We start from the raw sequence: 56,939 nt of genomic DNA, 5'->3' as shown, positions 1-56,939 counted from the left end.
CACGGCCCAGACCAACCAGACCACGCCGAGCAGTCCCCGCACCCAGGCGGGGCTCAGCGGGATCCACGGGATCATGAACACGCCCTTGTCCAGCGCGTCCAGCAGCGTCAGGCCGCCCAGCGCCACCGTGGTCCAGCCCAGTCCGGGCCGCTCACGCCGCAGCACCAGCCCGATGCCCGTCCACCAGAGCCCGGTGAGCAGCAGGGCGACGGCGGGCAGGTACGAGGAGGCGAGCCCCATGGTCGAGCCGGCCACGTCCAGCCCCAGGCCGATGAGTCCGAGGACCGTGGCCCCGGTGGCGAGCCTGCTCGGCCGGAGCCTGCGCCACCACAGCACCCCGCCGACCAGCACCAGCACCACGGCGATACCGAGGGCCGCCTGCACCTCGACACGCTCGATGCCGCGCGCCCCGTACCAGTCGCAGCCGGCCGGCAGCCGGCGCGCCTGCACGTTGTAGTCGGCGCAGACCAGCAGCTGGGCGAGCTTGACGGGTTCCCCCACCAGCCGGTCGGTGCTGCCGGTGACCGCGCCGCGTGCGTCTTTGCAGGCGGGCAGCGAGCGGGGCGTGGAGGCTCCCGTGTCCGACTGCCAGCAGTTGCCGTCGCCCTGCCCGTCCCACCACACGTCGGTGCGGTTGGGGTGTGCGTTGCCCGCCTTGTCCGTACCGAGGTGGTTGTCCGCGTACCGGTTGTGGTGCGAGGTGTCGGTCTGTTTGCCGAGGACGCTCTCGCCGCGGATGAAGGCGGGGACGGCGCTCAGGAAGAAGGCGGCGCGCTGCTGGCCGTAGATCCAGTTGTTCTCGTAGATGTTCCAGTTGCCGCCCGCGGTGATGATGCCGGTGCCCGGCGGCATGGAGATCTGCGGGCAGACCACGCCGTTCTCGTAACCGCGCTCGACCGGAGGCTTGGCGCAGGTGCCGTCGGCGACGTACGGGTAGTAGTCGGCGTTGTTGTCGTGGATCAGATTGCGTTCGAAGCGGGCGTGGTTCTGCGGCAGCCCCGGGTGGCCGGGGAAGGCGCTGTCCATCGAGGCGCCGCCCATGTTGTGGTCGAACTCGTTGTCGTGGACGTAGACGGAGTCACCGGCGGTGCCGGAGTAGCCGACCATGCTGTGGTGGCTGTGGCAGCCGGTGATCTCGATCGAGTAGCGCGGGACCTCGTAGCCGTAGCCGTCGTTGATGTCCGACGCGCTGCCCGGGTAGATGCCGGAGTCGCCGTTGCCGTACGACTCGCAGTTCTTGTAGAGGCCGTGGTCGCTGGCGAAGGTCAGGAAGCCGTACTCGTCGTTCCAGCGGGTCAGCACGTCGTCGATGACGAAGCCGTCCTGGGCCAGGACGTACAGCGAGTTGAAGGTGGTGCGCTGGGCGGTGAAGTTCTTGAAGTAGACACCGTCGGAACCGTCCGACCGGATCGCGTTGAGCTTGCGGTACTTGGCATCGATGACGACATCCGTGCGCTCGGCGCCGGTGCCCTCGATCTGGAGGTCCTTCTTGCCGAGGATCGCCACCAGATTCTGGTTGTGCGGACACTTCGCCTGCTGGGCGTAGCTCAGGATCTGGTAGCCCAGCTGGGAGTTCGGGGCCTTCAGCCGGCTGCACTCCCCGGCCGGGGCCGGCAGCGATGGCTCCTCCTCGTAGAGGCCGGGCAGGATCGCGATGTTCCTGCCGGGCCCGGTGACCGCGTCGACGGCCTGCTGGAGATGGCGGTAGCCCGACTTCTGGCATCGGTCGAAGAGCTTCAGGTTCCTGGTCCGCAGGGCGTCGGGAAAGCCCGCTACCCGGTGTTCGAAGTCGGCCCGGTCGGTCTTGCAGACCAGGAGATCGGGCTCGCCGGTCCGGTACACGGGGACGCTGCCGGTTCCGTCGGGCAGGGTGACCGGACGTTCCTCGTGCGCCTGGGCGGCCGGGGCCGCGAGGAGGGCGGCCGCGAACGCCGCCAGGACCACCAAAAGTCTACGTGTCCACGACATGTGCCGGAGAGTAGAGCATTGTTCAACTTATGGAACCCCCCTGTGCGCCACAAATACCGTTGACTCACCCTCTTTTGATTCCTACGGTTACCCATAGGAATCCTTCGGCACCTGGAGCGCACATGAGCGGCACCGAGCAGGCGAGGAAGACGGCGGAAGGGCTGGAGCATTCCGCGGGTTTCGGAAATCAGCACAGCTCCCAGGCGGTGCCGGGGGCACTGCCGCACGGCCGCAACTCGCCGCAGCGCGCGCCCCTCGGGCTCTACGCGGAGCAGCTGAGCGGCTCGGCCTTCACCGAACCGCGCGCCCACAACCGCCGCTCGTGGCTCTACCGGATCCGCCCCTCCGCCGCCCACCCGCCGTTCGTGCGGATCGACAACGGCGCTGTCCGCACCGCCCCGTTCACCGAATCCGTCCCGGACCCCAACCGGCTGCGCTGGGACCCGCTCCCGGAGCCCGCGCCCGGCACGGACTTCCTGTCCGGCCTGTGGACGCTGGGCGGCAACGGCGACGCGACCAGCCGCAGCGGCATGGCGGTGCACCTTTACCACGCCAACGCCCCGATGACCGACCGGGTGTTCAGCGACAGCGACGGCGAGCTGCTGATCGTCCCCGAGCACGGCGGTCTGCTGCTCCGCACCGAACTGGGCCTGCTGCGCGCCGAGCCGGGCCATGTCGCGCTGATCCCGCGCGGCGTCCGCTTCCGGGTCGAGCTGCTCGGCGCGACCGCACGCGGCTACGTCTGCGAGAACTACGGCCAGCCCTTCGTCCTCCCCGAGCTGGGCCCGATCGGCGCCAACGGCCTCGCCAACGCACGGGACTTCCTCGCACCGGTCGCCGCGTACGAGGACGTGGAGCGCCCCGTCGAGGTGGTCAACAAGTACTGCGGCAACCTCTGGTCGGCGACGTACGACCACTCGCCGCTCGATGTGGTCGCCTGGCACGGCAACCACACCCCGTACGTCTACGACCTGCACCGGTTCAACGTCATCGGCTCGATCAGCTACGACCACCCGGACCCGTCGATCTTCACGGTGCTGACGTCGCCGTCGGACACCCCCGGTCTGGCCGGGGTCGACTTCGTGGTGTTCGCGCCGCGCTGGCTGGTCGGCGAGAACACGTTCCGGCCGCCGTACTTCCACCGCAATGTGATGAGCGAGTACATGGGCCTGATCGAGGGCGCGTACGACGCGAAGACGGCCGGCAAGGGAGGGTTCGTCCCCGGCGGCGGCTCGCTGCACACCATGATGTCGGCGCACGGCCCGGACCGGGAGACCTTCGACCGGGCGAGCTCGGCGGAACTGAAGCCGCAGAAGATCGACGACGGTCTGGCCTTCATGTTCGAGACCCGCTGGCCCGTCACGGCGACCGGGCAGGCGGCCGCCGCCGGGCACCTTCAGCACGGTTATGACGACGTGTGGCAGGGTCTGAGCCGCAACTTCAGGCCGTGACGGCCCCCGAAAGAGCCGGCGACGACGAATGCAGGTGACCCACGGTGCCGCAGACCCCGCTGAAGCCCCCCGCGCCCCAGGGGACCGCCTTCGCGCCCGACTCACTGGTCCTGAACCGCAAACTGCCGCTGTGGTACCAGGTCTCGCAGTCGCTGCGCGCATCGATACTGGGCCGCACCCAGGACGCCACGCTGCGGCTGCCGACCGAGGAACAGCTCGCCGTCCACTACGGCGTCAGCGTCCTCACGATGCGCCAGGCGCTCAAGGAACTGGAGACCGAGGGGCTGATCAGCCGGCACCGGCGGCGCGGCACGTTCATCGAGCCGCGCGCCCGCCGGGTGTCGCCGGTCCGGCTGCTCGGTTCGATCGACGCGATCGTCGCCCAGCAGTCGGGTGAGCGGACCACTCTGCTCGACCACGGTCCGGCCCCTGTGCCCGGCGATGTCGCGGAGTTCTTCCCCGGCTGCGCGGAGGTCGTCGGCTACCGGCGGCTGCGGTGCGACGAGGAGAACGGCGAGCCCACCAACTGGGCCCGGAACTGGATCCATCCGGAGGTCGCGGCGGAGCTCGACCCGGCCGATCTCGAACGCTGGCCGATGACCAAGGTGCTGCGCGACCGCGTCGGCGTCCGGATCGCGAGAATCACCGACACGGTCGAGGCCCGGCTCGCCGACCCGGTCACCGCCGAGCTGCTCAAGGTCCCGCTGGTCAGCCCGATCCTGTACTACACGGGCGTGACGTACGACGGGAGCGGCCGGGTGATCGATGTGGCGCAGATCCGTTACCGGGGCGACCGGTTCTCTTTCTCGGTCACGGTGGAGGCGAACTGACGCCACCCGAACCGACGCCGCTCAAACCGACGCCCCGAACCGACGCCCCGAACCGACGCCGCTCGAACCGACGCCACCGCCGTTCGCCCCGCCGGCCCGCGCGGCACAGGCGCCCTGACGCGGGCTCCCGCTGCGCGGTTACGATGCCTGGGAAGGCGGCAGACGTGGCGCCGGGGAGGACGACACGGTGGCAGACCCGGCGGCGGCCGGCTCCGGCGAACGCCCGGACAGTCCGCTCCTCGACGACCTGATGCCCTGGTCCGTACGGCCGTTGCGGACCGGACGCCCCTGGGTGACGGCCCCGGACGCGGCATCGCTCAGGGCCCGCTGGGAACGCCTCGTGCGGGCAGGCGACGCCGAGCGCGAGCGGCTGTTCGGACCCACCCGCTCCCGCACGCCGCGGACTCCGGTGGCCGCCCTGCCCGGACAGACCACCGGGACCGGCCGGTTCGCCCGTGACCCGGGCCCCTGCCCCGAACCGGTACGGATCCTGCACGGGCCGTTCGACGAGCAGTGGCTGCTCCCCGACCACCGGCTGATAGACGCCGCCCGGCCCGAACTGTGGCGGGTCGCCGACGGACAGCAGCTCTTCGCGGTCGAGCACGGCAGGATCCCCCAGGACACCGGCCCGGCCCTCTCCGTGACGGCGCTGCTCCCCGACGGCCACTCCCCCGCCGGCCGCCCCGGCCGGATCCGCCCGCTGTACCGGCGGCCCGGCGGTCTCGAACCCAATCTGGCACCCGGGCTGCTCGCCCTGCTGCGCGGCCGGCACGGGGACGCGGTCTCCGCGGAGTCCGTGCTGGCGTGGATCCTCGCGGCGGCCCGGCACTCCCCGGCCGGCTCCGTCGTGCCGCTGCCGGCCGACACCGCGCGCTGGTCGGCCGGGGTGGAGCTCGGGCGGGAGCTGCTCCGGCTCCAGCTGCGCGGGGCCCGCGGCGGGGAGCGGCCGCGGCTGCCCGGCGGACGCCGGCCCTATGTGCGGGCCGCGGTGCCACCCGCGCCTTCGGCCCTCTCGTACGACCCCGAGGAACAGGTGCTGACCCTCGGCACGGGCCGCATCTCACCGGTGCCCGCCGGGGCGTGGGAGTTCCGGGTGGGTGGCGTACGCATGCTGGAGCTGTGGTTCGAACGGCGCACGACGGTGGCCGGGACGGACGGTCTGGAGGCCGTGCGGCCACGGGTCTGGCCGCAGGAGTGGACGTCCGAGCTGCTGGAGCTGATCACACTGCTCGCCCTGCTCGCCGAACTGCGCCCCCAGCAGGACGAACTGGCGGACGGCCCCCGGATCGGCGCCCAGGAGCTGCGGGCGACGGGCGTGCTGCCGGTGGCAGCTGCGGCCCGGCGGCCCGCCTCGGTGCTCGACCACCAGGAGGAGGGCCCGGACGGCCAGTTCGCACTGCTGTGACGGCGGCTGACCCCGAGGACACGCTTCAGCGGGGGTCGAACGAGTCCAGCACCCGGTTGAGCGCCCGGTCGAAGACCCCCTCCAGGTCGATCGGCCCGGGGTCCTCGGCGAACCCCTCCGCCATCCGCGGATACTTGCCCGTCGAGATCTGGCTGATCAGATAGCCGGTACGGGCGGCCTGCTCCTGCTCCTCGGTCCAGGGCAGCGAGCGGCTGCGCTCCGCCGTGGCGATCTCGTTGGCGACGTACGTGGTGACCACGCCGTTGACCATGGCGATGAGTTCCATCTTCTCGCCGAACCGGGTGTCGATCCCGTCCAGCAGACTCAGCGTGTACTCCAGGTAGCGCAGGGCGTTGGGGCTGAACCCGTACACGGGTGACATCAGCCGCGGCACCCAGGTGTGGCGGTGCATCATCTCCCGGGCCTGGTGCGCGAGGGCGAGGATGTCGGCGCGCCAGTCACCGGAGGGCTCCGGATAGTCGTAGCCCCCGCTGACCGCGTCGAGCATCAGCTCGTACAGGTCCTCCTTGCGTGGCACGTAGTTGTACAGCGACATCGTGCCGCAGCCCAGCTCGGCCGCCACCTTCCGCATCGACACCGCGTCAAGGCCGTCCGCGTCCGCGATGCGCACGGCGGCTGCCGCGATGTCCGCACGGCTGAACGCGGGCGTGGGCCCGCGGCCCGCCCGCTCGGGGCGCGCCCAGATCACTTCGGGTACAGCGGGTCGCCCCACCATTGATCACCACCTCGACCACCATGGTAGTTACGTACGCCGTACGTAGTGCGGTACGGTTACGGCATGACAACTACGTACGCCGTACTTAGTGAAGGTCTGGAAAAGCACTATGGCGAGGTACGGGCCCTGCGCGGCCTCGATCTGGCCGTGGCCGAAGGAACCGTCTGCGGAGTGCTCGGGCCCAATGGCGCGGGCAAGACCACCGCTGTCCGGGTACTCACCACGTTGACCGCACCCGACGGCGGCAGCGCCCGGGTCGCCGGTCACGACGTGGCGCGTGAGGCCGACGCGGTACGGGCGGCGATCGGCGTCACGGGGCAGAGCGCCTCGGTCGACGGTGAGCTGTCCGGCCGGCAGAATCTGCGACTCTTCGCCAGGCTCCTCAAGTTCCGCGGCGAGGCCGTGCGCAGCCGGAGCGACGAACTCCTCGAACGCTTCGAACTGACCGAAGCGGCCGACCGTCCGGCCCGCACCTACTCCGGTGGCATGCGGCGCCGGCTGGACCTCGCCGCCAGTCTGCTGACCCGGCCGCACGTGCTGTTCCTGGACGAGCCGACCACCGGCCTCGACCCGCACAGCCGCAACCAGATCTGGACCGCGGTACGGGAGCTGGCGGGAGCCGGCACCACGGTCCTGCTCACCACGCAGTATCTGGACGAGGCCGATCAGCTGGCCGACGACATCGTGCTCGTCGACAGCGGCCGGGCGGCCCACCGGGGCACCCCAGCCGAACTGAAGGCGCAGATCGGCAGCTACGCCGAGGTGGTTGTCGGCCATCCGTCGGAGCTCGTCCCGGCCGCCGCGGTGCTGGACCGGCTGACGGGCTCCGAGCCGGTCCTGGACCACGAGCACCGCACGGTGGGCGTGGTCGCCTCCGACCCCGCACTCACGCTGCCCCGGATCGTGCGCGAGCTGGACGCGGCGGGTGCGGCGGTGATCGACGCGAGTCTGCGTCCGCCCACCCTCGACGAGGTCTTCCTCCGGCTGACCGGTCGCGACAGCGGTCCCGCAGCCCCACCGAAGAAGGAGATGGCGGCATGAGCGGCAACGCACTCGCGTCGGAGCGGCCCATGACGGGCACCGGGAGGATCGCGAGCACACCGGTCGCGGACGGGCTGGCCGTCCTGGGCCGCCATCTGCAACGGATCAAGGCGGCACCGGGCGTGCTGATCCTGACCCAGACCATGCCGATCACGATGCTGCTGTTCTTCGGGTACGTCTTCGGCAGCGCCCTGGCCGTGCCCGGCCAGGAGTACCGCGCGTTCCTGGTGCCGGGACTGCTGGCGGCGACCGCGGCGAACGGCATCATGACCGGGATGTTCCAGTCGGCCCAGGACTGCCACCGGGGTGTGATGGACCGGTTCCGCACGCTTCCGATGAGCCGGTCCGCCGTGCCGTTCGGGCAGACCGCGGCCGATCTGCTGACCACGGCCGTCGGCATGATCCCGCTGGTCCTGGTCGGACTCGCGGTCGGCTGGCGGATCGAGGGCGGCCCGGCTGCAGCGATGGGGGCGTTCGGACTGCTCCTGGTGTTCCGGTTCGCCACCTCATGGGTGGGATGCTGGCTCGGGCTGCTGATCCGGAACGAGGAGGCGGCCGGCCAGATCGGCGCCGCCACGTTCATCCTGCCGCTGCTCTCCAGCGCGTACATCCCGACCGGCAATCAGCCGGACTGGCTGCGCATCCTGACGGAGTGGAATCCGATCAGCGCCGCCGCCGCGGCCGTCCGCGACCTCGTCGGCAACACCGCACCGGCGGCCGACGCCGCCTGGCCGGTCGCCCATCCGGTGGCCGGGACGCTGCTCTGGTCGGCGGTGCTGCTCGCGGTCGCCGTACCGCTGTCCGTGCGCCGGTACGCGCGCGGCGGCGAGTGAGGGACGGACAGCTCTCGACCGGGCAGCGCGGCCGGCCCGCATCCGGACGGAGCGCGCTCAGCCGGCCAGCGCGGCCGGCCGGTCGAGCGCACCCAGCAGACAGATGAAGCTCGACTCCAGAAAAGCGCCGAGCTCCCTATGCGCATCCGGTTCGTCGAGCGGCCAGCTGGTGACGGCCTCCTCGGCGAAGGCCATCCAGGCCCGGGCGGCGACGAGCAGCCGCGGCGAATCCGGCATCCCGAGCCGCCGCTGCCCCTCCTCGACCCGGCGGGCCAGGGTGGCACGTGTGGACTCGACGATGTCCTCCACGGCGGGATGACTGCCCGCGGCCCCACGGACCAGGGCGAGGTAGACCTTGCGGTGCTCGGTGACGTACGCCGCGAATCCGGCGATGAACGACCGCAGCCAGGGGACGGGCTCCAGCGTGGGGTCCGGCTCCGTGGCTGCGGCGAAGTCGTCGCACTCCTGGCGCACCACGGAGCGGTAGAAGTCGCGCTTGGAGTCGAAGTAGTGGAAGAGCAGCCCCCGGGAGATCCCGGCGCGGCGCGCCACATCGTCGGTGGAGAGCTCGTCCAGCGAGCACTCGGCGAGCATGTCCACGCCAATCGACACCAACTGCGCCCTTCGCTCGTCGGGGCTCAGGCGCGCGGCTCGCTTCTCGTGCATGCGGCCAGTCTAGAAGTACTTCGGCACCGAATTACCTCGACACCCGCCTTGCCGCGAACCGGTATCCCGGCACTGCTCGGGCAGCGGCCCCACGCAGACATGGCGACGCGCCACTGCCGGCTCCGGGGATGACGGAAGAGCGGGCAGCAGCGCGATACCTGAACCGGGGCTGTCGGGTCAGCGGCGGCTGCCGAAAAGCGAGCGCCGCAGACGGCGCAGCGGCGCGAAGAGCGAGACCCGCGCACTCTTGCTCCGACGCCTGTGCGCGGCGTCGCGCGAGGTCAGCTCGCGCATCAGCAGCGTTGCCTCGGCGGACTCGCGCTGCGGGACGACAGGGCCGCCCAGCACTGCGAGATGACGGTCGAGGCGCGAACTCGTCGCACCGCTCCCGCATGTAATGGCAGGCACTCGCGCCCTGCTGTGCATCGTTATCTGTTCCATGTCACTCCCCACCCGTACGAGGGCACCCGACCCGGGCAGGTTAACCCTATCCCCCCGCGACGACACGCGTGTATCCCGGGCGCAGGATTGAGCACACACATACGGAGGTTGACGACCGTTTTCCGAATATGCCTGATTCCAGGGCGAGTTGGACAGATCATCAGGGACCGGACACCCCGACGCCGTTCCATGTGCGGCCCACCGGGCGAAGACCCCAGACCTCCGGGGCCTCCACCGGCGGACAGATGGGAGCCGGATGACGGAAGAGGGCGTCAGGGGCCGCCGGAGGCCGTCAGGCTGCGATCAGGCGGCCATCAGGCGGCCGCGTTGAGGACGGGCAGATAGCCACCGGACTGTCCGGCGGCGAAGGGGTGGTACGACTCGCCGATGTCGAGCCAGTTGAGGCTGTGCAGCCAGGCACTCCCCGAGCAGATCTCGTGCCCGGTGAACTTCCCCGTGACATCACCGAAGGTGAAGCCGTGGTCGGCCGCACGCTTGGCGGTGGCAGCGTTCAGGTAGTCGGACGCGCCGTTGATGGCGGCGCGCACCGTGTCACTCAGACCGACGACACAACTGCCGCCGATCTTGTAGAAGCGCGGATAGCCGAGGACGACGACATGGGCGGACGGAGCCTTGGCACTGATCGCGTCATACACCGTGTCGAGCTTGCCTGGCAGCGTGGAGTCCACATAGCTGCGGGCGGCCGCGATCCGGTCGAGACAGGTGGCCTCCGACTGGAGGACGCAGGTCGTCATGACGTCGGAGAATCCGGCATCGTTGCCGCCGATGGAGAGGGAGACGAGGTCGGTCGAGGAGTCGAGCGGGCCCAGCTGATTGGCGGTCACATCGCCGGTGCGGGCTCCCGAGCAGGCGGTGAAGGCGAACGAGGCGGGCGAGTTGGCCGCCGCCCAGAGCGAGGGATAGGCGAGGGTACTGCGCTTGCAGTCCCCGCTGGAGCTGATGTAGCTGCCCGAGCCGACACCCGAGGAGTAGGAGTCGCCGAGGGCGACATAGTCGACGGCCTGGACGGACGGAGCGGCGTTCGCGGTGGCCGCCCCGGTCAGGGCGACGACAACACCGAACAGGAGCGAGGACGACAACGCCACGAGTCTGGACATTCTCATTGAATCTCCCTTGGACCGACCAGCAGGATCTCTGCCACATATGTGGTAGCAGCAGGGGCAGCCATTCCGGAAGTGTGCATGCCAAGTCCATCGGATGACCGTTTCGCGCCGGTCTCCTGAGGGAGCGTCACTCCACAACCCGGCCCATGAGGCGGAAGGTGGCGAAACCCGGGTGCGCGGGGCGTCCCCGTGCCGGATCATGGGCGCCATGTCTGCCAACCCCGAGTCCGCGCTGCCGATCCGGCTCAACGTCGACGACAGCGACTCGCCGTCCGATGTCGTCGACGCGCTGTTCCTCGGCCGTTTCGCGACGGGCGAGCAGCCGTACTCGCACAGCTCGTCCCTCGACCGCGTCAGGACCGCCGCGACACTGCTGCCCCCGGCCGCCAAGGTGCTGCGGGCCGCCCGTGACGACGACCGAAGCGCCACGCTGGCCGAGGGCGAGGGCTGGACGCTGCTCGTCTCCCGCTGGAACCGCGGCGCGGACGTCACGGTCACCGCGACCACCCCCGAGCTGGCCCGGAAGGTACTCGACGAGGCCACCCGCGGTGCGCAGGACGAGCCCGAACCGCAGCCCGACAACGTGACCATGGGCTTCTGGTACGTGTCGCCGCGCCGCGGCCCGTACCGCACGACGCGTCAGATCGCGGCCGGCACCTGGGACGAGGTCCGCGCCAACTACACCGCGCCGGTGGCCGATGCCATGGACCGGCTGATGAAGGTCACCCCGGACGACATCGCAGGCCGGCTGCTCCTGCTGCACGGCCCGCCCGGCACCGGCAAGACCTCCGCGCTGCGCACCCTTGCACGGTCCTGGCGGGACTGGTGCCAGGTCGACTGCGTACTCGACCCCGAACGGCTCTTCAACGACGTCGGCTATCTGATGGACATCGCGATCGGCGAGGACGACGGCACGGCGAAGGGCCGCTGGCGGCTGCTGCTGCTGGAGGACTGCGACGAGCTGATCCGCGGCGAGGCCAAGCACACGGCAGGCCAGGCGCTGTCCCGGCTGCTGAACCTCACGGACGGACTGCTGGGCCAGGGCCGCAACGTGCTCGTCGGGGTGACCACCAACGAGGACCTGGAGCGGCTGCACCCGGCGGTCGTCAGGCCCGGCCGCTGCCTGGCCCGGATCGAGGTGGGCCCGCTGACCCGCAAGGAGTCGGTGGCCTGGCTGGGCACGGACGAGGGCCTGGGCCGAGACGTGACCCGCGAGGGGACGACCCTGGCGGAGCTGTACGCACTGCGCCGCGGCACGAGCCCCGCATCGGTCCCCAAACAGGAATCGGGCGCGGACGCGGGCCTGTACCTCTGAACCCGGCAGCCTCAAGCCCGGGCGGCAGCCTCAAGCCCGTCCGGCGATCGAGGACAAGGCGGCCCACCGGTGCACCCCGCACCCCCACGCGGCGCCCTCACCCCGCGTACACCGCCCGGACCGCATCCTCCGCCAACTCCAGCGCCCGAGCCCGCGACACCCCCAACCGCCGTGCCTGCTCCGCGTACTCCCGCGCCGCGGACGCGGCATTGCGCTCGGCGGCATCCCCCGCGGCAGCGACGAACGTACCGTTGCGGCCACGTGTCTCGATCACCCCGTCCGCCTCCAGCGCGCGGTACGCCTTGGCGACCGTGTTCGCGGCGAGGCCCAGCTCCTCGGCGAAACCGCGCACGGTCGGGAGTCTGTAGCCGACCGGCAGCGCGCCGGAGCGGGCCCGTTCGGAGATCTGCGTACGCAACTGCTCGTACGGGGCGATGCCGGCATCGGGGTCAACGGAGATCTTCATGGTCACGCGCCCGATTCTCCCCCACCGCCGGAAATTCGGGGGCGCCCGGGCCCGGCCTGCCGATAACGTCCGGCCCATGACTGTCATCGTGCGCGACTTCCGCCCCGCAGACGCCGAGGACTGGGTGAGGGTGCGTCGCGCGGCGCTCCCGTTCATGGTCACCACTGCGGAACGGGTCGTCTTCGAGCTGGCCGGTGCCCATCCGGCCAAGCGGTACCGGCTGCTGGTCGCGGAGGAGGACGGCGAGATCATCGGGACGGCCCAGGTGGGCCTGGCCCATGAGAGCCCCGAGCCCGGACAGTCCTTCTGCAATCCGTACACCCATCCGGAGCGGACCGGCCGGGGAGCGGGCAGCCTGCTGCTGCGGACGGCCGAGGAGTATCTGGCCCTGGCCGGTGCGACCTCTGTGTACACCTGGGTCCTGGACACTCCCGGCAACCGGGCGTTCGCCGGGAAGCACGGCTACGAGCCGAGCCGTCCGGCGCACTTCTTCCACCTCGACCTGGCCAACGGCACGCTGCCGCCGCGCCAGGAGCTGCCGCCCGGGTTCGAGCTGCGTACCGCCGCCGACTTCGCCGACGACCCGCGCCCCCTCTTCGAGGCGGACGCCGAGACCACCGCGGACGAGCCCAGCGACACTCCGGCGGAGCTGACGGACTACGAGGCGTGGCTCGACGAGACCTGGCGCAGCCCGGGGCTCGACCACCGCCTCACCTCCGTGGTGGTGGCCGACGGCGAGGTCGCGGCGTTCAGCGCGGCGGAGACCGACGGTGCGAGCCGCTACTGGTCGGGGATGACCGGCACCCGGCGGGCGTACCGCAACCGCGGCCTGGCGAAGCTCGCCAAGAACGACTCGCTGCACCGGGCGCGCGCCGCCGGGTACACCGACGCCTACACCGGCAACGACGCCGAGAACGGCCCGATGCTGGCGGTCAACCGCTGGTTCGGCTACGAGCTCTGTGCCACGGAGGTACGCCATGTCCGCAGGATCGGCTGACGCCGGACTGACCGTCGTCCTGGTCAAGGCGGGGAAGACCAAGATCAGCTATCCGGCCTCCCTGGTCGCCGACAACGGCACCCGGGTGACGGTGCGCGCCCCCTGGGCCTCACCACGGGTCCGCGACTTCGGCTTCGTGCGGTTCGAGCCGGGCGATGTGCTCACCGAGCACTACTGGCGCGATGCCTGGTTCGCGGTGAAGGAGGTCCGCACCGGCGCGGGCGAGCTCAAGGGCTGGTACTGCGATGTGACCCGCCCGGCCGTGCTGCGCGACGGTGAGCTGGTCGTCGAGGACCTGGATCTCGATCTGTGGGTGTCGGCGGACCGCTCCCGCGTACTGCGCCTGGACGAGGACGAGTTCGAGGAGAGCGGGCTGGCCGGACGCGACCCGGCGGCGGCGGGTGCCGCCGTGGACGCACTGGACGAGCTGGAACGTCTCGCCCGCACGCCGGAAGGCTTCGGCTCTCTGCTGAGCTGAACCCGCCCGCCCCGGCTGCGGGCCGGAGACTCCTCAGCCGGCCACCAGCTCCACCTCGTACCCCGCCGCGTCCTCCAGGTACGCGGCCGCGTGCTCGTCGCCGCCGGCGTGCGGATGCCGGTCCGTGAAGAGCAGCCGCCAGCCGTGGTCCGGGGCGCGGGCCACCAGCGCGTCGAGAGTGGCCCGGTCCGCCACATGGAACGCCAGGTGGTTCAGGCCGGGGCGGCGCCGCTCGTGCGGCCCGGGGACCAGATCGGGTGACTGCTCGATCACCACGTAGCTGTCGCCCCGCCGCCAGCTGCGCCCGTGCGCCCACTGCTGGTACGGGACATGGCCCAGCTCGCCGAGGAGCCAGCCCCACCCGGCCGTGGCCGCCACCAGATCGGGCACCCACAGCTCGATGTGGTGGATCCGCCCGGTGCGGACCCCGCCGGCCGGCAGCGGGACCGCACGGCGGGGGCCGCGTGGTTCGTACGCGACGGTGTCGCCGTCCTCGTGCCAGTGGATCAGGAACCGCTCACCGGACCGGTAGCCGTCGAGCCCGGCGCGGCAGTACGCGACCATGTCGTCCGGCAGGGCGTCCAGCGGGAACCAGGCGAGCTCCGAGCACTTGTCCGGTTCGCGGTTGTACGGCGGACGGTCCGGATCGTACTGCGCCTCGAAGAACCAGCCGGTCCTGGGACTGCCGGCGGGCCCCCGGTGCTGCATGACGAGGGCCACGCTCAACTCCTCCGGTTCGAGGGCGATCCCGATCTCCTCGGCCGCCTCACGGATCATGCCCTCGCGGACGTCCTCGCCGTCCTCGACGTGCCCGGACGGGGCGTGCAGCAGCCCGTCCGCGTACCCCGTACCGGCCCGGCGGGCGAGCAGGACGTCGGAGCCCCGGCGGAGGATCAGATGCACGTCGACGACCTCGGTGTGCCGGCGCGGTGGTTCGGCACGGGCCACCAGGGCATAGCGCTCGTCGTCGACGTCCTTGCCCCAGAGGTCGCGGTCGCCGGAGAGCCGTTCGTGGTGGACGCGTTCGGTGAACGGGGCGAGCAGCGCGGTCAGCTGACCGGCGGACAGCCCGACCCCGTTCCACACGCCTTCGATCAGCACCAGCCTTCCGCCGGGCCGCAGCAGGCCGAACCAGTGCCGCAGGGCCTCGGCGGGATCGGGCAGCAGCCACACCACGTGCCGGGCCAGGACCACATCGAACCGCTGCTTGCCGACCGGGGGCCGGGCCGCGTCCCCGACATGCACCTCGGTCCCCGTCCCCGCCAGCTTGGCGCGTGCCTGCTCCACCATGCGGGGCGACCGGTCGACGCCGGTGACCCGGTGTCCCTGCCCGGCGACGAGCAGCGCCAGGCTTCCGGTGCCGCACCCCAGATCGAGCACCTCGGAACGCTCCCGGGGCAGCCAGCTCTCCAGCCGCTCCGCCCAGGCGTGCCGGACCACGGGGTCGAGCAGACCGTGGTCGGGCTCCTCGTCGAAGGAATCGGCGGCGGAGTCCCAGTCGATCGTCGTCATGCACCGATCGTGCCATCTGCCACTGACAGTGCGCGGGCCGATCCCTGGCAGTCGTTCTTAATCGCCTCCGATCCCCTCCTTAAGACCGTCATAACGATGGCCACCAGGCCCTTTTCCAGGCCGGTCGGGGGCCGGGCAGCGGCTAGCTTGCTGTTCCCGGGGCCCCCGGCACACGTTCCCGGGGCGCCCCGCACCCCGTCGTGGACCGCCGAAGGAGTACCACCACCATGGCCGTCATCACCACCGCCCGTCGCAGGGCCACCGCCGGTATCGCCGTGCTCGGTGCGGCGCCGCTCGCGCTGACCGTTCTGACCGCGGCCCCGGCCTCGGCGCACGGCTCGCTCTCGGACCCGGTCAGCCGGGTCTCTGCCTGTTTCGCCGAAGGGCCCGAAAGCCCGACGTCCGCGGCCTGTGCGGCAGCGGTCGCGGCGGGCGGCACCCAGGCGCTGTACGACTGGAACGGGGTCAACATCGCCAACGCGGCGGGCAATCACCGCCGGTTGATCCCGGACGGCAAGCTCTGCAGTGCGGGCAACGACAAGTTCAAGGGGCTCGATCTGCCGCGCGCCGACTGGCCGGCGACGAAGCTGGCGGCGGGCAGCCACACCTTCCGCTTCCGGGCCACCGCCCCGCACAAGGGCTCCTTCGAGCTGTACCTGACCAATTCCTCCTACGACCCGGCGAAGCCGCTGAAGTGGTCGGACCTGGAGGAGAAGCCGTTCGCCGGGGCCACCGACCCGAAGCTGGTGGACGGCTCGTACGTCTTCGACGGCACCGTGCCGCAGCGCGCGGGACGGCAGCTGATCTACACCGTCTGGCAGCGGTCCGACTCACCGGAGGCGTTCTACGCCTGCTCCGACGTGATGTTCGACGGGGCCGCCGGAGGCACCGCTTCCGCCCCGTCCGCCCCGTCCGAGCAGGAGATCACCGAGGGGGAGACCAAGTCGTCGGTCGAGCACGGCGGCCACGGTGACGACGACGCCGCTACGGGCGCGAAGGTCACCGAGGCGGCCGGCACGCCCGGTGCGGCGGCCAACGCCCCCGAGCCGGACAGCGCCGCCACCTCACCCGCCCCGGCCGGTCCGAACCTCGCCGAGACGGGTGGCAGCAGCAGCACGTCGTACCTGACGATGGGCGGCGCGGCCGCACTCGCCGTGGGCGCGGCCGCGCTGTTCGCCTCGGTCCGGCGCCGGGCGGCCTCCACCGCACGGCACGGCCGCTGAACGGGCGGGCGGCTCCGGGCGCACCCGGGGCCGCCCGTCCTGGCTAGCCGACCGCCGAGGCGCAGGTGGTCGGGGTGGCGTGCGCCGGGTCCAGGGCGTTCGCCACCTCGTGGTAGGCGACCCGGTCGATGGTCCCGATCGCCACGTGCTCGGACAGATCGACCGGACACAGGTCCTGGAGCAGGACGTTGTGCACGTCGGGCCCGTCCAGGAACTGCGTCCGGTACGGGGTCACGACCTCGTCGTACTTGGTCGCGATGACGGTGTAGTGGACTCCGGGCACGGTGTCGGGCAGGGAGTTGAGCTTGGTGACGAAGGGCGATCCGGCCACCTGGTCGGCGAGTCCGGGGGTGCCGGCGTTGAGGAGGTCCTCGGCGCCGGGGAAGTACGGCAGCAGCTTCGTCAGGCCGAGGAGAGTGGTGCCGTGGTTGTCGGGCGCGAGCCCGATCATGGCGTTCACCTTCGCGTCGCCGCCGAGGAACTTCAGGTAGTAGTTCGGCATCATGCCGCCCTGGGAGTGCCCGACGATGTCCGCCTTGGGTGCCCCGGTGGAGGCGAGCACCTTGTCGACGAAGGTGGCGAGCTGTCCGGCCGACTCCTCGATCGGGCCCAGGCCGTTGAAGACCGGCACACCGGGCAGCTGGCCGTAGTCGAGCGAGTAGACGCAGTAGCCCCGGCTCGCCAGGTAGGGGGCGAGGACGAGCCAGTTGTCGACCGAGTTCCCGAAGGTTCCGTGGACCAGGACGACGGGCCGGGGATGGGCTGCGGAGGGTTTGCAGGAGTAGTCGTTCCAGCCGCGCGAAGTGGCTGTGGCGGCGGTGGGGGTGGCTGCAGCGGCAGTGGCCGTGGGGGTGGCGACCGCCGCGACGGCGAGGAGCAGTGCGGCGAGGGTTCTGCGCGCTCGTGGGGTGCGCGGCGCACGGGTCCAGGGCAGCATCGTGTGTTCTCCTTGCGGCTCAAGAGAGTTGCGATGTCTGTGCACCCTGCGGCCCGGACCACAAGTTCTGACGGCACTCTGTGTGCTCATGCCAACTTACGCACGAGTAAGGTTTCCTGGGAAGTTACGCGTCGGTAAAAACTGACGCGGTGGTAACCGTAGCTTCAGGACAGCCCGCGACCGGGCGTTCAGGCCGCGAGTCGCCCCGGCATCACGGCCTGCGGTCCGAATCTGGCCCGCAGCCGGTCCGCCACCGCCTCGATCCGCCGCGCCCGTTCGTCCACCGGGTCGAAGGTCAGCTGGTGCGCGGCCCGCCCGGCCTCACCGAGCCCCTCGGCCCGCAGGGCGATCCCCCGCACCCGGGCGCGTTGCAGGGCGAACGAGTCATGGATCCGGTACGCGAGCGCGGTGAGCTCCGCGGAGTGGGCGGTGGGTTCGCGGAGCGTACGGCTGCGGGCCAGCGTCGAGTAGCCGGTCCGGTCGGCGTAGCGCACGGAGACCGCGAGCGAGCGGCACACCTGCCCCTCGCCGCGCATCCTCGCCCCCAGCTCCTCGGTGAGCGACATGAGCGCACGCCGCTGCCGCTCCCGGTCCAGCTCGTCGCGCGGGAAGGTCCGTTCGGCGGCGACCGACCGGGCGGCGGCGTTCGGCGCCACCTTCGCATGGTCGATGCCCTGCGCCCGCTCCCACAGCTCGCGCCCGGTCCGCACCCCGGTGATCCGCTGGAGGGTGCCGAGCGGGGCGGCCGCGATCCGGCCGACGGAGTCGAGCCCGTATCCGCACAGGGTGCGGGCCGTCGCCGCCCCGACGCCGTCCAGCGCGCCGGCCGGCCGGTCGCCGAGGAAGGCGGCGGCCCCGCCCACGGGCACCACGAAGGTCGTCCCGGGCACGGCCCGCCGCGCCGCCATCCGCGCCAGCATCGGGTTCTCGGCGGCCCCGATCGCGCAGTCGACACCGTGCAGGGCCAGCGCGCGGACCCGGATCACCGCGGCCAGACCGGCCGCGTCCCGCCCGAAGTAGCGCAGCGCGCCCCGCACATCGGCGAGCGCCCCGTCGGGCGGCGCCGCCTCGACGAGGGGGGTGAACGAACCGAGCAGGGCGAGCAGCCCCGTGTAGCCGGGGCCGTCCGGAGAGCCGCCGCCGACCCGCCGGAACCGCAGGCAGAGGATTCCGGGCTGCTCACTCATCCCGCGCTCCCCGGACTCTGGTGCCACAGCTTCCTTCCGGTGGGCGTCCCTTCCCCGGGCGGTTGCAGGTCGGACCAGGGGTTCATCTCGTAGCCGGTGGGCATCCGGATCCGGCGGCCGTCGCCGTCGGCGGACGCCTCCTCCTTCTCCGGGGCAACGGCCTCAGCAGGCACCTCCGCCAGCCGGGCCGCGACCGCGTCGAGTCCGCCGGTACGCCGCAGTTCGGCCAGCTCGGCCAGATTCCAGGCGGCGGCACCGACCACGCTCAGGCTCCGCGGTCCGCGCCGCTGGACCACTCCGCGCACCAGGAGCAGCCAGGAGTGGAAGACGGTGTAGGCGCAGTCGGCGTGGCTGTCGTCGAAGAACGCCAGGTCGACCAGGCCCGTGCCGTCGTCCAGGGTGGTGAAGACGACCCGGCGCCCGGAGCGGACCGGCGGGGTCTGGGTGGCCGCCTTGGCGCCCGCGACCAGCACGGTCTCCCCGTGCCGCGCCTCGCGCAGCCGCTTGGCGGAGACCGCGCCGAGCTCCTCCAGGAAGGCGTGGTGATCGCTCATCAGATGGCGCGAGACATCCATGCTCAGCACACCCAGCTCGGCGCTGAGCCGCTCCGCCTCGTTGAGGTCGGGCAGGCCGATGGAACCGGTCCGGTGTCCGCCGCCGAGCGGGAGCTGTGCGCCACCGCCGCCGGAACCCGTGCCCCGCTGGGCCCGGTGGAGCTCGGAAAGATGCAGCAGCAGATCACGGCGGTTGGCGCCGAACGCGTCCAACGCGCCGACCTGGGCCAGCCGTTCGGCGGCCGGCTTGCCCGGACGGGCCCGCTGCCAGAAGTCCAGCAGTGAGCTGTAGGGCGCTCCGGCCTCGATCCGGGCGACCTCGGCCGCACTGATCCCGTGGACGTCCGAGAGCGCCAGCCGCAGCCCCCAGGCCTCTCCCTCCGTGCCGTTGTCACCATCATTGGACACCAGTTCGATTCGATGGGCTGCCGCCGACCGGTTCACGTCCAGCGGCAGCACCGGCACCCCGCGCCGCCGCGCGTCCGCCAGCAGCAGCCGCTTCGGGTACATCCCGGGGTCGTGGGTGAGCAGCCCGGCGTAGAAGGCCGCCGGGTGGTGCGCCTTCAGCCATGCCGACTGGTACGTCGGTACCGCGAAGGCGACCGCGTGCGCCTTGCAGAAGCCGTAGCTGCCGAACGCCTCGATGATCTCCCACGCGCGGGCGATCACCTCGGCCCCGTACTTCCTCGCCGCGGCGTGCCGGGCGAACCAGACCCTGATCCGCCCCTGCGACTCGGGGTCGGAGAGCCCGCGCCGCACCCGGTCGGCCTCGTCCCGGCCGCAGCCGGTCATGATGTCGACCATCTCGATGATCTGCTCATGGAAGACCACCACTCCGTACGTCTCGCGCAGCGGCCCCTCCAGATCGGGGTGCGGGTAGCGGACGGGCGCGCGGCCGTGCCGGGCCTCGATGAACGGGCGCACCATGTCGGCGGCGACCGGGCCGGGCCGGAAGAGCGATATGTCGACCACCAGATCGTGGAAGTCGGACGGCTGGAGCCTGCCGATCAGATCGCGCTGGCCGGGCGACTCGATCTGGAAGCAGCCCAGCGTCTCGGCGGTCCTGATCAGCCGGTACGTCTCCGGGTCGCCCGGTGGCACGGCGTCCAGATCCACCTCCTGCCCCGAGGCCCGCTTCACCTCGGTGACCGCGTGCGCCATCGCCGACTGCATCCGTACGCCCAGCACATCGAGCTTGAGCAGCCCGAGGTCCTCCACGTCCTCCTTGTCGAACTGCGCCATGGGAAAGCCCTCGCCGCTGGTGGGTACGACGGGGACGCGGCGCAGCAGCGAGGCGTCCGAGAGAAGGACTCCGCACGGGTGCATGGCGATCCCGCGCGGCAGCGCGTCCAGCGCCTCCACCAGCTCCCACAGCCGCCCGTACTTCTCCTTCGTCCGGGCCACTTCGCGCAGTTCGGGCAGTTCCTCCATGGCCGCGAGGGCGTCGCGGGCCCGGATGTGCGGGAAGGCCTTGGCGAGCCGGTCGGTCTCGGCCGGGTTCATGGAGAGCGCGGCGCCGACGTCCCGGATGGCGTGGCGCACCCGGTAGGTCTCGGGCATGGAGACGGTGGCGACCCGTTCGGTGCCGAAGCGGCCGATGATCGCGCGGTAGACGTCGAGGCGGCGGGCCGATTCGACGTCGATGTCGATGTCGGGCAGCACGAAGCGGCGCTTGGACAGGAAGCGCTCCATCAGCAGCCCGTGCTCGACCGGGTCGGCGTGGGCGATGCCGAGGAGGTGGTTGACCAGGGAGCCGGCCCCGGAGCCACGGGCGGCCACCCGGACCTTCATATCCCTGATGTCATCCACCACTTGGGCGACCGTGAGGAAGTACGAGGCGAAGCCGTGGTGGGCGATGATGTCCAGCTCGTGGTGCATCCGGTCCCAGTAGCCGGGCCTGCGGTCGTAGCCGCGCAGCACCATGCCGGCGGCGGCGCGGGAGGTCAGCACGCGCTGGGCGGTGCGGCGGCCGGCGCCGACGAGACGCGGTTCGGGGAAGTGGACGGAGCCGAGGCCGATGTCGCCCTTGGGGTCGACCACGCAGGCGTCGGCGGTGTGCCGGGTCTCCGCGAGCAGCCGGGCCCCGGCACCGGGACCGAGTCCGGCGGCCGAGGTGATCCGCTCGGCGGTCTCCGCCATCGCGCGGGCGTCCTTGAGCCAGCGCTCGCCGCTGTCGAGCGGGGCGCGGCGCGGGTCCACGGGGACGAGCCTGCGGGCGGAGTCGAGCACATCGGCGACCGGGCCCTGGCCCGCGTCGGCGTACCGGACGGCGTTGGTCAGCACGGCCCGTATCCCCTGTCCGGCAGCGAAGCCGACGGTACGGGCGGCGAGCCGCAGCGAACCGGGGCCGGTGCCGTCCCGTCCGTGGTACACGGCTTCGAGCCGCAGGTCGTCCCCGTACACCTCCCGCCAGGGGGCGAGCAGGGCGGCGGCCAGGTCGGGGCGGCCGGCGGCCAGCGCCCTGCTCACCTCGGAGGCGGGGCCGAGCAGCACGGTGAGCCCTTCGGCGGGCAGCGAGGGCCGGTCGAGCAGGGGCCGGCCGCCGTCGGGGACGGCGGCGTGGGCGGCGGTGACGAGACGGCACAGCTCGGCCCAGCCCTGGGCGCCGTCGCGGGCGAGGAAGGTGACCCGGGGGGCGGATTCATCGACAAAGGCACCACCGCGGACCGGGGTCCGCGGGCGGTGCGTACTCCCGTCGCCCCCCGCACGTCCGGCGGCGGGCACCGCGAGCTCCGCCCCGAAGAGCGGCCGCACGCCTTCCCGCTCGCAGGCCTTGGCGAAGCGGACCGCACCCGCGAGGGTGTCGCGGTCGGTCAGCGCGAGAGCGCCCATCCCCCGCTCGGCGGCGCGCTCCGCGAGCCGCTCCGGGTGCGAGGCCCCATACCGCAGGGAGAACCCGGAAACGGTATGCAGATGCGTGAACCCTGGCACGCGCACCTCCTGGACCGATCCGTGACTCTCCACCCCCTCGCTCTCCACCATAGACCAAGTTCGAACATTCGTGCGATACCCGAGATGCGCGCCACCCGGCGGACACGTCCTAAGCCATTCGGCCCGGCCCCGACTGCGTGAACGACGGGCACCGCCGACCGTGGGGGCATGACTTTCGCTGACGAGGTGAAGAAGGCCGTCACGCCGCGGGCAGCACTGCTCGTCATCGGCGTGCTGGCGCTGCAGCTGCTGTTCATCGCGTCGTACATCGGAGCACTGCACAAGCCGAAGCCGACGGACGTCCCCTTCGGGGTCGTCGCACCCCAGCAGATGTCCGCCAAGCTCATCGGCGAGCTGAAGAGCCTCCCCGGCGACCCGCTGGACCCGCGCGCGGTCAGCGACGCGGCCACCGCCCGCAAAAAGATCCTCGACCGCGAGATCGACGGCGCCCTGATCACCGACCCCCGGGGCACCAAGGACACCGTGCTGGTCGCCTCCGGCGGTGGCACCGTCCTGGCCAACTCGCTGACGAAGATCATCATGGAGGCCGACCGCACCCAGCAGCGCACGGTGCGCTCCGTGGACGTGGCCCCGGCCTCGGGCCAGGACTTCGACGGGCTCTCGTCCTTCTACCTGGTCGTGGGCTGGTGCGTCGGCGGCTACCTCTGCGCCTCGATCCTGGCGATCAGCGCCGGCAGCCGCGCCGCCAACCGGCAGCGCGCGGTGATCCGGACCGGGGTCATGGCGCTGTACTCGATCGCGGGCGGAATCGGCGGCGCGGTGATCATCGGGCCGATCCTCGGCGCACTCCCCGGATCCTTCTGGGGGATGTCGGGTCTGGGCGCGCTGACCGTCTTCGCGGTCGGCATGATCACGCTCGCACTGGAGGCGCTCACCGGCATCGTCGGCATCGGCCTGGCCGTCCTGATCGTGGTGATCGCGGGCAACCCGAGCGCGGGCGGCGCCTTCCCGCTCCCGATGCTGCCGGACTTCTGGCGGGCGATCGGCCCCGCGCTGCCGCCGGGGGCCGGGACCTGGACGGCGCGTTCGATCGCGTACTTCAGGGGCAACGCGGTGACCGGACCGCTGCTGGTGCTGTCCGCGTGGGCGGTGGTGGGCACGGTCGTCACCCTGCTGATGTCGATGCGGAAGAAGCCGGAGGCGGCGGACGCCGCGCTCGCGGGGACGGCGGACGGCGGCTCCACACACGGCTCGACACTGGCGTAACAAGGGACGCACCCCGACAGGGGACGTGATTCGACAGGGGACGTGATCCCGGGCAGACCTTCCTCACCCCCGGACCGATGTCCGGGGGTGATTCTGTCTGCCTGCCCGCGCGGTGCGGGGTCACGGTGCACATGACCACCGCCCGGCACGCACACCAATCCTTGGTGTCCAGTTGACGCAACAGCTAGGCATGGCAGGTACATGACGGCATTCTGGAGCGATCTCGTGAGACCCACGGGATGCACGAATGCCACAACTCCCCCACGCCCTCCGGAGGTTGCTCATGCGTCGCCGCTTCACCGCCACCTTGCTCGCCACGGCCGCTCTGTCGCTCCCCCTCGCCCTGCTGCCCGCCGCATCCGCTTCGGCCGCCCCTTCGGACAAGCCCCAGGTCCTCAGCTCCTGGACCCAGACGAGCGCCTCCAGCTACAACGCCTGGAACTCCGCCCGCAACAACCAGGGCACATGGGCGGCCTACGGATTCGACTGGTCGACGGACTACTGCAGCACCTCGCCGGACAACCCCTTCGGCTTCCCCTTCCAGACGGCCTGCGCCCGCCACGACTTCGGCTACCGCAACTACAAGGCGGCCGGCACGTTCGCCGCCAACAAGGCCCGCATCGACTCCGCCCTCTACGAGGACCTGAAGCGCGTATGCGCCGCCTACTCCGGCGCAAAACTGACCTCGTGCAACGCCACGGCCTGGACGTACTACCACGCGGTCGACATCTTCGGCGTCGCACCGGCGAAGGCGGGCACCGGCAGACTGCCTCGGACCGTCTGACCGACGCACCGCTCCCAGCCCAGCCGCACCGCCCTCAGCCCCGGGCCGCCGTGCCGCGGCCCGGGGCTCCCGCGTCCCTCGGCCCGTCAGTTCTCCGGCGGCCACAACCGGTCCAGCCTGTGCCACGTCCACCGGGTGCCCCGGTGGTCCTGACCGAGCCGCTGGGCCGGTCGCAGGCGGGGTGGTCGGGATAGCCGCCGAAGGCCTCCGCCTCGGTGGAGCCGCTGCTCATCGTGCCTTTGACGCAGAGCAGCGGAAAGTCGTCGACGCCAACGAGAATCCGACGCCGGTCGGGCCGTTCCGGTACGTCTCCGCCTCCCCGGACCACACCCGGCGTCGCGGTTCTCCACGTGGCACCGACGCCACCGGGCAGCGGCTACCGCTCCCTACGAGACATCAGGTCGCGTCATCAGCGGCGACCACATATGCAGCACCAGATCGGGGCCGGTGAGAGGCACGGTGCTCCACAGCGCCGTGGCAGTGCCGGCGCCGGTGTCGATGACCAGCCGAACGCGGTGCGGGGTGGTGATGACGTAGAGGTCGGCTACGAACGTGGAGCCCTGCCAGGCTCCGGCCGCGACGACAGGCCGGCCGAGCGGAGAACTTTCCCGCCATTCGCCGTGGCCCACCTCGATGTCGAAAAGCGACGCGAATCGTACGAGCCATCCGCCGTCGACGGGATCGACGGTCACTGTCGTTCCGTCGGGCAGAGCGGACCCCTCGGCCGAGGCGTCAAGTCTCGCGTTGACCGAACGCTCGGAGTCGGCCGAGCCCGGCACCGGCGGCAGCGACAGCCGACGCAGCCGATCGGCAAGGATCTCGTCGTCCTGGACGCTTCCCCCATGGCCCACGCCGGGCAGCAGGCACTCCCAGATGGCGTCGAGCACGTACTGGGACTCCCCCTGCGCGGTCACGGCGACCACGAGATCGTGCGACGGGACCACCACGCACTGCTGCCCGAAGGCGCCATGGCCGTGGTACCCATGACGCGACATCCAGAACTGGTAGCCATAACCGCAGGAGAAGTCGGCGTCGTCCGATCCGTCTTCGACCGACACGCAGTCAATGTGCCGTCTGGTCGCGACCTCCACCCACTCGCGCGGGACCAGCCGCCGGTCGCCCCAGATGCCTCCACGCAGCAGCAGTTCACCGAAGGCGGCGACGGCCTCCGTCGTCAGGTGCAGGCCGTGGAATCCGAAGGCAGCACCGCTTGCCACCCGGTCCCACTCGGCGTGATCGACACCCATCGGCTTGAAGAGGCGCTCGTCGAGGAACTCCGGAAGACCGCGGCCTGTGACCCGTTCCACCATCCTGGCCAGGATGAACGTGGTCGAGTTGTCGTAGGTGTGCCGCGTCCCCTCCCCCGTGGCAAACGGCAGGCGCAGGAAGCCCCTCACCAAGTCGCCGGGCTCAAGCTCCCACGCCTCGGCGAGGCTGTCCGTGGAGTGCCCGGCCGTCATGGACAGCAGGTGGTGAACGGTGATGCGGCTTGCCTGCTCCGAGACGTCGGCCGGTACGTGGTCGGGCAACACGTCCACCACTCGATCGTCCAGCGAGAGCAGCCCGTCGCCGATCGCCAGTCCCACAGCGCTCGACGTAAACGACTTGGTCAGCGAGTAGAGAAGGTGTGGGCGGTCGGCCGAGTACGGCGCCCACCAGCCCTCGGCGACAACGTGACCGCGGTGCACGACCATGATCGAGTGACACTCGATGGATCGCGCTTCGAGCCGGTCCAGCAGCAGGGCGATCGAACGGGACGGTATCCCGGAGACAGCCGGTGCCGAACGTGGAAGCAGGGGGCGCCGAGGAGACATCCTGACTTCCTAACAGGTCCACGCGGACCGGTGCGACTGAGATTTGGATGTAGGCCGGTGGCAGACTACGTACCTGAAGCAAGGGCGCTGCGTGGCAACGACGTTGATCCAACTCGCGTACACCCGCATCCAAGTGGCAACCCTGAGAAGGACAAGCTGCGTGAGCATTTCCTACGACCTCGAAATGGCGACAGAGCAGACCGCTTCGCAGGTCGCCCATGAACTCTGCGACATCGCACGAACCGCAGGGCTGTTCGACGAGTCCATCACCCCTGAGCTGGTCCTCGATGACGGCGCGCTGACCACGAAGGGCACGTGGGTGCGCGTAGGCAAGGAGACACCGCGGCTGTGGAGTCCCGTCATCGCCGATCTCGGATTCACCCCCACGGTCTGGGTACGGCTCCAACCCGGCAGGTCCAGCGACTACCCCGATCAACAGGACGACATGATCCGCCTGGTCTCCGGACTGCTGGACAGCACACCGGGCGACGCAGTACTGCACTTCCAGTCCGAGGTCATCTGGCTGCTGCGCCGGGGTTCTGAAGTGAGTCTCAACGAGCGGGACGACCTGTGGCCACCTCAGCGCCTGGCCGCTGTCTCACAGCCCAACCGGCGTGCTACCTATAACTTCTCTGACGAATGACGCACGCGACACTGGACCCACCCCACCACCGGGGCCAAGCTCCGAGCTGCACTGGCCGGACCGAGCGGATTCACCATGCTGCCGACAGGTTCACTTCCGCCCAGACCGCCTTGGTGTACGCGTCGCGGACCGTGCACCCCCAACGGTCCGCGTAGGCCTCCACGAGCAGCAGGCCGCGGCCGGATGCCGCGTCAGCGGACGCGGGGCCGGATGCCGTCCTGGGCGGCAGGCGTTCGGGGCGCGTGTCCGTCACCTCGATACGGAGAGCGTGGGGCAGGAGGAGCAGCGTCAGCCGGAAGTCGCGGCCGGGGAGCCGGCCGTGGGTGACGGCGTTGGCGGCCAGCTCGACGGTGACCAGAGCGACCGCTCGGGCCGCATCGCAGTCGTACGGGCAGCCGCACCACTCGGTGAGCTGCTGAACGGCGAGGGTGCGGGCCAGCCGGGCGCCCCGTGGGGTACTGCTCAGGCGAAGGCTGAACTCGGGGGCCGAGGCCGGAGCCTCCTGGGTGTTCCTCTGTTGCTTCACGCCGTCATCGTGGAACCCTGCGCACGCCGCTGACCAGGTCCGATGGCCGTACGGAAATGAGCCGGTACGAGCCGGGCGAAGGCCTGCCGCCCCGAGTTGTACGGGTCTTGTACGGGTGTTGTACGGGACGGGGGCCGTATCCCCGTAAGTGGCTCACCCGTTGAACCTTGCCCGGCCGTAATGGAGTTGAGCAACGCTACGGATGGCTGCGGGCGGACACGAGCGGGTGGCGGAAGGGGCGTGAAGGCGCATGCGTGATACGCGGAACGGCCGGGCGACGAAGGCGATGCAGGACAGCGAGCTGCCGGGCGTGTGGGTTGCCTACGGCAAGCTCCTCCAACACCTGCGGAAACGGGCCGGGTTGAGCCAGCCGGCCTTGGGTGACGCCATCGGCTACTCCTTGGAGCAGGTCGCCTCGGTCGAGCAGGGGCGGCGGCCGGCGAAGGAGGCGTTCACGGCCGCGGCGGACCAGGTGCTGGATGCGGACGGGGTACTGGAGGTGCTCCAGGCCGATGTGGACCTGGCGAAACTCCCCAAGTTCTTCCGTAACTTCGCCCTCATCGAGGCGGAGGTACTGAGCCGCTTCTCGTACGACCCGCTGCTGGTGCCGGGCCTGTTGCAGACGGAGGCGTACGCGCGGGCGGTGTTCGGCGGCCACTGCCCGCCGTTCAGCGACGAGATCGTCGACCAGCACACGGAGGCGCGGCTGAGCAGGCAGAAGCTGCTGACTCGGGACCCGTTGGCGGAGTTGTCGTTCATCATCGGGGAGGAGGCGTTGCGGAACCCGGTGGGCGGGGCAGAGGTGATGCGGAGGCAGTGGCAACACCTGCTGGAGGTAGCCGCGTTGCGCACGGTGGCAGTTCAGGTGATGCCTGTCGGGCTGGGATTCCACCCGGGTCTGGACGGACCATTCGTCCTGGTGGAGACGAAGGAGCTCCGCCGCCTGGGATACATCGAGTCCCAGGAGGTCGGGTGCGTCGTCAGCGATCCGACGGAGGTCAGCTCGTTCGGGTTGCGATATGGCAAGCTGCGGTCGCAGGCCCTGAACGTCGAGGCGTCTGCGCGGCTCATCGAACGGCTGGTGGGAGAGACATGAGCGTGGAGCAGGTATCCGTGAACGTTGACGAGCTGCGCTGGTTCAAGAGCAGTTACAGCGGCTCGGGCGGCGGTGACTGCGTGGAGGTGGCCGCCGGTGCCGGTGCGGTGTACGTGCGGGACTCGAAGGTCACGGGCAGCGAGCCGGTGCTGCGGGTCGGCCGCACCGAGTGGGTGGCCTTCGTGACGCTCGCGCGGGGGTAGCGCCGAGCGCGACACACGAATGGCCCCCGGCCTGAAACACAGCCGGGAGCCATTCGTCACCGAGTCACCGCACGGAAACGGCAGAAACGGTCAGCCGATCTCTGCCCCGGTGGCCGACAGCGCCTCCGGCACCGGCTGGAAGAACGTCTCGCCGCCCGCGGAGCAGTCGCCGCTGCCGCCCGAGGTCAGGCCGATCGCCGTGTCACCGGCGAAGAGCGAGCCGCCGCTGTCGCCGGGCTCGGCGCAGACCGTCGTCTGAATCAGCCCGTTGACGATGTCACCGTTGCCGTAGTTGACGGTGGCGTCCAGCCCCGTCACCTCGCCGTCGTGCACCTGGGTGGTGGAACCGCTGCGCGACACCGTCATCCCGACGGTCGCCTCGCCCGCCTTGGTGATCGGCTGGGTGGAGCCGTTGTAGAGGTCGACCTCGCTCGGGTGCGCGGTGTCCGAGGTGTACTTCACCAGGCCGAAGTCGTTGTCCGGGAACTCCGACGCCGCGTTGGTGCCGATCTCCCCGCCGCCCTGCGAGTCCGACCAGCTGGTGATCTCGGCGGTGCAGTGCCCGGCGGTCAGGAAGTACGGTTCGCCGTCCTTGACCACGTTGAAGCCGAGCGAGCAGCGTGCGCCGTCGCCCCAGATCGCGTCGCCGCCCGCGATGAGCGGCTTGAACTCTCCGGCGGACTTCTTGAGCTGGGCCTTGCCGCCGAGCGACTCGACCACCGAGCTGAGCTTCTGCAGGGCTGCGCCCTTGACCGTACGGTCGGCCGTGACGACGACCTTGTTGCTGACCGGGTCCACGGCCCATGAGGTGCCGGGGATCGTGGCCTTGCCGGTCAGGGTCTGCCGGGCCGACTTCAGGTCGGCGAGCGAGTTCTGCACGACTCTGGCCTTGCCGCCCGCCTGCTGCACCTGCTCGGCGGCGGCCTTGTCGACCACGTTCATCACGAGGTTCTTCGACTTCGCGTCGTAGTACGAGCCGGCCGCGTCACCGCCCAGGTCCTTACCCAGACCGGTGGCGAGCTTTCCGGCCGCGTCGGCGGTCAGTGTCCGGGCCGTGACCTCGGGGGTCCCTTCACTGGCGTTCGCACTCTGGAACGTCGCTCCGGCCGCGACCAGGGCGACCACCGCCGAACCCGCGAGTACTGCACGCTTCCTGGATATGCGTCGATGCTTCAACTCTTCGACCTCCTGTGGGGCCGTGCACAGGTGATGTGGGGTCGCCCGTACACGGAGGATGGGGCGCCCACTATTCAAGACGGAGCGGGTAGCACACAAGACCGACTTCAGGACGCACACACGACAACACCCCTTCGACCTCACCTCGTTCACTTACCGAGGCCAGGGCCCTGCCCGTTCCTACTGCGAACACCCCTTGCGACCTCCGGTCGGCGGTGGGTGAGGACTAGTCCTGTCCGGTATTCGCCCCTACGCGTCCGGTTGTCGGCACATCCGACGGGTCATGCCTCCGCGCGCCCCCTCCAAGCGCTCCCGTAATCGTTCAACGCGCAGTCCCTATACCGGCCCTGATGGTCCATCATCGAATAGTTGCGGGGAAAAGCCGGGCACGTCGTGCCCGCACGGACACAAGGAGGCGCGGAGTGCGCAGTCGGGTGCGCGCAACCGACGGACGGCAGCTGGTGGTGGAGCGGCTGGGGGATCCACGTGGCAGACCGGTCTTCCTTCTGCACGGCATGCCGGGGAGCAGGCTCGGTCCGGCTCCACGCGGCATGGTGCTGTACCAGCGCAAGACCCAGCTCATCACCTACGACCGGCCGGGATACGGCGACTCCGACCGGCAGCCGGGCAGATGCGTCGCCGACGCGGTGGAGGACGTCCGGGCCATCGCGGACCATCTCGGGCTCGAACAGTTCGCCGTGGTGGGCCGGTCCGGTGGCGCCTGCCACGCCCTGGCCTGCGCCGCACTGATGCCCGACCGGGTCACCCGCACCGCCGCCCTGGTGGGGCTGGCCCCCTGGGACGCGGACGGTCTCGACTGGTTCGAAGGGATGGCCGCGTCCAATGTACTGGCGTACACCACGGCGGCCGACGATCCGGACGGGCTCGCGGAGTCGTTCATCTCACGGTCGGCGGTGATCAGGAAGAATCCGGTCCGGCTCATCGACGATCTGCGCCGGGAGCTGACCGACTCCGACCGGCTGGTGGTCAATGACGCCGGCGTCCGTTCCATGCTGTTGCGCAACTACCGTGAGGGGCTGCGTACTTCGGCGTACGGATGGATCGACGACGCACTGGCGTTCAGCCGGCCCTGGGGGTTCGACCCGGCCGACATCACCGGCCCGGTGCTGCTGTGGCACGGCGAGAAGGACGTCTTCTCACCCGTCGGGCACACGCGCTGGCTGGCGAGCCGCATCGCCGGTTCCACCGTCGTGGTGGAACCGACGGCCGCGCATTTCGACGCGCTGCACGCCCTGCCCCGGATCCTCACCTGGCTGCTCGACACGAACGACCGCTGAGCAGCGGGGGCCGGGAGGGAGCGTCCGGCGACGGCCGGACGCTCCCGCTGCGCACTCACACCGCGAGCGGTTCCAGTTCACGCTGGAACCGGCGCTCGTCCCGGGCGATCCGGGTGAGGGGATGCTCGTCGCCGAGCTGCCGGGCCAGCTCCTCGACCGTCTCCGCCCTGATCTGGAGGGCCTCGTCCTTACGGCCCATCGCGTCGAGCGTGACCGCCAGGTTCGACTTCATGGCCAGGGTCTCCGGATGATGCGCCCCGAGGACCGCCCGCAGCTGCCCGGTCAGCCGGCGCTCGGTCTCCAGCACCAGGTCCAGATCGCCCCGGTCCGCCGTGGTGTTGGCCAGGTTCATCACACTGAACAGCGTGTTGGGGTGCTCCCGCCCGTACACCTCCCGCATCGAGGCCACCACTCTGGTCAGCACCTGTTCCGACTCCTCGGCCTCGCCGGCCCCCCGCAGGTAGACGCCCAGGTTGTTCAGGGCGGCGAGGGTGTACGGGTGTTTCTCGCCCGGCACCTTCATGTACTGGTCGACGACCTCCCTGGCGGTGTCCCTGGCCTCGGACGTCTCGTCGGCCGCGAACAGGTCGGCCGCCAGGTTGAGATCGCAGGCCAGCGACTCCGGGTTGGCTGAGGTGTACTTGGCGCGGTACCTGGCCCGGGTCGCCACCGTGAGGCGGCGGGCGTCCTCCAGTCGCCCCGCCCGGCGCAGCGACACGGCCAGGGCCTTCGCCGCGCTCAGTGTGCCGGGGAAGGACCGGCCGAGTGTGGCCTTGTAACTGTCGTACGTACGGCTGAGGATGCCGACCGAGTCCTCGTACCGCCCGACGTCACGCAGGTCGCGCGCCAGGTTCATGGCCGAGGAGAGGCTGTACGGGTGTTCCTCGCCGAGTACCTCGCGGCGCCGGTCGAAGACGTCCTGGTCGATCTCGCGGGCCTTGGCGTACTGGCCGATGGACCGCAGGGTGAACGCCAGGTTGTTGGCCGCGGCCAGGGCCCTTGGATGCGCGTCGTGGAAGATCTGGTTGAACCCGTCGGTGGCCTCGGTCGCCAGCTCGATCGCCCTGGTGTACTCGCCGAGCGTGCCGAGGTCCGTGGCCAGGCTGCTGGTGCTCATGTACGTGTGCGGATGCTCCGGGCCCAGCACCTCCCGCTGGGTCGCCAGGGTGATCTCGTCGAGCTCCATGGCCTCCACGTACCGGCCGCGCGAGCGGTAGATGTTGGACAGGTGGAAGCAGAGGTAGAGGTACTGGATGTCCCGCTCGCCCAGCGTCTCGCGCCAGATGTCACGCAGCTCCTCGCAGAGCGTGGTAGCGGTCCTGAAGTCGCCGCGCTTCCAGAGGTATCGGACCCGGTCGATCAGCAGCCTGCGGGCCTCGGGCTCCTTGCAGTTGCGGGCGTCGGACGGGCCCAGGTGTGGCCATATGGTGGCGAACTGAGGCCAGTTGGCCGGGTTGTCGATCGGCTCGTCGTCATCGGGACGGGCGCCCGCCAGGATCCGGTGGACGGCGTGCCGGGCGTCCTGCTGCTCCTCCTCACTGAGCTGGGCCCGGATGACGGCCTGGACGAGCCGGTGCACCTGGATGGAGTTGGAGACCTGGTCGACCTTGGCCAGCGCGAACCGGCCGATCTCCCGGATGACCCGGCCCAGCACCAGCTTCTCCTGGAGCGAGGGGTCGTACGGCTTCAGCGCCTCGATCATCTCCTTGCTGTACAGGAGGTTCCCCGAGATCGGCTCGGGGGCGAAGAAGGCGCAGAGCTGGAGCAGCCGCACCGCGGCGGGCGAGCGCTCCTTGAGGCGCTGGATGGAGATGTTCCAGGTCGCGGCGACCGGCTCGGGGTATCCGGCCGGCTGGTTGAGCGCCAGGACCTCGGGGGCCTGCTGGGCCAGTTGTTCCAGATAGGTGTCGATCGGGGTGGCGGTCTCCGCGATCCAGGCCGCGGCCTGTTCGACGGCGAGCGGCAGATCTCCCACCGCGGTGGCCACCTGGGCGGCGTCCTCGTCGCTCAGCCCCGGCGCCCGGCGCTGGAGGTGCTCGATGGACTCCTCGCGCAGGAAGACGTCGACGGGCAGTGCGTCACCGTGCTGGGACCAGGCCTGGTTGCGGGAGGTGACCAGGATGTGCCCGGAGCCGCCCTGCGGGAAGTAGCGCCGGAGCCGTTCCGGGTCGTCGGCGTTGTCGAAGACCAGCAGCCAGCGGTCCGACGGCACACCGCGGCGCAGCAGGTCGACCGCTTCCTGGGAGGCGGCCGCCATGTCGTCGCCGCCCTGGGCGCCGAGCCGGACGGCGAGTTCGGCGAGACCGGCGACCACGTCGTCGGTCTGCTCGGACGATATCCACCAGACCAGGTCGTAGTCGGCCATGAACCGGTGCACGTACTCCAGGGCGACCTGGGTCTTGCCGACGCCGCCGAGACCGTACAGCGTCTGCGGCTGTGGCAGCACGACGGCCAGGCCGCCGCCGAGCTGGTCGCGCATCCGCTCCAGGACCAGCGAGCGGCCGGTGAATCCGGGGTTGCGCGGCGGTGCGTTCCAGATCCGCGGGACGGTGCCGGGGAAGCGCGGTCCGGGCGAGACCCCGTCGGCGATCTGTACGGGCCGGTCCAGGGCCCGCAGCAGGGCTGCGGTGGCGTGCACCTCGTCGAGCCGGAAGAGGTCGACGGGGTTGCGGTCGATGTAGGGCGCGGACAGCCGTACGTCACCGACCCTGAGCGGCAGCAGATGGCGCCGCCCGCCGCCCGGGTCCTCGGCGACGGCCCGGTCCCAGAGGCTCACCGCGCGCTGCGACTTGAGGTAGGCGCTGGAGAGCAGCACCACGGTCCGGGCGGCGTTCTCGGCGGTGACGGCGGCCGGTTCCTGGGGCCCCCGCTCGGCGGACACATCGCGCGGTACGACCCGGAAGCCGGCCCGGGTGAGTGCGGACTCGATCCAGTCGGCCCACATCCGGTTCTCCGCCACGTAGCAGAGGAAGAGGTCGGCGGGCAGGGCGGGCCTGCGACGGGTGAACGCGTCACGGATGCGCAACCGCACCTCTTCGCCGACCGGGGGCATCGAGGTGATCTGCTGGTCGGTGATGACGGCGGTGAGCCGTTCGAAGGCGGAGAGCAGCGAGTTGGTGAGCCCCGCCTCGTCCCCGAAGGTGGCCAGCGTCTCCTCGTACGCGTAGTAGGGGCGGTACGGAATCTCCACCGCGCCCCAGTAGGCGGTGAGTTCGTCGCCGGACAGATCGCGTGGCAGCCGGTCGAACTTCAGCCGTGCCAGCGCCCGCCCGGCGTCCGCCTTCTCCTTCTCGCCCTCGTCGATGCGCATCGGGACGGGGAAGATGGAGATGGGGCGGCCGGTGTACCGCTCGGAGATCTGCCGGGCGACCGAGGCGGCGCCGTCGATGGACTGGTCGCTGAGGGTGAAGCAGTCGACGAGCACATCGGGCAGGTGGACGGTGCAGATGTCGGCGATGTCGCTGAGGCCGGTGCGGCTGTCGATCAGGACGTAGTCGTAGTTGGCCTTCATGTCGTCGCGCAGGGCGTCGAAGAAGTGGCCGCCGCCGAGCCGGTCGTAGAAGTTGTCCCAGTCGAAGGTGGAGACGGTCGCGGAGTATTCGCGGTTCTGCCGTCCGGCGGAGACGAAGTCGAGCGTGCCGCCCTGCGGGAACTCCCAGCCGAGTGCCTCGGGGGTGAGCGAGACCGCGTGCGGCTGGATCCGGGCGTAGTCCCGGTGCCAGTCGTCGGCCCGCTGCACCGGGCTGGTCGCGGCCCAGGCGTACTCGGTGATCAGGTCGATGACACCGGTGGTGGCACCGAGGGTCGAGGGGTCGAGGAACGGGTGGAAGAACCGGTGGAGCCCCGGCGCCTCCAGGTCCCAGTCGACAGCCAGTACCCGTTTGCCGTTGGCGGCGAGGATCCAGGCGGTGTTGGCCAGGGCCATGGTGCGCCCGGTGCCGCCCTTGTACGAGTAGAAGGTGACGATGCGCCCGTCACGACTGGCCGTCATCCGTGTCCTCCGCATCCGTCGAAGCGTCATGTGTTCCGTGGATGTACTGGGTCTGCGCCATCGGTCCCATCAGCCGCGTCCGTTCGGTGTGCCCTGCGCCGCCGGTGGCCGGCGGGTAGACGGCCGCGTGTCTCAGATACTGCTGTGCGGCCACCTCGACCACCTGCGGCAGGATCTGGCCGAAGGCCTCCATGCTCGGTACGCCCTTGGCGGCGGCGCGGCAGTAGGCCCGCCCCTGGCGCATCTTGGTCGGCATGGTTCGTTCGAGCTTCTCGGTCAGCTCGGCCTCCGCGGCCCTGCTCTCGTGGTCGTCACGGTTCCACGGGACGACCATCGTCACCCAGGGGCGGTTCTCGGCGTCGAAGGCGGCGAGTCTGCGGCACCGGTCCTCGTCCTGGAGCGCCCAGCGGTCGACGAGCAGGATCTCCGGTGTGGTCGGGGGCTGTTTGCCGCCCGGGTGACCGGATTCCTCGTCGAAGGAGGTGACGGTGGCCTGGTAGTTGAGGGAGCGCACCAGGTCCTCGGCGACATAGGCCAGGGGCCGTGCGGCGTCCGGGTGGTAGGGATTCCAGTCCTGCGGGTTGTCGCCGTAGTAGTCGGCGTTGCGCCCCTCGGGCAGGTCGTGGCGGGTGGCGGCCGCGATGGTGACCTGCATCGGGCGGGGGCCGCCGGGCACGCTGCCCGCCGAGCCGAAGGCGCTGGGCGCCAGCCGGTAGTCGACGGGCCGGCCGGTTCCGATCCGCACCGTGTCGGCGACGCTGACGATGCGCTTCGCGAGCTCGTACACCGCGCGCTCGTACTCCTCGGCGAAGAGCCTGAGCTTGATGAGTCCGTACAGTCCGTCGCTGACGTAACGGTCCCCGAAATCACGGTGGTTGAACTGTAACCGCTCAGCCGGCCCGGGCAGCTGGCTGGGCGGGACCGGCACCCAGAGGGCCGGGACTATGGCCTCGGCCGGCTGGTTGGAGCGGGCCCGGTAGTGGATGGCGCGCTGGGCGAAGGCGTACCACTCCTTGCCGCACATCTCGCTGGCGAAATAGCGCGGCGAGAACAGCGGAACGAACACCCGGCAGGTGGCGAGCACCTCGCCGAGCCGTTCCGACCAGCCCTCGCCGGAACGTATCTCGCGGTCGATGAACCCCGCCGGCGCGCCGGCGGGCAGATCGGTCATGGCCATCACATGGCCGCAGAGATCCTGGAAGAGCCGTTCGACCCACATATCGGGGTCCGTGCCACCGCCGTACCCCGGTGTGTGGGCGTAGCTCAAGAAGAAGTACGGCCGATGGTCCGCCGCTCGCTGCTGCGTCGTCGCGTGCACACGACCCCCGTCCTGTGTGAGCACCCGCACCCGAGGAGTGAAGAGAATGCGAGCGAATTCATCATTCCGGAGCGGACCTTGCTCCACCCCCATGACGTTCGGTCATTCAACGCCGCTTTTCAGTCATCTGTGCCCAGGCCCTATCGATCACACGCATGATCGAATTCGGTCTGCGCCTGTTCCTCCCAGTTGTCCCGACTCCACGGGGCGCCTCCCCGAACCGGAATCCGGTCTTCAGAATTCTTTTCGCATCCGGGCGAGCAGCCGTTTCCCACCGACGGTGAGTTCGGCCGCTCCCTCCAGCGTGTCGAGTGCCTGCGGTACGCCGTCCCGATACCTGGGGTCGAAAGCCGCGAGCGCCAGCCGTTCGTAGGTGCCGGACAGCAGCCGGGAAAACGGAACCAATTCCTCCCCCCAGGGCATTCGATGTTCCCAGGAGCCGTCCGCCGCGTAAAGATCCGTGACGTCCACAAGTGCCCGGAATCCGGCCCTGCGTGTTCCGCGCAGCAGTGCGGGCGCCAGCGTGCCGGCGCTCTCCTCGGCGCCGATGCCCAGCGCGCCGTATCCGTGCCGGCCCACCGAGGGTTCGCCCGGCGCGGGGCCGGTCAGCGGGGTGAACGTCATCGGGCCGTCGAGGGAACGCGCCCCGTAGGCGGGGGCCCGCTCCTCGATGAGCGCCCAGGCCTCGGTGAGCGCGGCGGCCAGCCGGCCGGCCGCGCGCGCGTCGAGCGGGGCGGTGGCGGGCGCGGCGAAGCAGTCGCGGTACGGATCGAGGTCGTCGATCACGAAGCCGGGGGCGCCGCCGGGCAGGGCGTACCCACGAACCGGGAGCCAGCCGGGTCCTGACCGGTGCACCGCCTCGATCCGCAACTCGGCGGACGTGCCGTCCGCCGGGCGGGCCAGGAAGCCGTCCCCGGCGGCGCGTACCAGCGCGGTGCCGCCCTCCCCCGGGCCGCCGAGGGCCAGCCGGCCCAGGGTCGGCAGGGCCAGCGCACCGTCCCGCCAGGACACCGGCACCCGGATGTCGAGCCCGGCGCGCACGGCGGCGGCCGCGAGCAGCGCCTGCAGGCTGTCCGCCGCGGCCGGCCCGGCCTCCGGCCGGCCCTCGTGCAGCGCGTCGAGCGCGTCGAGCAGCCAGGTGCGGGTGTACGGGTGGGCGAGCACGTGGTCCAGGGCGCGGGCACCTTCCGCCGAACCCTCCAGACCGGCCGCGAGCTCCCACGCCGCCGCCCACCGCTCGCCGCCCCGGCCCTCCAGGTCCCCGTTGAGCCGGGCCAGCAGGGTGCGGGTCAGATCCTCCTGGGCCGCGAGCAGTTCTCGGGGATCGGCCACCGCCGGCGCCATGGAGCCCGCCGGCGTGCGGGCCTCGATGCCGCGCACCAGGGCGGCGAGGTCTTGGCAGTACACGGACGGGTTGTCGAACCCCTCCCCCGGCGCCCCCTCGTCCGGCCCGGCGGAGCTGTAGCGGTGGGTGTACAGACCACCGCCGCACGAACGTACGACGGGGCACCGGCGGCATGTCTCGCTGACGCCCTCCAGACCCAGCTGCCTGGCCCGCACTCCGGGGTGGGCCGCGACCTCGTCGAAGGCGTGTGTGAAGACATCGAATCCAGTGGCCGCCGCGCCTTCGTAGGCGCTCTTGAGCGAGTCGACCTGCTCCAGGCTCCCGTCTGTCTCGACGACGACGAGGTCCGTGGGGGCCAGCCCCAGCGACTCGGTGAGACTGGGACCGCCGTTCAGCGTGGAGAGGACCGAGGAGAAGATCCGCACCGGGACCGGACGCCCCTGCTCCTGCCAGCGGTCGAAGACCGCGAGGAGCCAGTCGGCGTAGGCCGTGGGCGATCCGTCCGGGCGCGGCGGCGGATCGTCCCAGGTGGCGTGGGGAAGCAGGAAGTCGATGTGCGGCGGTTCGAGCTCGATGAGCGCGTCCAGAACCGCGAGCGGGTCGTTCTCGATGTCCACGGTGCACAGGAGACCGAGATTGAGATGGCGGTAGCGCTCCTGCCGGAGCAGCTCGACGGCCTTGAGCACCAGGGGGTGGCTGCTGCGGCCGTCGGCGAAGCGGCGGTGCCGGTCGTTGGCCGCGCGGTCGCCGTCGAGGGAGATGCCCACCTTGACGTCGTACTCGCTGAAGAGGTCGAGATAGCGCGGGCTGAGCTGCAGGCCGTTGGTGTGGATCCGCAGGTCGAGCGCGGCGATGCCGTCGAAGGCCGCAGTGAGCTCTTCGCAGATGCGCCGCAGCCGGGCGGGGCCCGCGAGCAGAGGCTCCCCTCCGTGCAGGATTACTGACACGGAGGGCAGTGCGTGTGTCTTGGCATGCTCAGCCAGGCGCTGAGCAGTCCGGAAAATGACTTCATCAGAGATTGTTTTCGGACGGGTTCGCCAGCTCTGATCGGCATGTTCGTAGACATAGCAATGGTCACAGGCAAGATCGCACCTGCTGTGAACCTTGAGGACTACTTCGCGGAATGGGACCAGGGGTCCTGTCATTCCACCAGTCTAGCCAGCCCGGAAGGGTGATCCGGCGGTCCGGCCGTCATGGCGGAGTGGTCCGGAATGCGGGGTCAGAGGGATGAGTTGAAGGTAGCTGCCTGGATGGGGCGACCGGCGGACGCGACATGCACCCGACCGAGCTTCCTGGCAGCTTCGCCACCACGCGCGTCGATCGCGGCGAGCGGCACACGGCTCTTCTTCGCAACGGCGAAGGAGAGGGAGGATTCAGTGGTCTTCACGGCCGTCCTTGAGGGGATTCGTTCCGATGGAATGGTTCCGGACAGGAAACCAGCGTTGGCACCTGCACCATTGCAGTGTCCGGCGGCACGACTTTACTCTCATGGCCTCGGTTGGCAACTGAGGACGGCTACTTGGAACAAGAGCGTCACACGGGACCGGCCCCGATCAAACGGAACTAGAGGTTCCGCCATCGGGGTGACGACATAACCGCAGACGGGAGTGAACATGACGGCGATTCCCGGACCACTGCAGAGCATGGTCTTCAGGAACGCTGATCTGCCCGAGCTCTTTCACCACACGGACGCCATTGCGGTCGCACGCCAGCGGGAGGCCGTGAATACCACCCGCTGGCAGCTGATACTGCTGGTCGGGGGCACGGTACCGGCCGCGCTGCCCTGGCGCGCCGAGGTCGCCGGTGTGGTCCAACTCACTGACTGTGCCGCCGTGTTGGCCTACCTGGGTGTCCTGATCACGACCTACCTCACCTCCCGGCGCAAAGCAAAGTCGCATTGGCAACTTAATCGCTCGGCGGCAGAGTTCATCAAATCGATGTGCTGGCGTTACTCCGTGCATGGCTCACCTTTCGATACCGGCACACAGCATCCCGAAGCGGTGTTCGCCAATCGGCTCGAGGAGGGGCTCCAGGAGCTCCGCAAGGTGGGCTGGTCCGACCCCCGGGACCGGACGGCGGATTCCGGCGGGATCATCACCGATTCCATGCACGCATTGCGGGACAAGGCATTCACCGTGCGCAAGGAGACCTATGTACGGGACCGGCTGATCGAACAGCGCAGCTGGTACCGCCGGCGCCAGGAGGTGTCCCGCCGGGCCACCGTGGTCTGGTCGACCACCATCGCCGCACTGACGGCGCTCGCCCTGGTCCTCGCCCTGTTCAGGGCGTTCTCGGCGGGCCAGTCCTTCGCGCTGACCGGGGTGCTGTCCGCCGCGGCCGCGGCCTGTCTGGCCTGGGTCGAGATGCGCCGCCACCATCCACTGATCTCGGCCCACTCCCTGGTCGAGAAGGATCTGGAGTCGATGCAGGTCGCGATGGAGACGACGCTGACCGAGCGACAGTGGCCGCGGGCGGTGTTCGAGACCGAGCGCATCGTCTCCCCCCAGCACACCGACTGGCTGGCCCGGCACCAGATGTGACGGCGCGTCCGGCCACCCGGGTCAGGTCAGGCGCGTTCGACCCCGTCGCGCCAGATCACCGTGACCGGGCGGCCGAGCTCGCGGGCGTACGTCACGATGTCGCCCGTACCGCCGAGCCCCCGGGCGGGCCGTCCGTCCCACACGGCGAGCAGCCGGTCGCAGTGGTCGGCGATATAGGCGCCCGCCGCGTAGTACGCCTCGTCGGTGGAGTGCGGATAGTCCAGCCGGATCTCCCGCACGGCCCGGGCCTTGAGGCTCCGGTAGCGGGCCAGTTCGGCACCGTCGGCGAAACAGGCCTCGTAGTCACCGCTCGGGATGACCGCGACCAGTTCGGCACCGTGGGCCAGCGCGAGGTCGGCGAAGAGCTGGTCCGCCCCCACGGCCAGGCTGGAGAACGCCTCCACCGAGCCGTTGAACCCGCACAGCGCCGCGCGCATCGCGGCCAGCACATGGGCCTGCGCCTCCTGCGGAATGCTGCGGTGGCCGGTCACTCCGATGCGTTTCACGGACCTGGAACCCCCTGGGGTCTCGGCCGGGGGTTCCCGGAGGGCACCCCTCCGGAAGGCACAGCATCCGCCCCCGTTGTTCCTGCGTGACCGTCCTGCGCCACATCCTCTCAAAAGCCGCGGGGTCAGCGGGAGCCCCCGCCCTGAATTCGGGCGGGGGCTCGGCGTGTTCGACCAGCTCTTTCGAGACAGCGGCCGGCCCCCGGGGGGCGGAACCGGCCGCCCGGCTGTCAGTAGACGCTGACGCCGTACGCGCTGAGCGCTTCGGTGACCGGCTGGAAGAACGTCGTACCGCCCGAGCTGCAGTCGCCGCTGCCGCCCGAGGTGAGGCCGATCGCCTTGGAGCCGGAGTAGAGCGGACCGCCGGAGTCGCCGGGCTCCGCGCACACGTTGGTCTGGATCATGCCGTAGACGACGTCGCCGCCGCCGTAGTTGACCGTGGCGTTGAGCGCGGACACCGTGCCGCTGTGGATGCCGGTGGTGGAGCCGCGGCGGGTGACGGACATCCCGACTGTGGCGTTGGCCGCGCTGGTGATGTCCACGCTGCCCACGGTGCCCTCGTGGCTGACCGCGGCGTTGTCGTAGCGCACCAGACCGTAGTCGTTGGTCGGGAAGCTGGAGCCGACCGTCGGTCCGATGTAGGTGGTGTTCGATGAGTTGGTGTACCAGGGCGGGTTGCCGTCGGTGCAGTGCCCGGCGGTCAGGAAGTAGTACGTGCTGCCGCTGCGGACGTTGAATCCGAGGGAACAGCGCCAGCCGGGTGCGTAGATGGCGTCACCGCCGGACAGCAGCTTGCTGAACTTCCCGGGGGTGTGCTCGATGCGCAGGGCGCCTGCGTTGGCGCCTGCGGAGTCCTTGATCTGCTGGACCTCCGCCGCGGAGACCGTACTGTCGACCGTGACCACGAGCTTCTTGGTCGCGGGGTCGACGGTCCAGGCGGTGCCGGCGACGTCGGCACCGAGCACGGCGTCACTGGCGGCGGAGAGCTGGTTGGCGCTGTACGTTCCGGACGGGCTGGCCTGTGCGCTGGGGACGGCCATCGCGGCGACCGCTACGAGACCTGCGGCAATGGCGACAGCCCTGCTGCGTCTCGCGATACCGCTGAGGGGGGTGGTGCGCTTGATCCTCACTTGTCATTCCTCCCGAGGGGGGCCGGGGGTCCGCCCGTGGGGTGGCCGGACCCGTGAGGCGCAGTCACAGGCACGGCGGACGTTCGCAATGCGAACATGCCGTGCCCCTGACAAGCGCTGCTCGGGAGTATTCAAGGCGTCAACTTCCCGCGCAAGAGGGCCTCTTGGCCTGAGCTTCGTGGCGCGCACATGCGTCCGGCCCCGGTGGATCACAGCTGCCGGGGCCGGAATGTGCACGAACGGAGGGGACGGTTCAGCCGTCGGTCCGGTTGCGCTCCCCCGCCTCGACGGCGACCGGGAGGGTGTTGCCGGGCGGCGGGAAGGGGCAGATGAAGTGGTCCGCGAAGGCGCAGGGCGGCAGCAGCGCGCGGTTGAGGTCGACCGTCACCGTCCCGTCGGCGGCCGGGGCCGCGGGGCGCAGGAACCGGAAGCGGTAGCTGCTGTTCCCGCTGGTGGCATCGGCGAAGACCGCCCAGAGCGAACCGTCCGCCTCCACGGCGACCTGGAGCGTGCGCTCGGCGCCGTCCACCTCGAAGGCGATCTCCCCGGCGAGGCCGAGCCCGCGCTCGACGCCGTCGGCGTTCTCGACCCGGACGGTGCGCGAGGTCCCGTACGGACGGAAGGTGCCCGGCAGCGTCCAGCGCGGGTCGTACGGCGTGGCCTCGATGGCGCGGAAGGCCTTCCGCGCTGCGGAATCCGGGTCGAAGTCCCGTACCGCCCACAGGCCTTCGCGGCTCAGCACGACCAGCCGCCGCTCGCCGCGGGCCACCCGGGACCCGTCGATCGGGCCGCGGTCGGCGCCGAGCCGGATCTGCCCGGCGAACGGCTTCCCGTCGACACTCAGCCCGTCCTCGGGTCCTGCGGTGAGCTCCAGCTCCTCACCGTCCTCGCGCCACTGCCCGGGAACGGCCGGAATTCGGCCATCCGGACAGTCGGAGATCCAGTGCGTGCCGGTGAGGGAGAGCGGACCGTACGGTGCCGAGACCGTGGCGGTGCGCTCCTCGTGCCAGCGGTCCCAGTCCTGCGCCGCCTGCTGCTGTGCGTCCGTGCTCATGGCGTCAACCTTTCCATACGGGCTCCGCGAGCCCGAGGTGCGACCGAAGGGTGGAACCGGTGTACGCGGAGCGGAAGACCCCGCGTTCCTGGAGGAGCGGCACGACGTCGTCGACGAAGTCGTCCAGGCCCGCCGGGGTGAGATGCGGTACGAGGATGAAGCCGTCGGCGGCCCCGGTGGCGACCCGTTCGGTCAGTTCCGCCGCGACGGTCCGCGGGCTGCCGGTGAAGGACTGCCGGCCGGTCGCCTCGATGACCGTCTGCCGGATGGAGAGCCCCTTCTCCCGGGACAGCGCGCGCCAGCGGGCCGCGACGGCGAGCGGGTCGCCGTGCCGGACCCGGCCCTGGACGCGCTCCGAATCGGGGACCGGATCGGTCTCCGGGAGCGGGCCGTCCGGGTCGTACGAGGAGAGGTCGTGTCCCCAGACCTGCTCAAGGGCGAGAATCGCGTTCTGCGGTGACACCTGCTGGAGGCGGATCAGGGACGCCTTCTCCTGGGCCTCGGCGTCGGTGTCGCCGAGGACGACGCCGGCTCCTGGCATGATCTTCAGCTCGTCGGGCTCCCGGCCGTACTTCGCCAGGCGTGCCTTGACGTCGGCGTAGAAGGTACGGCCCGCCTCCAGGGTGCCGTGCCGGGTGAGGATGACGTCGGCGGCGGACGCGGCGAACTCACGGCCCTCGGGGGAATCCCCGGCCTGGATGACGACGGGATGGCCCTGCGGGCAGCGCGGGAGGGTGAACTCGCCCTCGATGGAGAAGTGCTCGCCGCGGTGGGCGAAGGGGCGCGGGGTGCCCTCGGGTGTCCAGGAGTCCCACAGCCTCCGGGTGGCGGCGAGGAACTCGGCGGCCCGGGTGAGGGGGATCCCCCCTGATCGAGCGGAGCCGGGAACCCGGGGGATCCCGGCCCGGTCCAGGTAGCCGTCCCGGCGGAAGTTCTCACCGGTGAGGGCGTCGGAGGAGGTGCCGACGTTCCATGCGGCCCGGCCCTCGCTGAGATGGTCGAGCGTGGCGAGTCTGCGGGCCAGCTCGAAAGGCTCGTTGAAGGTGGTGTCGACGGTGGCGGCGAGGCCGAGCCGGTCGGTGACGGCGGCCAGCGCGTTGAGCACGGTGAGGGACTCGGGCCGGCCGACCACGTCCAGGTCGTGGACGAGCCCGTTGTGCTCGCGCAGTCGCAGCCCCTCGGCGAGGAAGAAGAAGTCGAACAGCCCGCGTTCGGCCGTGCGCGCGAGATGTTCGAAGGAGGAGAAGTCGATCTGGCTGCGGGACCGGGGGTCCGACCAGACGGTGGTGTTGTTCACACCCGGGAAGTGGGCGGCGAGATGCATCTGTTTCGGGGCGGGTGTCATGCCCGTTCTCCTTGGAGGGCGTACCGGTTGGCCGGGCGGCCCAGGCCCAGGTGCTCGCGCAGGGTGCCGCCGGGGTGGAAGGTGCGGAAGAGGCTGCGGTGCTGGAGCAGGGCCACCGTTCCGTTGACGATCCGTTCCAGATCGCGTTCGGGGGTGATCGGTGTGAGGTGGAAGCCGTCCACGGCCCCGGCGCGGTGCCACTGGGTGATCAGATCGGCGAGGTCGACCGGGCCGCCCCGGTAGTACGTGCCGTGCGCGGCGAGCGGCGGTCCGCTCTCCAGTCCGGGTTCCGGGGCCGATTCGACGTCGCCGAGGTCGACGGTGAGTGCGGCGAGCACCCGCAGGGTGTCGGGATCGCGTCCGTGGGCCGCGGCGCGGCGGCGGACATCGCCGCGGATCCCGGCGGTCCGCTCGGGCGTGGTGGCCCGTACGAGCACGACGTCGGCGTGGCGGGCGGCGGTCTCCCTGGCCCGGTCCGCCGTGCCGTCGACGACGGTGACCGGGCGGCCCTGCGGGGGCCGGGGCACGATGGCCGGTCCGCGGACGGTGAACGTGGCGCCCTCGAAGTCGACGTGGTGCAGCTTGTCCCGGTCGATGAAGCGACCGGTGGCGGTGTCCCTGATCTCGGCGTCGTCCTCCCAGCTGTCCCAGAGCCGCGCACCGACGTCGGCCACCTCGCCGGCCTCGCGCCACACCTCGTCGGCGGGCGCGGCCGGGCGGCGGCCGAACAGCCGGGCCTCGGCCCCGGTCGTCGACACGTCCACCTGCCAGCCCGCCCGGCCGCTGCTCACCCAGTCCAGCGTGGCGACGGCGGACGAGACATGGAACGGCTCGGTGTGCGTGGTGGTGACCGTCGGCACGAGCCCGATCCGGCGGGTGGCCGGCGCCACCCGGGACAGTACGGCGAGCGCGTCGGGTCCCGGCCGGGCGAACGAGTCGCCGAGGGTGACGAAGTCGAGGGCGCCGCGCTCGGCGAGCTGGGCCAGCGCGGTGTAGTGCCCCGGTTCGTAGCGGGGCGGGCCGCCGATCTCGGCAGCCAGGTGGAGGGGGCGGATCGGAGGCATGGCAGGCCCTTTCGGCACGGTGCGGATCGGGTTCCGGGTCACAGGACCTTGGAGAGGAAGGCGCGGGTCCGCTCGTGCCGGGGCCGGTCGAGCACATCGGCGGGCGGACCCTGCTCGACGATCCGTCCCTCGTCCATGAAGACAACGGTGTCGGCCGCCTCCCGGGCGAACCCGATCTCGTGTGTGACGACGATCATCGTGGTGCCCCGGTCGGCCAGATCCTTGATGACGTCGAGGACCTCACCGACCAGTTCGGGGTCGAGCGCGGAGGTGGGTTCGTCGAAGAGCAGCAGCTTCGGTTCGAGGGCGAGTGCGCGGGCGATGGCGACGCGCTGCTGCTGACCGCCGGAGAGCTGCCGGGGGTAGGCCCCCGCCTTGTCGGCGAGGCCGACCCGGTCCAGGAGCTCGTGCGCGGTGGCGGCGGCCCGCTCCTTCGGCCGGCCGAGCGCGGCGACCGGGGCCTCGGTGATGTTCTCCAGGACGGTCAGGTGCGGGAAGAGGTGGAAGTTCTGGAAGACGAAGCCGATCCGGGTGCGGCGGCGCAGGACCTCGCGCTCGGGGAGTTCGTACAACCGGTCGCCCTTGCGGCGGTAGCCGACGAAGTCACCGTCGACGGTGATCGAGCCGCGGTCCGCCTTCTCCAGATGGTTGACGGTACGCAGCAGGGTGGACTTCCCGGAGCCGGAGGGGCCGAGGATCACGGTCACTTCGCCGGGGCGCACGGACAGGTCGATACCGCGCAGGACGTGGAGGGAGCCGAAGCTCTTGTGCACACCGCGGATCTCCACCATGGCGTCGGCGGTGTGCGGGGCGCGGGCGGCGGCCTGATCGCTCTTCGGCGGACGGCTGGTCAGTGTCATGGGGTTCCTCGGACGGTTCGGTTCGAAGGGTGCGCGGACCGGTCGGTCATCGGTTCAGCCATCGGTTCCGCCGTCCCTGCCGGTGAGTTCGCGCAGGACGGTGAGGACGGCGCGCGCGGTGGCGTCGTTCTGCCCGAAGGCCGGGCCGCCGGTGCGCGGCCTGGTGAAGGCGCCGCCGGCGCGGGCCGCGGTGTGCGGGCCGAGCGCGAAGCGGCGCGGGTGCGGACGGCCTTCGCGGTCCAGGATCCGGCCGTCGCCGGGGTCGACCGCGAGCAGTCCGGTGGCGGTGGCGCCGGCCCCGTCCTCGTGGAGGGTCCGGAGCAGGGTGCTGCGGGTACGTTCCGGCGAGGGGTCCGGCAGCCGGGCCTCGACGAGGGCACGGGCCTCGATCACCTCGTCCGGCACGGTGGCGCTGCCGGCCCGGAAGACGCCGTGGCGCTCGTCGGCCTCGACCGTCATCCCGGCGCCGACGAAGCGGACGACACCGGCCCGGGAGAGTGCGAGCAGCTGTCGCAGCCGTGGGCCCGGCGGGCCGGAGGCGAGGTAGCTGAAGAAGCCGTGCCACCAGCCCCCTATGTCGCCGAACCGGCTCAACTGGCCGTAGGCGGAGAGCAGTCCGAGGAAGACGGCGAGGTCCTCGCTGTGCCCGGGGTCGTGCCGGCGGTCGAGGTCGGCGGTGATGTAGTCGCGGGTCGCCTCCTGGAGGGCCTCGTACGAGGGGTGCCGCACCCCGTCCAGCGGGTGGTCGAGTGCCGCGATGTCCAGCCGGTCGGCGGGGTCGGGGACGGCCGCGGCGACCAGGGCCCGCAGATCGTCGCTGCCCGCCTCGGCGGCCGCGTACTTCTCCTCGAAGGCGGCCCGGTCGACCGTGGTGCGCTCGGGGTGGGTGGTGAAGAGCCGGTGGTAGTGGGCGTGACCGAGCTCTTTGTCGACATGCGGCCAGATGTCCCGGAGGAAGTCGGGCGGTTCTGGCCGGTCGAGCAGCTCCTCGGTCCGGTCGGGGCCGAGGAACCGCGGCAGCGGGGGCCGGTCGCCCTGCCAGCCGTAGCCGATCTTGGAGTGGTACGGGACCCCGCGCCGTGATCCGACGTGCAGGACGGGCTCACGGCCGGAGGGCACGTACGCGCCGTTCTCGTACCGTCCGCCACGACCCTCGGTGAGCAGGACCATCAGGTCGATGAAGGCGAGTCCCAGGCCGCGGACGATGACGGGTTCGCCCGCGGGCAGGGCGCTCAGATCGCTGTCGGCGGTGAAGTCGGGCGGCAGGTGGACGAGCCCGTGCCGGTCCGCGAAGGCGGAGAGCCTGAGCTGATCGGGGTCCGGTTCGGCGTCCAGGTGGCCGATGGTGAGGACGACCAGGTCGGCGGCGAGCGGTTCGGCGCGGCCCTCCAGCAGGACGTGCTGACGGCCGTCCCGCGGGCCGGTGACGCGCAGGGCCCGGCCGCGGTGTTCATGGACGGTGACCGAGGGCGGGAGCGCGGCCACGGACCGCTCGTACACCCAGCGCAGATAGGCGCCCTGCAGCCGCCGGCTCGGGAAGTCCTGCCCGGCCAACGCCTCGATCTCGGCGCGGAGTCCGGACTCCACCGCCTCGCCGGGCAGCTGGATCCGTCCCTCGCGCACGTCCGCCGCCCAGGTGTCGAGGGCGGGCCCCGGCCGTACGGGCCCCTCCTGGCGGACGGTGTCGTCGGTGAACATGGTGACGTCCTCGGCCATGGAGTTCATCCACAGCAGCGGCGACTGGTCGTGGCGCCAGATCCGGCCGCCGCCGGGCGGGTACGGATCGATGAGGTGCAGGTCCAGCGGCCGGTCCCGGTACAGGGCGGGGGCGTTGGCGGCGATGCGCTCGATCAGCCCGGTGGCGCGCGGTCCGGCGCCCACGACGACCAGCGACGGCCGGCGGCTCACCGGGCGTCCGCGGTGCCGCGGGCGTAGTGCCGTTCGACGTAGTGCTGGCCGACGCTGAGCAGCGAGGTCACCACGACGTACCAGAGCGTGGCGACCAGCAGCAGCGGGATGACCTGGTAGGTGCGGTGGTACACGAGCTGGACCGAGTACAGCAGGTCCTGCACGGCGATGATGCTGACGATCGAGGTGCCCTTGAGGGTGCCGATCAGCATGTTCCCGGCGGGCGGCACGATGGAGCGCATCGCCTGGGGCAGCACGATCCGGTAAAGCCGCCGCCACGGGCCGAGGCCCAGGGACTGGGCGGCCTCCAGCTGTCCGCGCTCCACCGAGAGGATGCCGCCGCGGACGACCTCCGCCGCGTAGGCGGCCTCGTGGAGCGTCAGTCCGATGACGGCGACCGTGACGGGGCCCAGGAGGTTCACCGTGCGGACGCCGAGTATCTCCGGGTAGAGCGCACCGATGTTGAACCAGAACAGCAGCTGGACCAGGATCGGGGTGGACCTGAAGAGCCAGACGTACCCCCAGCCGACCGCCTGGAGGACACGGTTGGCGGAGAGTCTCAGGACGGCGAGAAGCGTCCCGAGCGCGAAGCCGAGCACCATGACGAGTGCGGTGAGCCAGAGGGTGAGCCAGAGGCCGCGCAGCACCGCCGTGGTCAGGAAGTAGTCGCCGACGACGTCCCACTGGAAGGCGTCGTTGCGGATGACGGAGTTCAGCGCGAGGGCCAGCAGGGCCAGTACGGCGACGGCCGCTGTCCACTGGCCGGTCCGGCGTACCGGGACGATGCGCAGCAGATCGGCATCGTTGTCTTCGAGGGGCGGGGCCGGGATTGCCGGCGGGAGGGTGTCTGTCCGGTCGGACATGCGAGGGCTCCGTGGATGCGACGATCGAACACGGGGCGTGCCCTCGGCACGGAACACGACAGCTTGGAACGTGAGTCGGACCGGGCCCCTCAGCCCGATCCGCTTCCGAGATAAGCGCTGTTCACATCGTGATGTCAAGCCTGTCCACACTGTGAGCCATGCCCTGGAGGCAGTTGACGGGCCACCGGATGCCTGTTCCACTTGGGCCATGCATTCGCAGAAGTGGCTGGTCAAGCGCTCCCACATCGACTTCGGTCGCGTGTGGTCCTGTTCCTGTTGAGCTGACCCCCTGCGTCTCCCGCTTTTCTCGCGCCGTGAGCGGCGCCTGAGCCTTTCCTCCTGCGTGCCCTTGGGTACGCGACAGCGCTTCGCCCTCCCCTCACGCCGGTTCCTCCGGCGCCCTCAGCACGTGTTCCTCCGCCCCGGCCGTGGGCCGCCTCGCGCTGCCCGGCGCCCGTCCACGGCCGCCGAAACAGGAGAGCCATCCCTGATGCCCCGTACCCGGCACACCGCTGCCTTCGCGCTGATCACCGTGGCCACGCTGACTCTCGCCGCGTGCGGGTCCGGTGATCCGGCCGCCGCTCCCGCCGGTGCGGCCGGCCCCGCGGCCGATGCCGCGATCCCCACGGCCGACGTGGTCTCCGGGGTGAAGCGGGACAAGGCCGCGGCCGGTCTGCTGCCCGCCGCCGTCCGCTCCTCCGGGACCCTGAACATCGCCTCCAGCGTCGGCACCCCGCCCGGCGCCACCTACCTGGAGGACGGCAGCACCCTGGCCGGTGCCGACATCGACATCGCGGACGCCGTGGCCAGGGTGCTGGGTCTGAAGCCGAAACGGGAGGTCGCCGCCTTCGAGGCGATCCTGCCCGCGCTCGGCAGCGGGAAGTACGACGTGGGCACCGGCAACTTCGGGGTCACCGACGAACGCCGCCGGACGATCGACTTCGTCACCTACCTCAACGACGGGCAGGGCTTCGCGGTCCGGGACGACAGCGACCTGCGCAAGGTCACCGATCTGACCCAGCTCTGCGGGCTGACGGTGGGGACCGCAGCGGGCACCACGTTCGAGGTGACGCTGGAGGAGAACAAGCACCGGTGCGCCGAGGCCGGAAAGAAGCCGTACGACGTGAAGACGTACTCCGATCTGGCCGCGGTCTGGAGCTCGCTCCAGCAGGGCCGGACCGATGTGGTGATGTCGACCATCAACGGGCTGCGGTACGCCGTGAAGCAGCAGGACGGCGTGCGCTTCCTCAACGAGTTCAAGCGTCTCGACGTCGGCTTCGCGTTCAAGAAGGGCACACCGCTGGCGCCCGCCTTCCGGGCCGCGGTCAACCGGCTCAAGGCGGACGGCACCTACGACCGGATCCTGAAGAAGTGGGGCATCGGGCCGTCGGCGATCAAGACCTCGCAGATCTCGCCGCCCGAGATCAAGTGACGCGCGTTCAGCAGCTGCAGTCGCAGTCGCAGCAGTCGCACCCGTCACAGCAGCTGCCGCAGCAGTCGCCGCAGTTGCTGCAGCAGTCACAGCCATCGCAGCAGTCACCGCAGTCGCAGTCGTTGCACAGTCCCTCGCGGCGCTGACGGCTCCACGGGTCGTCGAAGGTGCCGCAGCACATCTGGCAGGTACAGGCGAGCCCTGCCCACACCAGGCACCCCACGATGAGCCCCCGCGGGCCGCGCGGCGGCTCCGGGGGCGGCTGCGGCGGACCGAAGGGGGCCCCGGGGCCGGAGGGAGCGTACGGGTTGCCCGGCGGCGGCCCGAACGATGCCGTGTGCCGCCCTCCTGACGGGTGGTCGGCTCCGGCGGGCACCGCGAGGCCCCCGGCCGCCGGGCCGCCCACCTGATGGGAACAGACGTCCGTGGCGAAGGCCCGGTCCACCGAGCGCCGCAGTTCGTGCGCCAGCAGCACATGCGCCAGCCTGTCGTCGGTGAACTGCGCGTCGCGCAGTGCCAGCCGCACGCCGCGCAGCGCGTCGTCGCACAGCCGCCTGGCCTCGGTGCGCGAGGTGCCGGTCGCGGTGAGCGGGTTCCAGGCGCCCGACGCGGCGTCAGCTTCCTGGTCCTCCACGGCGTCCAGCAGATGCGCGAGGCGTCCGAAGAGGCGGCCGGCCTCGGCCAGCGGCGCGGCGTTCTGCGGCCTGCCCGCGAGGACGGCGGTGTGCGCGAAAGCCGCCGCGGTGGCGGTCTCGGTGGGCTCGGTGACCGTCAGCAGCGGGGTGCCGGGCCCCGCGAGCAGCTCGATTCCGGTCTGCCGGTCGACGGCGTCGACGAGCAACGCCGTGTCGAAGCCGAGCTGTGCGCCGGTACGCGCTCCGGCACGGTCCCAGCCCGCCGCCACCCTGCGGGCGGCCGCGGCCACCGGCCGCCGCTTCAACAGGCCGTCCCGGTCGGCGACGTGGTCCCGCACCTTCGCCGATGCCAGCACCAGCGAGACGGCGGCCGCCAGCCTGGCGCCCTCGCCCCGTGCGACCGGCGCAGTCCGCATGGCACGCAGCGGGCAGGGTCCGGCCTTGCGGCGCTGCCCGGGGGTGCGTTCCGTCTGAGCCTCCGTCAGGACCGAGACGATCAGGCCGTCATAGTTCGTGACAACCCGGGCGAACTGCCCGTGGTCGGATCGAAGTGCCAGACAGAGTCCGCAGAGATGGGCCATCCACTCGGCCTTGAGACCCTCCGAAAGACGATGGGTGCATGGCCTGACTATTCCGAACACGACGATCCCCCGGGAGTCGTTCAGCTGTGCGCCGCGCTCGGGCGAGTGCGCGACGTGCATCGTATCGACCGTCCCGTTCACCCGTACGCGCCCCATGTCACCCGTACGGACCGGGGGATCATATTTTCTTTCTTCAGGGCCCTTTTGCAGGAGGAACCTTGACGAATCGCCACATCTTCTGCACCAGTACCGTCACGAATGCCCTGCGCGCCGCCTATCCCCTTGGCGCGCGATCCGCATCATGGACGACCATAGGGATACGAAAGAACCGCGGTGAGAGGAGGCGTCCATGGGATCGGTGCGCAAGGCGAGTGCCTGGCTGGGCCTCGTAGAGGACAACGACGAGCGGTACTACGACGACGACGAGTACTCCGAGGGTGCACGGACCGGGACCGGACAGGCCTGGGTGACCGATCCGCGGGTGCGGGTGGCGTCCGAGGCGGCCGAGGAGACGGGCCGCCGGATCGCCACGGTGACCCCGGACAGCTTCCGGGACGCCCGGAGCGTCGGCGAGCTCTTCCGGGACGGCGTCCCGGTGATCATGAATCTCACTTCCATGGACTCCGCCGACGCCAAGCGCGTGGTGGACTTCGCCGCAGGGCTGATCTTCGGACTGCGCGGGTCGATCGACCGCGTGGCCACCCGGGTCTTCCTGCTGACCCCCGCCGACACCCAGGTCGTCAACGGCGAAGCCGCCGGCCGTCCGGCCGACGGCTTCTTCAACCAGAGCTGAGCGGGGCGCTCACCGAGTCGGTCGGGCCGTCGTTCCGGACTACCGGAACGCGTCCAGACCGGTGAGCGCCTTGCCCAGCACCAGCTGGTGCATCTCCACGGTTCCCTCGTAGGTGAGCACCGACTCCAGATTCGTCGCGTGCCGCATCACCGGGTACTCCAGCGAGATCCCGTTGGCGCCGAGGATCGTGCGCGAGGTGCGGCAGATCTCGATGGCCTCCCGCACGTTGTTCAGCTTTCCGAAGCTGACCTGCTCCGGGCGGAGCCTGCCCGCGTCCATCCGGCGGCCCAGGTGGTGGGCGAGCAGGATTCCCTTGTGGAGCTCGACGGCCATGTCGGCGAGCTTGGCCTGGGTGAGCTGGAAGCCGCCGATCGGCTTGCCGAACTGCTCACGGGTCATCGAATAGCCGACGGCTGCCTCGAAGCTGGCCCGTGCGGCGCCCATGGCTCCCCAGACGATGCCGTAGCGGGCATGGCTGAGGCAGCTGAGCGGCCCGCGCAGACCGGTGACGCCGGGCAGTACGGCATCGGCCGGAAGCCGTACGTCGTCGAGGACCAGCTCACTGGTGACCGAGGCGCGCAGGGACCACTTGTGCCTGATCTCGGGTGCCGAGAACCCCGGGGCGTCGGTCGGTACGACGAAGCCGCGGATGCCCGCACCCGCGCCGCCCTCGTCGGTCTGCGCCCAGACGACGGCGACTCCGGCGACCGAGCCGTTGGTGATCCACATCTTCCGGCCGTTGAGGACCCAGTCCTCGCCGTCGCGCCTGGCGTACGTGCGCATACCGGCCGGGTCCGAGCCGTGGTCGGGCTCGGTCAGGCCGAAGCAGCCGATGATCTCGCCTGCCGCCATGCCGGGCAGCCACTGCTGCTTCTGCTCTTCGGAGCCGAAGCGGTGGATGGCGTACATGGCGAGGGAGCCCTGCACGGAGACGAGCGAGCGGATTCCGGAGTCGGCCGCTTCGAGCTCCAGGCAGGCCAGCCCGTACTGGACGGCCGTTGCGCCCGCGCAGCCGTAGCCCTGCAGGGACATGCCGAGGGCCCCGAGCGAACCGAGTTCGCGGGCCAGGTCGCGGATGCCGGGCAGCTCGCCGTTCTCGTACCACTCGGCGATGTGCGGCAGGACCCGGTCGGCGGCCCAGGTCCGGACGGTGTCGCGGATCGCGAGATCCTCGGCGCCCAGGAGGTCGTCGATGCCGATCGGGTCGCGGGGGTCGAAGGGCGGGAGTTTCGCGGACGGAGCGGTGGACATGAGGGGGTGCCTCCGGCGGCTCGCACGGTACTGAGGTCGGTACGGGGCGCCGAAAACTAGCAGTGTTAGTTACGGCGTCGTGCCGACGTTACGGCTCAGTGTGCCGTGCGTCCAGAGCCGGCCGCCTCGGCGGGCCGCCGCGCGCCGGGAAGCGGGAGCAGCGCCTTGGACCGGTCCGGGACGGGCGCCTCGCGGGCACTCCGGTCGTGCAGATCCTCATCCTCACGGGCCTCGGCCGACTGCCGGCCGTCCGCGGATTCACGGAGTTCACAGAGCGGCGGCGGGCAGTCCATCACCCGCGGCAGCCGCAGCGCGGCGAGCGCCCCGAGCAGCAGCAGCGCGGCGCTGACCAGCAGCGTGACGTGCAGTCCCTCGATGAAGGCGTGCCGGGCCGTGGAGCGCAGCACCTGACCGAGCGGGCCGCCCAGCCGGGCGGCCACCTGATACGCCTCACCGAGCGAGTGGGCGGCGGCGGCACCGGCGGGGGCGGGAACACCCTCCTGCGGCAGCTTCGCGAGGCCCGGGGCGTAGGAGGCGTTCATGACGCTGCCGAGCAGCGCTATCCCCATGCCCGCACCCAGCTGGTACGAGGTCTCACCGATCGCGGCCGCCCCGCCGGCCCGATCCGCGGGGGCCTCGCTGAGCATCGACTCGTACGCGCCGAAGAGCGTGGACTGGAGGCCGAAGCCGAGCAGCACGAAGGACGCCGTCAGCAGACCGGGCCGGTCGTGCTGCCCCATCGCGGTCAGCATCAGCACCGAGACCGCCGTCAGGACGAAGCCCCAGCCGACCATCCGGCGCGGCCCTGTCCGGCGCAGGGTGTACGAGCCGGTGGCGCCCGCCGCCATCGCGGCGAAAGTGAGCGGCAGCAGCCGCAGGCCGGTCTCCAGCGGGCTGAGGCCCAGGACGAGCTGAAGGTACTGGACGGCGATCAGCTCCAGGCCGACCAGAGCCAGCATGGCGAGGACGATGCAGCCCACGGCGGTGGAGAAGGCGGGCCTCGCGAACATCCCGATGTCGATCAGCGGGTGCGTACGCCGTTTCTGGCGGCGGACGAACGCGACGAGCAGCGCGGCCCCGATCAGCAGGGGCCCGAGCGTGGCAGGCCCGAACACGTCCTCGCCGGTACCGGCCCTTTTCACACCCAGGACCACCCCGAGCACACCGGCCGCGGCCATCAGCGCGCCGAACACGTCCCAGGGGCCGTCGTTGCTGCCGCGCGACTCGGGGAGCAGCAGCCGGCCGAGCGGAAGAATCAGGGCCATCAGCGGAACGTTGATCAGGAAGACCGAGCCCCACCAGAAGTGCTCGACGAGAAAGCCGCCGATGACCGGTCCGGTGGCCGCGCCGACCGCGGCGACCGCGGACCACACGCCGATCGCCATGGCCCGCTCGCGCCGGTCCGGAAAGACCTGCCGCAGGATCGACAGGGTGGCGGGCATGATCATCGCGCCGCCGACGCCGAGCAGGGCCCGCGCCGCGATGAGCACACCCGCACTGTCGGCCATGGCGGCGACGGCGGAGGCGGCCCCGAACAGCGCGTAGCCGAGCAGCAGGACCCGCCGCCGTCCGACCCGGTCACCGAGAGTGCCGAAGAGAATCAGCAGCGAGGCACAGACCAGCGGGTACGCGTCCACGATCCACAGCAGGCCGACGGCGCTGGGCCGCAGGTCCTCGGTGACGGCGGGGACGGCGACATGCAGCACAGTCGCGTCGAGCGCCACGAGAAGCAGACTGAGGCAGAGGACGACCAGGACGACCCATCGATTGGCACCGTCGGCGGCTGCGCGCAGGCGGGTTCGGGCTGTGGTCGTCCCGGACATGCATCTACCTCCCAAAAGGTCCCTCGCGCTCGGCAGGCCCCCTGGGGTTCAGCGTCCGCTGTCCCTCCGGGCCCGGCATCGACGGGCGAGTGGTCCGTCAGCGTACGCGAGTTCGGCAGGGGCACACGTGGCCCATCTCATACCCCGAACGGCCTCCAGGTGTGGCGTACGCCACTGCGCACAGCCACGCCGGCCCACCGGAGAAACCCTCCCCGACCTGCGGCGACCACCTGCTTCACGGTACATAGGGGCACCCCGAGTGGCCTCGCGCACCGCTCGCCGGGCACCGGATGGAGGCGTCGAGTAACCGGACCGACACCGTCCGTTCCGCTCCCGGAAGGTGCGGGAAAATGCACTTCGGCATCCCGTTCGCTTTTCCGTCAATATCGAAAAACTCCCTTCCGTACGGGAGCCGGAGAAATAGAACGGGAGGAACCCGGGATTCTCCGGGGGCTCAGGAAAACTGCCCCGACTGAGACATAGTCCACATCACATCGTCATCACAAAGCGGCCGGATCGACCGGGTCACCCACTCACTCGCTGTAACGTCGATTGGGTGCGTACCGACATCTTTGCCCGCCTGGACCGGGAGCCGGAACCGCCGAAGATAGAGACACCGCGGATGAGCCGTCACCGCATCGCTCTCTTCGGCGGGACGTTGGCGTTCTATCTCGCCATCGTCATTGCCGTGCTCATGTCGTCCTGGCTGGTGACCCTGGACTGGAAGGTCATGCTCTTCCGGCCTTACCAGCAGTGGCCCCAGATCCATGCCTTCCTCGACTACTACGTCGTGCTCGGCCAGCGCGGGCCCACGGCCGTCATGGTCGCCTGCTGGCTGGGCTGGCGCTCCTGGCGGCAGCACACCCTGCGGCCGCTGCTCACACTGGGCGCCTCGCTGCTGCTGCTGAACGTGACGGTGGGGGCGGTCAAGTACGGCCTCGGCCGGCTCGGCCCGCACTACGCGACCCAGATCGGTTCGGCCGAGCTCTTCGACGGCGGCGATATATTTCCTTCCGGGCACACCGCCAACGCGGTCGTGACCTGGGGAATCCTTGCCTACCTGGCTGCCACCCCGCGGGCCAGGCGCTACCTTTCCGCGATGTCCGCGGTCGTGTCGCTCGGGGTCGGCCTGACGACGGTCTACCTCGGTACGCACTGGCTCAGCGATGTGGTGCTCGGCTGGGCGGCGGGTCTGCTGATCCTGCTCGGCCTGCCATGGTGCGAGCCGCTGATCACCCGGGCGGAGAACTGGATCTTCGCCGCCCGCGAGCAGCTGAGCACCCGCAGCAGGCTCGTGCCGGCCCGGCCCGTCACAGCGGGCGATCCCCGGCCGGTCCCGGCCGGACAGACGGCCGTCGGCGAGGCAGCGGCGCAGGCACCGGCCCGCGAGCCGGTCGTCACGGGCGGGCACCCGGCGGCGGTGGTCCCGGCCGCGGGCAGCCGCCCGCGCGCCCACACCGCCCCGCCCCCGCATCAGAGCCACGGAGTCCGCTCGGAACGCACCCCGGTCACCCCGGCCGGCAGCCGCCGCCCGCCGCACGCGGACCGCACACCGCGCGGCGGTACCACTCAGGCCCGGCCGGTAGCCGGCGGCTGACCCCGGCGCGTCCCGGGGGACGGTACGCACCGTCTTGTCCC

The 56,939-nt window shown here is 70.9% G+C and carries 47 protein-coding genes (1 of these 47 running past the window's edge); 19 read left to right on the top strand and 28 right to left on the bottom strand.

The window, feature by feature from the left end; genetic code table 11:
- Positions 1–1,968: part of a right-handed parallel beta-helix repeat-containing protein coding region (locus tag ACFVW8_RS11055; protein ID WP_389688393.1), annotated on the bottom strand (this coding region is incomplete at its 3' end). Its footprint begins 197 nt before the window's first position; the window shows 1,968 of its 2,165 annotated nt.
- A gap of 122 nt (positions 1,969–2,090) precedes the next feature.
- Here ACFVW8_RS11055 and hmgA point away from each other — a divergent pair.
- The 3 genes from hmgA (at position 2,091) to ACFVW8_RS11040 (ending at position 5,654) form a co-directional block, all read left to right on the top strand.
- Entirely contained in the window at positions 2,091–3,419 is a 1,329-nt protein-coding gene (gene hmgA, locus ACFVW8_RS11050) for a homogentisate 1,2-dioxygenase (protein WP_389688391.1), read from the top strand.
- Positions 3,420–3,463: 44 nt separating this feature from the next.
- Positions 3,464–4,249 carry a GntR family transcriptional regulator gene (locus ACFVW8_RS11045; protein WP_389688389.1) on the top strand — a complete coding sequence of 262 codons (786 nt, stop codon included), beginning with the start codon at positions 3,464–3,466 and terminating at the stop codon, positions 4,247–4,249.
- Between the two features lie 187 nt (positions 4,250–4,436).
- Positions 4,437–5,654, top strand: a complete 1,218-nt coding sequence (locus tag ACFVW8_RS11040; protein WP_389688387.1) for a type ISP restriction/modification enzyme — start codon at positions 4,437–4,439, stop codon at positions 5,652–5,654.
- Between the two features lie 25 nt (positions 5,655–5,679).
- Here the strand turns inward: ACFVW8_RS11040 and ACFVW8_RS11035 are convergent, their stop codons facing one another.
- The gene (locus ACFVW8_RS11035) at positions 5,680–6,390 is read right to left on the bottom strand and encodes a TetR/AcrR family transcriptional regulator (protein ID WP_389688385.1); all 711 of its coding nucleotides are present in this window, start codon (positions 6,388–6,390) and stop codon (positions 5,680–5,682) included.
- A gap of 63 nt (positions 6,391–6,453) precedes the next feature.
- Between ACFVW8_RS11035 and ACFVW8_RS11030 the strand changes: the two genes are divergently transcribed.
- Both ACFVW8_RS11030 and ACFVW8_RS11025 read left to right on the top strand, forming a co-directional pair.
- On the top strand, positions 6,454–7,431 hold the full coding sequence (locus tag ACFVW8_RS11030; RefSeq protein ID WP_389688383.1) for an ATP-binding cassette domain-containing protein: 978 nt from the start codon (positions 6,454–6,456) through the stop codon (positions 7,429–7,431).
- 29 nt (positions 7,432–7,460) lie between these two features.
- The gene (locus ACFVW8_RS11025) at positions 7,461–8,264 is read left to right on the top strand and encodes an ABC transporter permease (protein ID WP_389688426.1); all 804 of its coding nucleotides are present in this window, start codon (positions 7,461–7,463) and stop codon (positions 8,262–8,264) included.
- Positions 8,265–8,321: 57 nt separating this feature from the next.
- On the opposite strand, the gene ACFVW8_RS11020 is transcribed toward ACFVW8_RS11025, so the two are convergent.
- From ACFVW8_RS11020 to ACFVW8_RS11010, 3 genes are all read right to left on the bottom strand, one after another.
- Positions 8,322–8,930 (bottom strand): TetR/AcrR family transcriptional regulator, encoded by a 609-nt coding sequence (locus ACFVW8_RS11020; RefSeq protein ID WP_389688381.1) that lies wholly within the window; start codon positions 8,928–8,930, stop codon positions 8,322–8,324.
- 177 nt (positions 8,931–9,107) lie between these two features.
- Positions 9,108–9,371, bottom strand: a complete 264-nt coding sequence (locus ACFVW8_RS11015) for a hypothetical protein (RefSeq protein ID WP_389688379.1) — start codon at positions 9,369–9,371, stop codon at positions 9,108–9,110.
- A 314-nt stretch (positions 9,372–9,685) separates the two neighbouring features.
- Entirely contained in the window at positions 9,686–10,495 is an 810-nt protein-coding gene (locus tag ACFVW8_RS11010; RefSeq protein ID WP_389688377.1) for an SGNH/GDSL hydrolase family protein, read from the bottom strand.
- Between the two features lie 208 nt (positions 10,496–10,703).
- Between ACFVW8_RS11010 and ACFVW8_RS11005 the strand changes: the two genes are divergently transcribed.
- Positions 10,704–11,810 carry a DUF5925 domain-containing protein gene (locus tag ACFVW8_RS11005; RefSeq protein WP_389688375.1) on the top strand — a complete coding sequence of 369 codons (1,107 nt, stop codon included), beginning with the start codon at positions 10,704–10,706 and terminating at the stop codon, positions 11,808–11,810.
- A gap of 97 nt (positions 11,811–11,907) precedes the next feature.
- Here ACFVW8_RS11005 and ACFVW8_RS11000 read toward each other — a convergent pair whose 3' ends face one another.
- Entirely contained in the window at positions 11,908–12,282 is a 375-nt protein-coding gene (locus ACFVW8_RS11000; RefSeq protein ID WP_389688373.1) for a GntR family transcriptional regulator, read from the bottom strand.
- Positions 12,283–12,352: 70 nt separating this feature from the next.
- On the opposite strand from ACFVW8_RS11000, the gene ACFVW8_RS10995 reads away from it, so the two are divergent.
- Positions 12,353–13,273, top strand: a complete 921-nt coding sequence (locus tag ACFVW8_RS10995; protein ID WP_389688371.1) for a GNAT family N-acetyltransferase — start codon at positions 12,353–12,355, stop codon at positions 13,271–13,273.
- On the top strand, positions 13,254–13,751 hold the full coding sequence (locus ACFVW8_RS10990) for a DUF402 domain-containing protein (protein WP_389688369.1): 498 nt from the start codon (positions 13,254–13,256) through the stop codon (positions 13,749–13,751). The genes ACFVW8_RS10995 and ACFVW8_RS10990 overlap by 20 nt, the downstream gene beginning before the upstream one ends.
- 33 nt (positions 13,752–13,784) lie before the next feature.
- Here the strand turns inward: ACFVW8_RS10990 and ACFVW8_RS10985 are convergent, their stop codons facing one another.
- Entirely contained in the window at positions 13,785–15,263 is a 1,479-nt protein-coding gene (locus ACFVW8_RS10985) for a trifunctional class I SAM-dependent methyltransferase/NUDIX hydrolase/VOC family protein (protein ID WP_389688367.1), read from the bottom strand.
- 227 nt (positions 15,264–15,490) lie between these two features.
- Between ACFVW8_RS10985 and ACFVW8_RS10980 the strand changes: the two genes are divergently transcribed.
- Positions 15,491–16,486 (top strand): lytic polysaccharide monooxygenase, encoded by a 996-nt coding sequence (locus ACFVW8_RS10980; protein ID WP_389688365.1) that lies wholly within the window; start codon positions 15,491–15,493, stop codon positions 16,484–16,486.
- Between the two features lie 43 nt (positions 16,487–16,529).
- On the opposite strand, the gene ACFVW8_RS10975 is transcribed toward ACFVW8_RS10980, so the two are convergent.
- The 3 genes from ACFVW8_RS10975 to ACFVW8_RS10965 all read right to left on the bottom strand — a co-directional run bounded on the left by ACFVW8_RS10975 (position 16,530) and on the right by ACFVW8_RS10965 (position 22,146).
- Positions 16,530–17,423 carry an esterase/lipase family protein gene (locus tag ACFVW8_RS10975; RefSeq protein WP_389688363.1) on the bottom strand — a complete coding sequence of 298 codons (894 nt, stop codon included), beginning with the start codon at positions 17,421–17,423 and terminating at the stop codon, positions 16,530–16,532.
- 188 nt (positions 17,424–17,611) lie between these two features.
- Positions 17,612–18,610 (bottom strand): hypothetical protein, encoded by a 999-nt coding sequence (locus ACFVW8_RS10970; protein WP_389688361.1) that lies wholly within the window; start codon positions 18,608–18,610, stop codon positions 17,612–17,614.
- Positions 18,607–22,146, bottom strand: coding sequence for a DNA polymerase III subunit alpha (locus ACFVW8_RS10965; protein ID WP_389688359.1), 3,540 nt, complete (start codon positions 22,144–22,146; stop codon positions 18,607–18,609). The genes ACFVW8_RS10970 and ACFVW8_RS10965 overlap by 4 nt, the downstream gene beginning before the upstream one ends.
- Positions 22,147–22,263: 117 nt before the next feature.
- Here ACFVW8_RS10965 and ACFVW8_RS10960 point away from each other — a divergent pair, with 117 nt between their 5' ends.
- Together ACFVW8_RS10960 and ACFVW8_RS10955 are read left to right on the top strand one after the other, a co-directional pair.
- Positions 22,264–23,322: a DUF3533 domain-containing protein gene (locus tag ACFVW8_RS10960; protein ID WP_389688357.1), complete on the top strand. Its 1,059-nt coding sequence runs from the start codon at positions 22,264–22,266 to the stop codon at positions 23,320–23,322.
- Between the two features lie 283 nt (positions 23,323–23,605).
- Positions 23,606–24,106 carry a phospholipase gene (locus tag ACFVW8_RS10955; protein WP_389688356.1) on the top strand — a complete coding sequence of 167 codons (501 nt, stop codon included), beginning with the start codon at positions 23,606–23,608 and terminating at the stop codon, positions 24,104–24,106.
- A gap of 386 nt (positions 24,107–24,492) precedes the next feature.
- Here the strand turns inward: ACFVW8_RS10955 and ACFVW8_RS10950 are convergent, their stop codons facing one another.
- Positions 24,493–25,920 (bottom strand): serine hydrolase domain-containing protein, encoded by a 1,428-nt coding sequence (locus tag ACFVW8_RS10950; RefSeq protein WP_389688354.1) that lies wholly within the window; start codon positions 25,918–25,920, stop codon positions 24,493–24,495.
- 160 nt (positions 25,921–26,080) lie between these two features.
- Here ACFVW8_RS10950 and ACFVW8_RS10945 point away from each other — a divergent pair, with 160 nt between their 5' ends.
- Positions 26,081–26,563: a SitI3 family protein gene (locus ACFVW8_RS10945; protein WP_389688352.1), complete on the top strand. Its 483-nt coding sequence runs from the start codon at positions 26,081–26,083 to the stop codon at positions 26,561–26,563.
- Between the two features lie 70 nt (positions 26,564–26,633).
- Here the strand turns inward: ACFVW8_RS10945 and ACFVW8_RS10940 are convergent, their stop codons facing one another.
- Complete coding sequence (locus tag ACFVW8_RS10940) at positions 26,634–27,089, bottom strand: ATP-binding protein (protein WP_389688350.1); 456 nt, start codon at positions 27,087–27,089, stop codon at positions 26,634–26,636.
- Between the two features lie 250 nt (positions 27,090–27,339).
- Between ACFVW8_RS10940 and ACFVW8_RS10935 the strand changes: the two genes are divergently transcribed.
- Together ACFVW8_RS10935 and ACFVW8_RS10930 are read left to right on the top strand one after the other, a co-directional pair.
- Entirely contained in the window at positions 27,340–28,185 is an 846-nt protein-coding gene (locus ACFVW8_RS10935; RefSeq protein WP_389688348.1) for a helix-turn-helix domain-containing protein, read from the top strand.
- Positions 28,182–28,388: a DUF397 domain-containing protein gene (locus ACFVW8_RS10930; RefSeq protein ID WP_389688346.1), complete on the top strand. Its 207-nt coding sequence runs from the start codon at positions 28,182–28,184 to the stop codon at positions 28,386–28,388. The genes ACFVW8_RS10935 and ACFVW8_RS10930 overlap by 4 nt, the downstream gene beginning before the upstream one ends.
- Before the next feature lie 90 nt (positions 28,389–28,478).
- Here ACFVW8_RS10930 and ACFVW8_RS10925 read toward each other — a convergent pair whose 3' ends face one another.
- On the bottom strand, positions 28,479–29,564 hold the full coding sequence (locus tag ACFVW8_RS10925; RefSeq protein ID WP_389688344.1) for a S1 family peptidase: 1,086 nt from the start codon (positions 29,562–29,564) through the stop codon (positions 28,479–28,481).
- Positions 29,565–29,986: 422 nt separating this feature from the next.
- Between ACFVW8_RS10925 and ACFVW8_RS10920 the strand changes: the two genes are divergently transcribed.
- Complete coding sequence (locus tag ACFVW8_RS10920; protein WP_389688342.1) at positions 29,987–30,862, top strand: alpha/beta fold hydrolase; 876 nt, start codon at positions 29,987–29,989, stop codon at positions 30,860–30,862.
- A 55-nt stretch (positions 30,863–30,917) separates the two neighbouring features.
- Here the strand turns inward: ACFVW8_RS10920 and fxsT are convergent, their stop codons facing one another.
- From fxsT to fxsA, 4 genes are all read right to left on the bottom strand, one after another.
- Entirely contained in the window at positions 30,918–34,853 is a 3,936-nt protein-coding gene (fxsT, locus tag ACFVW8_RS10915; protein WP_389688340.1) for an FxSxx-COOH system tetratricopeptide repeat protein, read from the bottom strand.
- The gene (fsxC, locus tag ACFVW8_RS10910; protein WP_389688424.1) at positions 34,837–36,195 is read right to left on the bottom strand and encodes an FxsC protein; all 1,359 of its coding nucleotides are present in this window, start codon (positions 36,193–36,195) and stop codon (positions 34,837–34,839) included. Before fsxC ends, fxsT begins: the two co-directional genes overlap by 17 nt.
- A gap of 210 nt (positions 36,196–36,405) precedes the next feature.
- A complete protein-coding gene (fxsBH, locus tag ACFVW8_RS10905) occupies positions 36,406–38,661 on the bottom strand; it encodes a radical SAM/SPASM protein FxsBH, inactivated beta-hydroxylase extension form (protein ID WP_389688338.1) in 2,256 nt (751 codons plus the stop codon).
- Positions 38,662–38,735: 74 nt separating this feature from the next.
- Positions 38,736–38,903 (bottom strand): FxSxx-COOH cyclophane-containing RiPP peptide, encoded by a 168-nt coding sequence (gene fxsA, locus ACFVW8_RS10900; RefSeq protein WP_389688336.1) that lies wholly within the window; start codon positions 38,901–38,903, stop codon positions 38,736–38,738.
- A 226-nt stretch (positions 38,904–39,129) separates the two neighbouring features.
- Between fxsA and ACFVW8_RS10895 the strand changes: the two genes are divergently transcribed.
- The gene (locus ACFVW8_RS10895) at positions 39,130–40,056 is read left to right on the top strand and encodes a DUF4231 domain-containing protein (RefSeq protein WP_389688334.1); all 927 of its coding nucleotides are present in this window, start codon (positions 39,130–39,132) and stop codon (positions 40,054–40,056) included.
- A gap of 26 nt (positions 40,057–40,082) precedes the next feature.
- Here the strand turns inward: ACFVW8_RS10895 and ACFVW8_RS10890 are convergent, their stop codons facing one another.
- From ACFVW8_RS10890 to ACFVW8_RS10855, 8 genes are all read right to left on the bottom strand, one after another.
- On the bottom strand, positions 40,083–40,562 hold the full coding sequence (locus ACFVW8_RS10890; RefSeq protein WP_389688332.1) for a hypothetical protein: 480 nt from the start codon (positions 40,560–40,562) through the stop codon (positions 40,083–40,085).
- A gap of 230 nt (positions 40,563–40,792) precedes the next feature.
- On the bottom strand, positions 40,793–41,692 hold the full coding sequence (locus tag ACFVW8_RS10885) for a trypsin-like serine protease (RefSeq protein ID WP_389688330.1): 900 nt from the start codon (positions 41,690–41,692) through the stop codon (positions 40,793–40,795).
- A gap of 253 nt (positions 41,693–41,945) precedes the next feature.
- Entirely contained in the window at positions 41,946–42,746 is an 801-nt protein-coding gene (locus ACFVW8_RS10880; RefSeq protein WP_389688328.1) for a DUF1684 domain-containing protein, read from the bottom strand.
- A 4-nt stretch (positions 42,747–42,750) separates the two neighbouring features.
- The gene (locus ACFVW8_RS10875) at positions 42,751–44,070 is read right to left on the bottom strand and encodes an NtaA/DmoA family FMN-dependent monooxygenase (RefSeq protein ID WP_389688422.1); all 1,320 of its coding nucleotides are present in this window, start codon (positions 44,068–44,070) and stop codon (positions 42,751–42,753) included.
- A gap of 17 nt (positions 44,071–44,087) precedes the next feature.
- Positions 44,088–45,155: an LLM class flavin-dependent oxidoreductase gene (locus tag ACFVW8_RS10870; protein ID WP_389688326.1), complete on the bottom strand. Its 1,068-nt coding sequence runs from the start codon at positions 45,153–45,155 to the stop codon at positions 44,088–44,090.
- Between the two features lie 38 nt (positions 45,156–45,193).
- Positions 45,194–45,946 (bottom strand): amino acid ABC transporter ATP-binding protein, encoded by a 753-nt coding sequence (locus tag ACFVW8_RS10865; RefSeq protein WP_389688420.1) that lies wholly within the window; start codon positions 45,944–45,946, stop codon positions 45,194–45,196.
- A 123-nt stretch (positions 45,947–46,069) separates the two neighbouring features.
- On the bottom strand, positions 46,070–47,923 hold the full coding sequence (locus ACFVW8_RS10860; RefSeq protein ID WP_389688324.1) for an FAD/NAD(P)-binding protein: 1,854 nt from the start codon (positions 47,921–47,923) through the stop codon (positions 46,070–46,072).
- Complete coding sequence (locus ACFVW8_RS10855; RefSeq protein WP_389688322.1) at positions 47,920–48,786, bottom strand: amino acid ABC transporter permease; 867 nt, start codon at positions 48,784–48,786, stop codon at positions 47,920–47,922. The genes ACFVW8_RS10860 and ACFVW8_RS10855 overlap by 4 nt, the downstream gene beginning before the upstream one ends.
- Positions 48,787–49,276: 490 nt before the next feature.
- On the opposite strand from ACFVW8_RS10855, the gene ACFVW8_RS10850 reads away from it, so the two are divergent.
- Complete coding sequence (locus ACFVW8_RS10850; protein ID WP_389688320.1) at positions 49,277–50,218, top strand: ABC transporter substrate-binding protein; 942 nt, start codon at positions 49,277–49,279, stop codon at positions 50,216–50,218.
- Positions 50,219–50,225: 7 nt separating this feature from the next.
- On the opposite strand, the gene ACFVW8_RS10845 is transcribed toward ACFVW8_RS10850, so the two are convergent.
- Positions 50,226–51,494, bottom strand: coding sequence for a DUF5685 family protein (locus tag ACFVW8_RS10845; RefSeq protein ID WP_389688418.1), 1,269 nt, complete (start codon positions 51,492–51,494; stop codon positions 50,226–50,228).
- A gap of 289 nt (positions 51,495–51,783) precedes the next feature.
- Between ACFVW8_RS10845 and ACFVW8_RS10840 the strand changes: the two genes are divergently transcribed.
- The gene (locus ACFVW8_RS10840) at positions 51,784–52,227 is read left to right on the top strand and encodes a cell division protein SepF (RefSeq protein ID WP_384131927.1); all 444 of its coding nucleotides are present in this window, start codon (positions 51,784–51,786) and stop codon (positions 52,225–52,227) included.
- Between the two features lie 39 nt (positions 52,228–52,266).
- On the opposite strand, the gene ACFVW8_RS10835 is transcribed toward ACFVW8_RS10840, so the two are convergent.
- Together ACFVW8_RS10835 and ACFVW8_RS10830 are read right to left on the bottom strand one after the other, a co-directional pair.
- Complete coding sequence (locus ACFVW8_RS10835) at positions 52,267–53,478, bottom strand: acyl-CoA dehydrogenase family protein (RefSeq protein ID WP_389688317.1); 1,212 nt, start codon at positions 53,476–53,478, stop codon at positions 52,267–52,269.
- 95 nt (positions 53,479–53,573) lie between these two features.
- Positions 53,574–55,301: an MFS transporter gene (locus ACFVW8_RS10830; RefSeq protein WP_389688315.1), complete on the bottom strand. Its 1,728-nt coding sequence runs from the start codon at positions 55,299–55,301 to the stop codon at positions 53,574–53,576.
- Positions 55,302–55,857: 556 nt separating this feature from the next.
- Here ACFVW8_RS10830 and ACFVW8_RS10825 point away from each other — a divergent pair.
- Positions 55,858–56,898, top strand: a complete 1,041-nt coding sequence (locus ACFVW8_RS10825; RefSeq protein WP_389688313.1) for a phosphatase PAP2 family protein — start codon at positions 55,858–55,860, stop codon at positions 56,896–56,898.
- The last annotated feature ends 41 nt before the right edge of the window (positions 56,899–56,939 follow it).

The sequence above is a fragment of the Streptomyces sp. NPDC058221 genome, assembly GCF_042882365.1.
Lineage (GTDB): Bacteria > Actinomycetota > Actinomycetes > Streptomycetales > Streptomycetaceae > Streptomyces.
The sequence above is the reverse complement of the archived record's forward strand: the minus strand, read 5'-3'. Positions and strand labels throughout refer to the sequence as shown.

Bases quoted from the DNA above. Each gene is read 5' to 3' on its own strand.
- ACFVW8_RS10975 (WP_389688363.1), bottom strand. From the start codon at position 17,423: ATGCTGCCCTGGACCCGTGCGCCGCGCACCCCACGAGCGCGCAGAACC.
- ACFVW8_RS11005 (WP_389688375.1), top strand. From the start codon at position 10,704: ATGTCTGCCAACCCCGAGTCCGCGCTGCCGATCCGGCTCAACGTCGAC.
- ACFVW8_RS10965 (WP_389688359.1), bottom strand. From the start codon at position 22,146: ATGGTGGAGAGCGAGGGGGTGGAGAGTCACGGATCGGTCCAGGAGGTG.
- ACFVW8_RS10970 (WP_389688361.1), bottom strand. From the start codon at position 18,610: ATGAGTGAGCAGCCCGGAATCCTCTGCCTGCGGTTCCGGCGGGTCGGC.
- ACFVW8_RS10850 (WP_389688320.1), top strand. From the start codon at position 49,277: ATGCCCCGTACCCGGCACACCGCTGCCTTCGCGCTGATCACCGTGGCC.
- ACFVW8_RS10880 (WP_389688328.1), bottom strand. From the start codon at position 42,746: ATGAGCACGGACGCACAGCAGCAGGCGGCGCAGGACTGGGACCGCTGG.
- ACFVW8_RS10985 (WP_389688367.1), bottom strand. From the start codon at position 15,263: ATGACGACGATCGACTGGGACTCCGCCGCCGATTCCTTCGACGAGGAG.
- ACFVW8_RS10830 (WP_389688315.1), bottom strand. From the start codon at position 55,301: ATGTCCGGGACGACCACAGCCCGAACCCGCCTGCGCGCAGCCGCCGAC.
- ACFVW8_RS10875 (WP_389688422.1), bottom strand. From the start codon at position 44,070: ATGCATCTCGCCGCCCACTTCCCGGGTGTGAACAACACCACCGTCTGG.
- ACFVW8_RS10950 (WP_389688354.1), bottom strand. From the start codon at position 25,920: ATGTCTCCTCGGCGCCCCCTGCTTCCACGTTCGGCACCGGCTGTCTCC.
- ACFVW8_RS10930 (WP_389688346.1), top strand. From the start codon at position 28,182: ATGAGCGTGGAGCAGGTATCCGTGAACGTTGACGAGCTGCGCTGGTTC.
- ACFVW8_RS10995 (WP_389688371.1), top strand. From the start codon at position 12,353: ATGACTGTCATCGTGCGCGACTTCCGCCCCGCAGACGCCGAGGACTGG.
- ACFVW8_RS11015 (WP_389688379.1), bottom strand. From the start codon at position 9,371: ATGGAACAGATAACGATGCACAGCAGGGCGCGAGTGCCTGCCATTACA.
- fxsBH (WP_389688338.1), bottom strand. From the start codon at position 38,661: ATGACAGGACCCCTGGTCCCATTCCGCGAAGTAGTCCTCAAGGTTCAC.
- ACFVW8_RS10960 (WP_389688357.1), top strand. From the start codon at position 22,264: ATGACTTTCGCTGACGAGGTGAAGAAGGCCGTCACGCCGCGGGCAGCA.
- ACFVW8_RS10855 (WP_389688322.1), bottom strand. From the start codon at position 48,786: ATGTCCGACCGGACAGACACCCTCCCGCCGGCAATCCCGGCCCCGCCC.
- ACFVW8_RS10840 (WP_384131927.1), top strand. From the start codon at position 51,784: ATGGGATCGGTGCGCAAGGCGAGTGCCTGGCTGGGCCTCGTAGAGGAC.
- ACFVW8_RS11035 (WP_389688385.1), bottom strand. From the start codon at position 6,390: ATGGTGGGGCGACCCGCTGTACCCGAAGTGATCTGGGCGCGCCCCGAG.
- ACFVW8_RS11020 (WP_389688381.1), bottom strand. From the start codon at position 8,930: ATGCACGAGAAGCGAGCCGCGCGCCTGAGCCCCGACGAGCGAAGGGCG.
- ACFVW8_RS11010 (WP_389688377.1), bottom strand. From the start codon at position 10,495: ATGAGAATGTCCAGACTCGTGGCGTTGTCGTCCTCGCTCCTGTTCGGT.
- ACFVW8_RS10895 (WP_389688334.1), top strand. From the start codon at position 39,130: ATGACGGCGATTCCCGGACCACTGCAGAGCATGGTCTTCAGGAACGCT.
- ACFVW8_RS10990 (WP_389688369.1), top strand. From the start codon at position 13,254: ATGTCCGCAGGATCGGCTGACGCCGGACTGACCGTCGTCCTGGTCAAG.
- ACFVW8_RS11030 (WP_389688383.1), top strand. From the start codon at position 6,454: ATGACAACTACGTACGCCGTACTTAGTGAAGGTCTGGAAAAGCACTAT.
- ACFVW8_RS10870 (WP_389688326.1), bottom strand. From the start codon at position 45,155: ATGCCTCCGATCCGCCCCCTCCACCTGGCTGCCGAGATCGGCGGCCCG.
- ACFVW8_RS11025 (WP_389688426.1), top strand. From the start codon at position 7,461: ATGACGGGCACCGGGAGGATCGCGAGCACACCGGTCGCGGACGGGCTG.
- hmgA (WP_389688391.1), top strand. From the start codon at position 2,091: ATGAGCGGCACCGAGCAGGCGAGGAAGACGGCGGAAGGGCTGGAGCAT.
- ACFVW8_RS10980 (WP_389688365.1), top strand. From the start codon at position 15,491: ATGGCCGTCATCACCACCGCCCGTCGCAGGGCCACCGCCGGTATCGCC.
- ACFVW8_RS10935 (WP_389688348.1), top strand. From the start codon at position 27,340: ATGCGTGATACGCGGAACGGCCGGGCGACGAAGGCGATGCAGGACAGC.
- fxsT (WP_389688340.1), bottom strand. From the start codon at position 34,853: ATGACGGCCAGTCGTGACGGGCGCATCGTCACCTTCTACTCGTACAAG.
- ACFVW8_RS10835 (WP_389688317.1), bottom strand. From the start codon at position 53,478: ATGTCCACCGCTCCGTCCGCGAAACTCCCGCCCTTCGACCCCCGCGAC.
- ACFVW8_RS10955 (WP_389688356.1), top strand. From the start codon at position 23,606: ATGCGTCGCCGCTTCACCGCCACCTTGCTCGCCACGGCCGCTCTGTCG.
- ACFVW8_RS10865 (WP_389688420.1), bottom strand. From the start codon at position 45,946: ATGGTGGAGATCCGCGGTGTGCACAAGAGCTTCGGCTCCCTCCACGTC.